This window comes from Terrabacter sp. P2_E3 (assembly GCF_056403915.1).
Window position 1 is genome coordinate 1 of the sequence record NZ_JBFUEN010000023.1, and the last position, 56,734, is coordinate 56,734.

General features: G+C 71.1%; 52 protein-coding genes (1 of these 52 cut by a window edge). 22 read left to right on the forward strand and 30 right to left on the reverse strand.

Annotation, left to right across the window (positions count from 1 at the left end; all coding sequences use genetic code 11):
* A partial coding sequence (locus AC1DW8_RS21780) for a transposase (protein ID WP_478095845.1) occupies window positions 1–192 on the reverse strand: 192 nt, incomplete at its 3' end.
* A gap of 39 nt (window positions 193–231) precedes the next feature.
* Between AC1DW8_RS21780 and AC1DW8_RS21785 the strand changes: the two genes are divergently transcribed.
* A complete protein-coding gene (locus AC1DW8_RS21785) occupies window positions 232–1,911 on the forward strand; it encodes an HNH endonuclease signature motif containing protein (RefSeq protein WP_478095846.1) in 1,680 nt (559 codons plus the stop codon).
* Between the two features lie 45 nt (window positions 1,912–1,956).
* On the opposite strand, the gene AC1DW8_RS21790 is transcribed toward AC1DW8_RS21785, so the two are convergent.
* Window positions 1,957–2,454: a hypothetical protein gene (locus tag AC1DW8_RS21790; RefSeq protein WP_478095847.1), complete on the reverse strand. Its 498-nt coding sequence runs from the start codon at window positions 2,452–2,454 to the stop codon at window positions 1,957–1,959.
* A gap of 7 nt (window positions 2,455–2,461) precedes the next feature.
* Window positions 2,462–4,120 carry an NERD domain-containing protein gene (locus AC1DW8_RS21795; RefSeq protein ID WP_478095848.1) on the reverse strand — a complete coding sequence of 553 codons (1,659 nt, stop codon included), beginning with the start codon at window positions 4,118–4,120 and terminating at the stop codon, window positions 2,462–2,464.
* Window positions 4,121–4,305: 185 nt separating this feature from the next.
* Here AC1DW8_RS21795 and AC1DW8_RS21800 point away from each other — a divergent pair, with 185 nt between their 5' ends.
* Window positions 4,306–6,249: a hypothetical protein gene (locus tag AC1DW8_RS21800; RefSeq protein WP_478095849.1), complete on the forward strand. Its 1,944-nt coding sequence runs from the start codon at window positions 4,306–4,308 to the stop codon at window positions 6,247–6,249.
* A gap of 88 nt (window positions 6,250–6,337) precedes the next feature.
* On the opposite strand, the gene AC1DW8_RS21805 is transcribed toward AC1DW8_RS21800, so the two are convergent.
* Window positions 6,338–7,348 (reverse strand): aldo/keto reductase family protein, encoded by a 1,011-nt coding sequence (locus tag AC1DW8_RS21805; RefSeq protein ID WP_056827248.1) that lies wholly within the window; start codon window positions 7,346–7,348, stop codon window positions 6,338–6,340.
* Window positions 7,349–7,422: 74 nt separating this feature from the next.
* Between AC1DW8_RS21805 and AC1DW8_RS21810 the strand changes: the two genes are divergently transcribed.
* The 3 genes from AC1DW8_RS21810 to AC1DW8_RS21820 all read left to right on the forward strand — a co-directional run bounded on the left by AC1DW8_RS21810 (window position 7,423) and on the right by AC1DW8_RS21820 (window position 11,128).
* Entirely contained in the window at window positions 7,423–10,080 is a 2,658-nt protein-coding gene (locus AC1DW8_RS21810; protein WP_478095850.1) for an ATP-binding protein, read from the forward strand.
* A gap of 86 nt (window positions 10,081–10,166) precedes the next feature.
* A complete protein-coding gene (locus tag AC1DW8_RS21815) occupies window positions 10,167–10,418 on the forward strand; it encodes a DUF4242 domain-containing protein (RefSeq protein WP_082619890.1) in 252 nt (83 codons plus the stop codon).
* A gap of 302 nt (window positions 10,419–10,720) precedes the next feature.
* On the forward strand, window positions 10,721–11,128 hold the full coding sequence (locus AC1DW8_RS21820) for an LbetaH domain-containing protein (RefSeq protein WP_056776093.1): 408 nt from the start codon (window positions 10,721–10,723) through the stop codon (window positions 11,126–11,128).
* A gap of 11 nt (window positions 11,129–11,139) precedes the next feature.
* Here AC1DW8_RS21820 and AC1DW8_RS21825 read toward each other — a convergent pair whose 3' ends face one another.
* The 5 genes from AC1DW8_RS21825 to AC1DW8_RS21845 all read right to left on the reverse strand — a co-directional run bounded on the left by AC1DW8_RS21825 (window position 11,140) and on the right by AC1DW8_RS21845 (window position 16,904).
* Complete coding sequence (locus tag AC1DW8_RS21825) at window positions 11,140–12,525, reverse strand: NAD-dependent malic enzyme (protein WP_056776090.1); 1,386 nt, start codon at window positions 12,523–12,525, stop codon at window positions 11,140–11,142.
* A gap of 166 nt (window positions 12,526–12,691) precedes the next feature.
* The gene (locus AC1DW8_RS21830) at window positions 12,692–14,815 is read right to left on the reverse strand and encodes a bifunctional lysylphosphatidylglycerol flippase/synthetase MprF (RefSeq protein ID WP_478095851.1); all 2,124 of its coding nucleotides are present in this window, start codon (window positions 14,813–14,815) and stop codon (window positions 12,692–12,694) included.
* A 117-nt stretch (window positions 14,816–14,932) separates the two neighbouring features.
* Window positions 14,933–15,562, reverse strand: coding sequence for a GTP cyclohydrolase I (folE, locus tag AC1DW8_RS21835; protein ID WP_478095852.1), 630 nt, complete (start codon window positions 15,560–15,562; stop codon window positions 14,933–14,935).
* Window positions 15,559–16,440 (reverse strand): patatin-like phospholipase family protein, encoded by an 882-nt coding sequence (locus AC1DW8_RS21840; protein WP_156415558.1) that lies wholly within the window; start codon window positions 16,438–16,440, stop codon window positions 15,559–15,561. Before AC1DW8_RS21840 ends, folE begins: the two co-directional genes overlap by 4 nt.
* A gap of 2 nt (window positions 16,441–16,442) precedes the next feature.
* Entirely contained in the window at window positions 16,443–16,904 is a 462-nt protein-coding gene (locus AC1DW8_RS21845) for a hypothetical protein (RefSeq protein ID WP_478095853.1), read from the reverse strand.
* Between the two features lie 2 nt (window positions 16,905–16,906).
* Between AC1DW8_RS21845 and AC1DW8_RS21850 the strand changes: the two genes are divergently transcribed.
* The 3 genes from AC1DW8_RS21850 to AC1DW8_RS21860 are packed head-to-tail and all read left to right on the forward strand — an operon-like array spanning window position 16,907 to window position 18,314.
* Window positions 16,907–17,341, forward strand: a complete 435-nt coding sequence (locus AC1DW8_RS21850; protein WP_478095854.1) for a hypothetical protein — start codon at window positions 16,907–16,909, stop codon at window positions 17,339–17,341.
* Window positions 17,341–18,078, forward strand: coding sequence for an RNA polymerase sigma factor (locus AC1DW8_RS21855; protein ID WP_478095855.1), 738 nt, complete (start codon window positions 17,341–17,343; stop codon window positions 18,076–18,078). Before AC1DW8_RS21850 ends, AC1DW8_RS21855 begins: the two co-directional genes overlap by 1 nt.
* Window positions 18,075–18,314, forward strand: a complete 240-nt coding sequence (locus AC1DW8_RS21860) for a hypothetical protein (protein ID WP_478095856.1) — start codon at window positions 18,075–18,077, stop codon at window positions 18,312–18,314. Before AC1DW8_RS21855 ends, AC1DW8_RS21860 begins: the two co-directional genes overlap by 4 nt.
* Window positions 18,315–18,397: 83 nt before the next feature.
* On the opposite strand, the gene AC1DW8_RS21865 is transcribed toward AC1DW8_RS21860, so the two are convergent.
* Entirely contained in the window at window positions 18,398–19,141 is a 744-nt protein-coding gene (locus AC1DW8_RS21865) for an ABC transporter permease (RefSeq protein ID WP_082623021.1), read from the reverse strand.
* Window positions 19,138–19,860, reverse strand: coding sequence for an ABC transporter ATP-binding protein (locus AC1DW8_RS21870; RefSeq protein ID WP_056776077.1), 723 nt, complete (start codon window positions 19,858–19,860; stop codon window positions 19,138–19,140). The genes AC1DW8_RS21865 and AC1DW8_RS21870 overlap by 4 nt, the downstream gene beginning before the upstream one ends.
* Before the next feature lie 199 nt (window positions 19,861–20,059).
* On the opposite strand from AC1DW8_RS21870, the gene AC1DW8_RS21875 reads away from it, so the two are divergent.
* Window positions 20,060–21,256, forward strand: coding sequence for a sensor histidine kinase (locus AC1DW8_RS21875; RefSeq protein ID WP_056776075.1), 1,197 nt, complete (start codon window positions 20,060–20,062; stop codon window positions 21,254–21,256).
* Complete coding sequence (locus AC1DW8_RS21880) at window positions 21,253–21,933, forward strand: response regulator (RefSeq protein WP_478095857.1); 681 nt, start codon at window positions 21,253–21,255, stop codon at window positions 21,931–21,933. Before AC1DW8_RS21875 ends, AC1DW8_RS21880 begins: the two co-directional genes overlap by 4 nt.
* 51 nt (window positions 21,934–21,984) lie before the next feature.
* On the opposite strand, the gene AC1DW8_RS21885 is transcribed toward AC1DW8_RS21880, so the two are convergent.
* The 3 genes from AC1DW8_RS21885 to AC1DW8_RS21895 form a co-directional block, all read right to left on the reverse strand.
* Window positions 21,985–22,803 (reverse strand): DUF2182 domain-containing protein, encoded by an 819-nt coding sequence (locus tag AC1DW8_RS21885; RefSeq protein ID WP_056776073.1) that lies wholly within the window; start codon window positions 22,801–22,803, stop codon window positions 21,985–21,987.
* 5 nt (window positions 22,804–22,808) lie between these two features.
* Entirely contained in the window at window positions 22,809–23,411 is a 603-nt protein-coding gene (locus AC1DW8_RS21890) for a DUF1326 domain-containing protein (RefSeq protein ID WP_478095858.1), read from the reverse strand.
* A 674-nt stretch (window positions 23,412–24,085) separates the two neighbouring features.
* Window positions 24,086–25,360, reverse strand: coding sequence for a hypothetical protein (locus tag AC1DW8_RS21895; protein WP_478095859.1), 1,275 nt, complete (start codon window positions 25,358–25,360; stop codon window positions 24,086–24,088).
* A 508-nt stretch (window positions 25,361–25,868) separates the two neighbouring features.
* Between AC1DW8_RS21895 and AC1DW8_RS21900 the strand changes: the two genes are divergently transcribed.
* The 3 genes from AC1DW8_RS21900 to AC1DW8_RS21910 all read left to right on the forward strand — a co-directional run bounded on the left by AC1DW8_RS21900 (window position 25,869) and on the right by AC1DW8_RS21910 (window position 28,699).
* Entirely contained in the window at window positions 25,869–26,942 is a 1,074-nt protein-coding gene (locus AC1DW8_RS21900; RefSeq protein ID WP_478095860.1) for a hypothetical protein, read from the forward strand.
* A 175-nt stretch (window positions 26,943–27,117) separates the two neighbouring features.
* Complete coding sequence (locus AC1DW8_RS21905; protein ID WP_478095861.1) at window positions 27,118–27,624, forward strand: RNA polymerase sigma factor; 507 nt, start codon at window positions 27,118–27,120, stop codon at window positions 27,622–27,624.
* Window positions 27,617–28,699 (forward strand): hypothetical protein, encoded by a 1,083-nt coding sequence (locus AC1DW8_RS21910; RefSeq protein ID WP_478095862.1) that lies wholly within the window; start codon window positions 27,617–27,619, stop codon window positions 28,697–28,699. The genes AC1DW8_RS21905 and AC1DW8_RS21910 overlap by 8 nt, the downstream gene beginning before the upstream one ends.
* Window positions 28,700–28,911: 212 nt before the next feature.
* Here the strand turns inward: AC1DW8_RS21910 and AC1DW8_RS21915 are convergent, their stop codons facing one another.
* The 8 genes from AC1DW8_RS21915 to AC1DW8_RS21950 all read right to left on the reverse strand — a co-directional run bounded on the left by AC1DW8_RS21915 (window position 28,912) and on the right by AC1DW8_RS21950 (window position 38,279).
* Complete coding sequence (locus AC1DW8_RS21915; protein WP_478095863.1) at window positions 28,912–29,496, reverse strand: hypothetical protein; 585 nt, start codon at window positions 29,494–29,496, stop codon at window positions 28,912–28,914.
* Window positions 29,496–30,860 carry a hypothetical protein gene (locus AC1DW8_RS21920; RefSeq protein WP_478095864.1) on the reverse strand — a complete coding sequence of 455 codons (1,365 nt, stop codon included), beginning with the start codon at window positions 30,858–30,860 and terminating at the stop codon, window positions 29,496–29,498. Before AC1DW8_RS21920 ends, AC1DW8_RS21915 begins: the two co-directional genes overlap by 1 nt.
* Window positions 30,861–31,183: 323 nt before the next feature.
* Window positions 31,184–31,567 carry a hypothetical protein gene (locus AC1DW8_RS21925; RefSeq protein ID WP_478095865.1) on the reverse strand — a complete coding sequence of 128 codons (384 nt, stop codon included), beginning with the start codon at window positions 31,565–31,567 and terminating at the stop codon, window positions 31,184–31,186.
* A gap of 226 nt (window positions 31,568–31,793) precedes the next feature.
* On the reverse strand, window positions 31,794–34,721 hold the full coding sequence (locus AC1DW8_RS21930; protein ID WP_056776059.1) for a vitamin B12-dependent ribonucleotide reductase: 2,928 nt from the start codon (window positions 34,719–34,721) through the stop codon (window positions 31,794–31,796).
* Window positions 34,722–34,815: 94 nt separating this feature from the next.
* A complete protein-coding gene (gene nrdR, locus AC1DW8_RS21935) occupies window positions 34,816–35,313 on the reverse strand; it encodes a transcriptional regulator NrdR (protein ID WP_478095866.1) in 498 nt (165 codons plus the stop codon).
* 494 nt (window positions 35,314–35,807) lie between these two features.
* Complete coding sequence (locus tag AC1DW8_RS21940) at window positions 35,808–36,236, reverse strand: Crp/Fnr family transcriptional regulator (protein WP_056776055.1); 429 nt, start codon at window positions 36,234–36,236, stop codon at window positions 35,808–35,810.
* Window positions 36,237–36,366: 130 nt separating this feature from the next.
* A complete protein-coding gene (locus tag AC1DW8_RS21945) occupies window positions 36,367–37,632 on the reverse strand; it encodes an MFS transporter (RefSeq protein WP_478095867.1) in 1,266 nt (421 codons plus the stop codon).
* Window positions 37,629–38,279 (reverse strand): ArsR/SmtB family transcription factor, encoded by a 651-nt coding sequence (locus AC1DW8_RS21950; RefSeq protein ID WP_478095868.1) that lies wholly within the window; start codon window positions 38,277–38,279, stop codon window positions 37,629–37,631. The genes AC1DW8_RS21945 and AC1DW8_RS21950 overlap by 4 nt, the downstream gene beginning before the upstream one ends.
* 127 nt (window positions 38,280–38,406) lie before the next feature.
* On the opposite strand from AC1DW8_RS21950, the gene AC1DW8_RS21955 reads away from it, so the two are divergent.
* Window positions 38,407–39,675 (forward strand): sensor histidine kinase, encoded by a 1,269-nt coding sequence (locus AC1DW8_RS21955; protein ID WP_478095869.1) that lies wholly within the window; start codon window positions 38,407–38,409, stop codon window positions 39,673–39,675.
* Here AC1DW8_RS21955 and AC1DW8_RS21960 read toward each other — a convergent pair.
* From AC1DW8_RS21960 to AC1DW8_RS21975, 4 genes are all read right to left on the reverse strand, one after another.
* Window positions 39,581–40,264 carry a hypothetical protein gene (locus AC1DW8_RS21960; protein WP_478095870.1) on the reverse strand — a complete coding sequence of 228 codons (684 nt, stop codon included), beginning with the start codon at window positions 40,262–40,264 and terminating at the stop codon, window positions 39,581–39,583. The two genes, AC1DW8_RS21955 and AC1DW8_RS21960, sit on opposite strands and share 95 nt — an antisense overlap.
* Window positions 40,261–42,003: an alpha/beta hydrolase gene (locus AC1DW8_RS21965; RefSeq protein WP_478095871.1), complete on the reverse strand. Its 1,743-nt coding sequence runs from the start codon at window positions 42,001–42,003 to the stop codon at window positions 40,261–40,263. The genes AC1DW8_RS21960 and AC1DW8_RS21965 overlap by 4 nt, the downstream gene beginning before the upstream one ends.
* A gap of 35 nt (window positions 42,004–42,038) precedes the next feature.
* The gene (locus tag AC1DW8_RS21970; RefSeq protein WP_056776046.1) at window positions 42,039–42,344 is read right to left on the reverse strand and encodes a hypothetical protein; all 306 of its coding nucleotides are present in this window, start codon (window positions 42,342–42,344) and stop codon (window positions 42,039–42,041) included.
* A gap of 267 nt (window positions 42,345–42,611) precedes the next feature.
* On the reverse strand, window positions 42,612–43,025 hold the full coding sequence (locus AC1DW8_RS21975) for a LysM peptidoglycan-binding domain-containing protein (RefSeq protein WP_056776044.1): 414 nt from the start codon (window positions 43,023–43,025) through the stop codon (window positions 42,612–42,614).
* 228 nt (window positions 43,026–43,253) lie between these two features.
* Here AC1DW8_RS21975 and lexA point away from each other — a divergent pair, with 228 nt between their 5' ends.
* On the forward strand, window positions 43,254–43,979 hold the full coding sequence (gene lexA / locus AC1DW8_RS21980; RefSeq protein ID WP_478095872.1) for a transcriptional repressor LexA: 726 nt from the start codon (window positions 43,254–43,256) through the stop codon (window positions 43,977–43,979).
* 133 nt (window positions 43,980–44,112) lie between these two features.
* Window positions 44,113–45,024 carry a hypothetical protein gene (locus AC1DW8_RS21985; protein ID WP_478095873.1) on the forward strand — a complete coding sequence of 304 codons (912 nt, stop codon included), beginning with the start codon at window positions 44,113–44,115 and terminating at the stop codon, window positions 45,022–45,024.
* A 3-nt stretch (window positions 45,025–45,027) separates the two neighbouring features.
* Here AC1DW8_RS21985 and AC1DW8_RS21990 read toward each other — a convergent pair whose 3' ends face one another.
* The gene (locus AC1DW8_RS21990; RefSeq protein WP_478095874.1) at window positions 45,028–46,071 is read right to left on the reverse strand and encodes a phosphotransferase; all 1,044 of its coding nucleotides are present in this window, start codon (window positions 46,069–46,071) and stop codon (window positions 45,028–45,030) included.
* Window positions 46,055–47,017 carry a Sir2 family NAD-dependent protein deacetylase gene (locus tag AC1DW8_RS21995; RefSeq protein ID WP_082619784.1) on the reverse strand — a complete coding sequence of 321 codons (963 nt, stop codon included), beginning with the start codon at window positions 47,015–47,017 and terminating at the stop codon, window positions 46,055–46,057. The genes AC1DW8_RS21990 and AC1DW8_RS21995 overlap by 17 nt, the downstream gene beginning before the upstream one ends.
* 84 nt (window positions 47,018–47,101) lie before the next feature.
* Here AC1DW8_RS21995 and AC1DW8_RS22000 point away from each other — a divergent pair, with 84 nt between their 5' ends.
* From AC1DW8_RS22000 to AC1DW8_RS22025, 6 genes are all read left to right on the forward strand, one after another.
* Window positions 47,102–48,049, forward strand: a complete 948-nt coding sequence (locus AC1DW8_RS22000; protein ID WP_056776035.1) for a LysR family transcriptional regulator — start codon at window positions 47,102–47,104, stop codon at window positions 48,047–48,049.
* Window positions 48,050–48,115: 66 nt separating this feature from the next.
* Window positions 48,116–48,697 carry a peroxidase-related enzyme gene (locus AC1DW8_RS22005; RefSeq protein ID WP_478095875.1) on the forward strand — a complete coding sequence of 194 codons (582 nt, stop codon included), beginning with the start codon at window positions 48,116–48,118 and terminating at the stop codon, window positions 48,695–48,697.
* On the forward strand, window positions 48,694–50,217 hold the full coding sequence (locus tag AC1DW8_RS22010) for a gamma-glutamyltransferase (protein ID WP_478095876.1): 1,524 nt from the start codon (window positions 48,694–48,696) through the stop codon (window positions 50,215–50,217). The genes AC1DW8_RS22005 and AC1DW8_RS22010 overlap by 4 nt, the downstream gene beginning before the upstream one ends.
* 447 nt (window positions 50,218–50,664) lie before the next feature.
* Complete coding sequence (locus AC1DW8_RS22015; RefSeq protein ID WP_478095877.1) at window positions 50,665–51,990, forward strand: class I SAM-dependent methyltransferase; 1,326 nt, start codon at window positions 50,665–50,667, stop codon at window positions 51,988–51,990.
* A gap of 5 nt (window positions 51,991–51,995) precedes the next feature.
* Entirely contained in the window at window positions 51,996–52,871 is an 876-nt protein-coding gene (locus AC1DW8_RS22020) for a DUF1295 domain-containing protein (protein ID WP_478095878.1), read from the forward strand.
* 9 nt (window positions 52,872–52,880) lie between these two features.
* Entirely contained in the window at window positions 52,881–53,360 is a 480-nt protein-coding gene (locus AC1DW8_RS22025; protein ID WP_478095879.1) for a cupin domain-containing protein, read from the forward strand.
* 7 nt (window positions 53,361–53,367) lie between these two features.
* On the opposite strand, the gene AC1DW8_RS22030 is transcribed toward AC1DW8_RS22025, so the two are convergent.
* A complete protein-coding gene (locus AC1DW8_RS22030; protein WP_478095880.1) occupies window positions 53,368–55,905 on the reverse strand; it encodes a ComEC/Rec2 family competence protein in 2,538 nt (845 codons plus the stop codon).
* On the reverse strand, window positions 55,902–56,734 hold the 3' portion of the coding sequence (locus AC1DW8_RS22035; RefSeq protein WP_478095881.1) for a ComEA family DNA-binding protein. It continues 226 nt past the right edge of the window; only the last 833 of its 1,059 coding nucleotides appear in the window; its start codon lies beyond the right edge, outside the window; its stop codon occupies window positions 55,902–55,904. Before AC1DW8_RS22035 ends, AC1DW8_RS22030 begins: the two co-directional genes overlap by 4 nt.

Sequence of the window (56,734 nt, forward strand, 5' to 3'; positions counted from 1 at the left end):
GGCCCGGCACATCATCCACAGCCCGGCACCGGTGCGCCAGAACTCAGTGGCTTCGCACTTCGGGCACACGAACCCGTCGGGCCAGCGCAGTCCGGCCAGGTAGTCCAGGCAGGACTGGTTGTCCGGGAACCACTCCAGCAGCTGCTGGTAGGTGGACGGGTAGTCCACTCCCCGAACCGGATTCGCGGTCATCCACAGATCCTACTTCACCCAAGCAGATATGCAGAACAGGTGTTCTACTGGGGTATGGACGGCGCAGCGGCAGTCAGGAGTCATTCCTCGACCGACCTTGCCCAGGCTTCCGACGCCGTCGTCGACCTCGACCGTCTCGCGACCCTCTATCGATCGAGGGTCGCGACCCGAGTGCCCATCCGGCAGCGCGACCTGCCACGTCTCGAGCGCACGCTGCGCAAGCACGTGGCCGAGGCGGTGCTCACGCAGGTCCTGCCGGCGCTCGTCGGCGAGCTGGTCGAGGCCGTCGCCGACGATCTCACGACGGCGCAGGACGACGAGGCGCGGACGGAGCTCGAGGCGCTGGCCGACGCGGACCTCAGGGTCGTCGAGTCCGTCGAACGCTGCAAGGCGGTGCTGGATGCGGTCGCCCTCGAGGCCCTGGCTCGGCTTCGCTCGACGATCGAGGCGGACGAGCTGGCACGCTTCGCCGACCTCGACCGGCCGCTTCCTGCGGGCTGGATCGACGCCGACCAGCTGACCGCGCTGGAGGTGTGCACGGCCACCGGGCTCGGCACCCACGAGGTGCGGGGTCGGCTCGACCTGGCCACCGCCAGCACTCCTGGGGCTGCCGCCCTCCGCGGTCGCCTGCAGCACGGCGCGCTCACGCTCTACCGTGCGTGCACGATCCAGGCTGAGATCGCCCCACTACCGCCTGAGTGCGGGCCGGGCATCGTCGACTCCGTGCTCCGGTCCAAGGACGGCGCTCCACCCTCCCCCAGCCTCTTCCGCCAACGGCTCACGCGCGCGTGCCTGGCCGCCGACCGCGAGGCCGGCGAGCGGCGACGCGCCGCCCGACGTCGTCGAGGCGCCCACGCGCAGATCGACCACGAGGGCCTCGGCGTGCTCACCGTCGTCAACGACGCCGACAAGATCATCGCCGCGATGGAGCGAGCCGATGCCGTCGCCCGGGCCGCTCGGGCCCAGGGCGACCCGCGCGATCTCGACTCGCTGCGCGCCGACGTCATCACCGACACCCTGATGTTCGGCTGGCCTACCTCCGCCGGCACCGACCCGTCGATGCCCGGCGCGACCGGCGCGACCGGCGCGACTGGCGCGACTGGCGCTGATGATGACGGATGCCGTTCCGGCAGCGAGTGGTTCACGCGTCTGGGTCGCCGGCCGTCAGCGACAGTGACGCTCGTGGTTCCGTTCACGACGGCCGTCGGGCTCACCGACACCCCCTGCGAGGTCCCGGGCCACGGCTGGGTGACGGCGGACCACGCCCGCCAGATCATGCTCAACGACGGCTCGGCGTGGCGTCGGCTGGCCGTCGATGCGGACACCGGCGCTGCCGTGCACCTCGAGACCCAGGCCTACCGGCCGACCCCGGCGATGCGAGCGCATGTCGAGGCCGTCGACGGGACGTGCCGCGCGCCGGGGTGCACCGTGCCGGCCGCTCGATGCGACCTCGACCACGACGTCCCTTGGCCGCACGGCCTGACCGAGGTCACGAACCTCACGAGCAAGCACCGTCCCCACCACAACCTGCACACGAACGGCCACTGGCTCGTCCGCCGCGAGGGCGACCGGGTTCGCTGGCGCACCAAGGCCGGTCGCATCTACGACACCTACCCAAGGGACTGGCTCGACGGCGTCCGAGACACGTCGCTCGCGCCCCCAACTCGAGATCGGTCGACCAGGCATCGCTCGACCGATCTCGAGCCCCCACCCTTCTGAACGTGCGGTGATTCCGAACGTGCGGTGGGTCGCTGCCAGACACCCTCACGACGCGGCGGTGAGTGGCTCGGGCAGGCGGAAGACTCCGTCGCCGGTGGCGAGGTAGAAGCCGAGCAGGTCGACCTCGTGGTCGGCGCAGCGGTCGATCGCCTGCTGGTGCCAGTCACGGTCGACGTCGTCGGGCGCCGTCCCTCGCGGTCGGCCCCGACCGATGAGGATGGAGCCGTCGTTGTCGGCCGCGAGCGGCAGGAGCATGCCGAGCAGCTGGGCCAGGCCAGTGGCCTCGGCGTCCGGCGGGACGTCGTGGAGCAGGATCGGTTGGATGCCGCGGTCCTCGGCATCGCAGATCATCAGCGCGACGCACCCGGTGGCGCGGTCCGTGTCGCCGATGATGAGGTCGATGACGTCGGCAGCGACGCGACGGTTGGTCAGGGGGATCTCACTCGCCCGAGGGGGCAGGTCCTTGAAGGTCATGCCCGCCATCGTCATCCGGACGCGAGGCAGCCCGTCGAAGTTGTCCCCAGCCCCGGCGCCGCCTGACATGGCTGCGTCACCCGATGCCGAGCCGGTGAGCCACCTGGGCGCCACCGATCTCGCGGATGAAGTCCGGGTCCCCCACGACGACGAGCTCGTCGGTGGCGCGCGACATGCCCACGTAGAGCATCTCGCGGGCGCGCTCGGTCTTCTTCGCGTTCACGCAGAGGACGACCGCGCGGCGTTCGAGTCCCTTGCAGCCGAGGACGTGGCCATAGAAGACATCGTCGTCGTCCCAGAAGGACCGCCAGTATCCGACGTGGCCGTCCGCCTCCTGACGCTCGACCTGTGTCGGGTGCCGTGAGCCCATCGTCAGGAGCGCGACGTGCTGCGGCTGCCATCCCGCCTCGAGGAGCAGGTCGACCTGGTCGTCGGCGCTGCCGATCGCCTCGTCCCGAGGGCAGGCGACGAAGCGGACGTCGGCGCCGACTCCTCCCCGGAGGTGCATCCGCATCGGTGCGAGCGGCCCGAAGGCTCGGGCGATCTGCTGCGTGTTGCGCAGGTTGTGGTCGAGCACGAGTGGGACCAGTGGCACCGGCGGCCGGCCGAAGCGGGCGAAGATCCGCTGGTTCTCGTCGGAGTAGACGTAGAGACCGCCCTCGTCCTCGTCGCGCAGCGCCTTCATGAGGGGGTACCACCAGTGGTCGGCGAAGTCCTGGGCCTCGTCGACGATGACGGCGTCGAACTTCTTGCCGTCCGGGAGTGCTGCAGCGATCTCGGTCATCCGGGCGGCCAGATCACGCTCCCAGAAGGCTGCGTCGTTGCGGTCGTGCGACGCGGTGTCGATCCCCCACTCGTTGGCGAGGTCCTCGAAGGAACCGACGAAGGCCGGCCGATGGTGCCTCGGCACGCTGGCGAGCTGCCGTTTGAAGTACTGGGAGAGGCCGATCGAGTAGCAGACGAGTGCCACACGCTGCGCCTTGCGATCACCCTGGCCACGGGTGAGGTCCTTGGCCTGGGTGAGGGCCAGGATCGTCTTGCCGCTGCCGGCACCACCCCGGATCTCCATCCGCCTGATGAGCCGTGTGACCTGGAGCAGAGCCGCCTGTTCCTGGGTCAGTCGGTCCGATGTTGCCTCCCGCTCGTCCGCGTCAGCGGCGATGTCGGGTACGGGGAAGCCTCTGCCCGTGAGGATTTCGACGATCAGCTCGACGTCCTCGGCGGTGGGGACGCGCTGGTCGTTCTCCTGCAGGGCTGCGACGTCGTGGACCCGGCCAGCGAGGTCGTCGAGGTCTCCGCGGCCACTGATCATCCAGCGCGGGCAGTCCGGGGTGGCGAAGTCGTCCGCGATGTCCGTGAACGGGACGACGACCGCGTGGCCAAACCGGACCCGGCTGCGGCGGTTCTTCCAGCGGGGGTCGGCCTCCACGAAGTCGCGCAGGGCGTACTTGCCGTCGCGGCACTGCTCGACGGGGCGCACCCGGCTGCGGCGCGCACCACCACCGGACCACCAGTGGCCCTGCGCGTCGACGGAGACGCTGCCGCCCTTGACCTCCACGACGACGACGCCCACGCCAGGCATGAGCACGACGACGTCGAGCTCGTGGTCCTTGAGCTGTGAGGTGAGGCGGATGTTGGGCAGCAGCACCGTGCCCTCCGTGACGCCACGCGCCAGCCGCTCCCAGACGAGACGCTCCGACTCGTGCGCGAACCGCGCGCCCTCCCCCTGTGCCATGCCCGCAGGGTAGCCGTGCTGCGCGACCCGACCTCGTAGTTGCGCAGATCCGTCGAACCGCACCCGCGGCCGCTGCACCGGCGTACGCTCGAAAGTTGTGCGAGCGGCGCTCCCACACCAGCGAACATCCGAAAGGTGGCCAGGCTCCGCTCGACACGTCCGCGCAGATTCTCCCGGAGGTGCTCATGCGAAAGATCATCGCCACCAGCGGAGCCGCGGCCATCGCCGCAGCGCTGCTGAGTCTGCCAGGAGCCGCGAACGCCGCCCCTTCTGACACCCGCCAGATCACGTCCTCTGGCACGACCAGTATCCGCAGCCTCGGCACCGGCGCCGACGGGCTCCAGCAGCCCGAGCTCAGAGCCGGACCCGACGACGAGCAGGGTGGCGTCCCGTCGACCCGCCCCGACCCGAACTTCAAGCACGGCATCTTCCCCAAGCACCCGCTCGATGCCCCCGTGGTGGCGTCGAGCGCCGTCGCTGCGACGAACCCGGCGGTCCAGGCCAGCATCCAGGGCCTCAACCACCGCGACCAGCGCCTCGCCAACGGCGGCAACCAGTTCTCACTCGAGCCACCTGACCAGGCCCTCTGTGTCGGCAACGGCTTCACCGTCGAGTCGGTCAACAGCGTGCTGCGCGTCTACGACTCGAACGCCGTGCCGCTGACCGGGGTGCAAGACCTCAACACCTTCTTCGGCTACCCCGCGGCCATCAACCGCACGACCGGCGTCGTCGGGCCCGACGTCATCGACCCGATCTGCCACTACGACCCCGACTTCCAGCGCTTTGTCGTGGCCATCACGACGCTGCACGTGGACGCGAACGGCGACTTCAACGGCAGGAACACCATCGACGTGGCCGTCTCGAACACGAGCAACCCGACGGGCACGTGGACCATCTACTCGGTGCCTGCCCAGAATGACGGCACGGAAGGCACACCGAACCACGGCTGCACGACCGACGGCGTCACACCGGGCCCGTGCTTCCAGGACTACCCGCACATCGGTGGGGACGCCAATGGCATCTACATCACGACCAACGAGTACGACCTCTTCGGACCGAGCTTCAACGCCGCCCAGGTCTTCGCGTTCTCGAAGGCGCAGCTCGCCACCCACCCGGCAGCGGTCCGCATGACGCTGGTGCCGAATCTCGACCTGGCCGGCACGCCCGGCTTCACCGTGTGGCCGGCAACGTCACCCGCGGGCCAGTACGAGAGCGCCGCCAACGGCAGCGAGTACCTGCTCAGCTCGGCCGCCGGTGACGGCTCGGAGACGGGCAACCCGACCGGGACCGCTCGGCGCATCGGCCTGTGGGCGCTGACCAACACCGCATCGCTCGACGCCGCCACCCCGGCGCTTGCGGTCACGAACAAGCTGGTCAACAGCGAGACGTACGTCTTCCCGCCGAAGGCCGACCAGAAGGCCGGCGACTTCCCGCTCGGCCAGTGCATCAACGACACGACGATCGCGACCCCGTTCGGTCCAGGCTGTTGGCAGCTCTTCTTCAACCCGCCCGAGCCGGCGCACGACGAGGTCATCTCGCACCTCGACTCCAACGACACCCGCATGCAGCAGACGTGGTTCACCAACGGCGTCCTCTGGGGCTCGGTCGACACCGCGGTGCGGGTCAACGGCGAGCTGCGGGCCGGCATCGCCTGGTTCTCGGTGGAGCCCAAGATCAACGGCGCCGGCAAGGTCGGCGGCAACATCAAGAAGCAGGGCTACCTGGCCCTCGCGGGCAACAACCTGACCTACTCGGCCATCACGATGCTGACCACCGGTCAGGGCGCCATCGCCTTCAGCGTCGTCGGACGGGACCACTTCCCCAGCGCGGCCTACGCTCCGATCTCGTCGAGCGGAGCAGTCGGCCCGATCCACATCGTGGCCGAGGGTATCGGCCCGGCGGACGGCTTCACGAGCTACAAGGCCTTCGTCGGCACCCCGATCCGCACCCGCTGGGGGGACTACGGGGCGGCCGTCACCGACGGCCGGTCCATCTGGATCGCCTCGGAGTACATCGCCCAGACCTGCACCCTGGCGCAGTACCTGACTCCCCCGATCGGCAGCTGCGGCGGCACGCGTACCTCTCTCGGCAACTGGTCCACGCGTCTGACGAAGCTCACGCCGTCATGACCGGCTGACCGCCCGGCCACACACGTGTGCCGCCCAGCCTCGCGAACCCGGCTGGGCGGCATACGTTGTCGGGCGTCAGGGTCCGACGTCAGGCGACGCGCTGCTGCGGCGCCGTCTCCTTCGTCTTGCCCGAGTCCTTCTCGACGATGTCGCCGAGGACCTCGTCGATCTTCGTCATGAGCTCGGGCTCGAGCTTCACCCCGGCCGCCTTGACGTTCTCGGCGACCTGCTCGGGACGCGAGGCGCCGACGAGCGCGGCTGCGACGTTGGGGTTCTGGAGCACCCAGGCGACGGCGAGCTGGGCCATGGTCAGACCGGCCTCGTCAGCGATCGGCTTGAGCTTCTGCACGCGGGTCAGCACGTCGTCGTTCATGAAGCGCTTGATCATGTCGGCGCCACCCTTCTCGTCGGCGGCGCGCGAGCCCTCGGGCGGCTGCTGGCCGGGCTGGTACTTCCCCGTCAGCACGCCTTGGGCGATGGGGCTCCACACGATCTGGCTGACGCCGAGCTCCTCGCACGTCGGCACGACCTCGCCCTCGATGACACGCCACAGCATGGAGTACTGCGGCTGGCTCGAGATGAGCTGGAAGCCGAGCTCCTTCGCGAGAGTGACGCCCTCGCGGATCTGGTCGGCGGTCCACTCGCTGACGCCGATGTAGAGCGCCTTGCCCTGGCGGACGACGTCGGCGAAGGCCTGCATCGTCTCCTCGAGCGGCGTCTCGGTGTCGTAGCGGTGGGCCTGGTAGAGGTCGACGTAGTCGGTCTGGAGGCGCTCGAGCGAGCCGTTGATCGACTCCATGATGTGCTTGCGTGAGAGGCCCGTGTCGTTCTTGCCGCCGGGTCCGGTGGGCCAGTAGACCTTCGTGAAGATCTCGAGGCTCTCGCGCCGCTCGCCCTTGAGGGCGTCGCCCAGAACGCTCTCGGCCTTGGTGTTGGCGTAGACGTCCGCCGTGTCGAAGGTGCTGATGCCGGCGTCGAGCGCCGCCCGGACACACTGGGTGGCCACGTCGTTCTCGACCTGCGAGCCGTGGGTCAGCCAGTTGCCGTAGGTGATCTCGGAGATCTTGAGTCCGCTGTTGCCGAGGTATCGGAAGTTCATCCGTCCACCGTATGCCGCCGGCGATGTTGCTCGGACCCCGCTCCCCGTCGAGGGGACGCACGTACGATCGCGACGTGACGCTTCTCGAGCGCGTCGAGCACCTTCGCGCTGTCGCTGGCTACCTGGACGACGCACGCGCTGGGCACGGGCGACTGGTCTACGTCTCGGGCGAGGCCGGCATCGGCAAGACCACCTTCGTCTCCGCCGCGGCCTCCGAGCTCGAGACCGGCGCATGCGTCGCCATCGGCAGCTGCGACGGATCCGCCACCCCCGCACCGCTCGGTCCGCTGCGCGACATGGTGCCCTCCCTCCCGGCGGGCCTGTGGCCCGAGGAGGCGAGTCGGCTGGACGTCTTCACGCGGCTCGTGGACACCCTCCGAGACGCGCCCCCGGACCGGCCCTACCTGCTCGTCATCGAGGACGCGCACTGGGCCGACGAGGCCACCCTGGACCTCCTGCGCCACGTGGCTCGGCGCGTCCACGGGTGCCATGCCCTCGTGCTCGTCACCTACCGCCCCGAGGACGCGGGTGCCGGCAGCGCTTTGCGAATCCTCTTGGGGGACACCGCATCCGCCAGTGGGACCCGGCGGATCGACCTGCCGCCGCTCAGCCCAAGGGCCGTGGCGACCCTCGTCGCCGAACGCTCGCGCGACCGGCTGTCGCAGACCAGGATCGACGTGGAGCGACTGCACGACGTCACGGGCGGCAACGCGTTCTTCGTCACCGAAGTGCTCTCCGGCGACACGGCCGGCGTGCCCCCGACCGTGCGCGACGCGGTGCTCGCCCGCGTCGCCCGTCTCCACGAGTCGTCACAGCGAGCCCTCGAAGTGGTCGCCCTGACCGGGTCGAGAGCCGAGAGCGACCTGCTCGAAGGACTCCTGAGCGAGGGCCTGGCCGTCCTCGACGAGCCGCTCGCCCGGGGACTGGTCGTCATGTCGGGTCGGGAGGTCACGTTCCGTCACGAGCTGGGCAGGCTCGCCGTCGCCGACGAGGTTCCTGCCGGACGACGGCTCCACATCCACCGCCGACTCCTCGCGGCGCTCGAGAGTCGCGGAGCCGACCCGGCGCGGCTGGCGCACCATGCCGACGCTGCCGGGGACAGCCGGGCCGTGCTGGCCCATGCGCCCGAGGCCGGGGCACGGGCCGCTCGCCTCGGCGCCCACCGGGAAGCCGTCGACCAGTACCGCCGCGCCCTGCAGCACGCGGACTCCCTGCCTGACACCGAGGTGCCCGCCCGCCGCCGGGCCGACCTGCTCTGGGCCCTCGGCTACGAGCTCTATCTCACCGACCGCATCGAGGGCGCCATCGAGGCGGTCGACGCGGCCCGCCGGATCTGGGACGCCGCCGACGACGCCACGCGGGTCGGCGACGCGTGGCGGTGCCTGTCACGGCTCAGCTGGTTCGCGGGGCGCAAGGCCGAGGCCGAGACGCAGGCCGCTGTCGCCGTCGACGTGCTCGAAGGGGGCTCGACCTTCGAGCTGGCGTTGGCCTACAGCAACCTCGCGCAGCTCCGCATGCTGGCCACCGACCTGGCCGGCACCCGGGTGTGGGCGCACCGGACGCTGGACCTCGCCGACTCGCTCGACGACCTGGCGCAGCAGACCGAGGTGCGCGTGCACGCCCTCAACAACCTCGGCACGATCGAGATCGCGGCCGGTGACTTCGCCTCCGGGGCCGCGATGCTCGACGACAGCCTCCAGCAGGCACGCGCCGCCGACCTCCACGAGCACGCGGCTCGCGCGTACTGCAACCTCGCGTCGAGCGCCGTGCTGCAGCGACGGCATGAGGACGCACGGCGCTACCTCCTCGAGGGCATCGAGTACTGCTCAGAGCGCGATCTCGACTCGTGGACCCTCTATCTCGAGGGGTGGGAGTCACAGCTGCACCTCGACCGGGGTGATCTCGGCGCGGCGCGCGCCCGGGCCGAGTCCCTGCTCCGCCATCCCGACATCGCGAGCGTCGGCGAGATCGAGCCGCTCGTCACCCTCGCCCACGTGCGCGGTCGCGTGGGCGAGCCCGGCGGCGACGAGCTGATGGCGCGGGCGTGGTCCCTGGCCTCGGGGATGCGCGAGCTGCAGCGGGTGGCTCCGGTCGTCGCCGTGCGCTGCGAGGCCGCCTGGCTCGCGGGCGACCTCGGCGCCGCCGCACGCGTGGCCGCCGAGGCCTGGCCGCTCGCGGTCTCGGCCGACTGCCCGTGGAACCGCGGCGCCGTCGCGCGGTGGCTCGTCGGCGACGGCATCGAGACGCTCGGCGAGCCCGACGCGTCGGTCACCGACCTCGAGCTGGGCGGCCCACTCGCTCCCCCGTTCGCCGCGGAGGTGGCCGGTGCATGGCGTGAGGCCGCCGACATCTGGAAGTCCCTCGGATGCCCGTTCGACCAGGGACTCGCACTGGCGCGCAGCGGCCAGCGCGAGTCACTCACGGAGTCGATCGCGGTCTTCGAGCGGGTCGGTGCCCATGCCGCGGCGGCGCGATCGCGCGCTGAGCTGCGCGCCCGTGGCTGGCCCGCACCTCGCGCCCCCAGGGCCACGACGCGCGAGCACCCCTCAGGCCTGACCCCGCGCGAGACCGAGGTGATGGAGCTGTTGACGCAGGGCTACACGGACGCCGGGATCGCCGAGCGCCTCGTCATCTCCCGGCGCACCGCCGAGCACCACGTCTCCTCGGTCCTGACCAAGCTCGGGCTCGAGAGCCGGCGCGAGCTGCTCAAGATGGGTGGAGCTAGCGCGTGAGTGGGTAGTCGGCACCCATGACCTGCGGGGGCGGCGGGAGCGACGCTGGAGACATCCAGCTCTCCCATCCCGAAAGGACCACGAGCATGCCGCTCTTCATGGACGTCCACTCCCTCGGCGACGGGGTCACGATGGACGCGGTCGCCCAGGCACACCGGGCCGACCTCGCCACGCAGGACCCCCACGGTGTCAACTACCTGCGCTACTGGGTCGACGAGCGCCGGGGCCAGATCTTCTGCCTCGTCGAGGCTCCCGACGCCGAGGCCGCCAACATCGTGCACCGCGACGCCCACGGGCTCGTCGCCGACGCCATCTACGAGGTGCAGGAGGGCGTCTGACCGCCCCATCCGCTCCATCCGCCCCACCCGCACCACTGCCAACCGCCTGGCGACCCAGCCGTATGCCGCCACCCCGAGGTGACGGCATACGGCCACGTCGTCCTGCACCCACGCGGTCGCCCACCTGTCATCCCCGGTCGTCCCGGCACCGTCCCAGCCGATGGAACCGCACGGTTGGCCCGCGCGTTGGGCGGGTAGAAACCAGTCATCACCTCGACGGAATCTTCATGTTCACTTGAACGTTGATCCAGACGAGGCACGCGTGGACAGACGGTCCACGCACGACCCGAAGGGGGTGCACCATGAGGCGAAGGAAGTACGAGGAGTTCGAAGAGGACAACGGAACCGTGCTGCGCTACGCCCGCCACGACAACGGTGGCGGTTTCGTCGAGTCGCACGCCCACGTCGACCCTGCGGCCTATGTCGCCGAGAACGCCTACGTCGACCGCGGAGCGGTCGTCGGCGCGGGAGCCCGCATCGCGAGCGGCGCCTGGATCGACCGCGGCGCGGTCGTCCACGCCGGAGCCAGCATCGGCACCACGGCACACGTGGCCGCCGGCGCCGTCGTCGGGCGCGATGCCCGGATCGGCGCACGCGTCAAGATCGGCGCCAACGCCCACGTCTGGGACGGCGTGCGCGTCGACAGCGACGACGTCATCTCCGAGGGCTCTGTCGTCCGCGCCGGCTCCCAGCACCGCCGCGCCGCCTGACGCCGGTCCGGTCAGCGGGTGCCGGCCACCCGGGACACCGCTGCGGCGACCGCCGGCGCGACGCTCGCGTCGAAGACGCTGGGGATGATGAAGCTCGGGTTGATCTCGCCCGGCTCGACCGAGTCGGCGATGGCGGTCGCCGCGGCGACCATCATGGCGTCCGTGATGTCGGAGACGCCGGCGTCGAGCAGCCCGCGGAAGAAGCCCGGGAAGACGAGGACGTTGTTGATCTGGTTCGGGTGGTCGGAGCGGCCGGTCGCGACGACGGCGGCGTGCTCGCTCGCGGCGATCGGGTCGACCTCCGGCACGGGGTTGGCGAGGGCGAAGACGATCGCGTCGGGAGCCATGGTCGCGATGTCGTCACCCGTCAGCAGGTCCGGCGCCGAGACGCCGATGAAGACGTCGGCACCGACGAGGACCTCCTTGAGGGTGCCGCTCTGGTGACCGGTGTTCGTGTGGTCGGCGATCCACTGGCGGAAGGGCTCCATGCCCTCGTTGCCGTTGTGGACGGCACCCGTGCGACCGCAGGCGACGATGTTGCGGGCACCCTGGGTCAGCAGGAGACGGATGATCGCGTGACCCGCGGCGCCGACGCCGGACACGACGATGTGCACGTCGTCGATGGACTTGTTGACGACGCGCAGGGCGTTCTTGAGCGCGGCGAGGACGACGATCGCGGTGCCGTGCTGGTCATCGTGGAAGACGGGGATGTCGAGGAGGTCACGCAGGCGTGACTCGATCTCGAAACACCTTGGGGCAGAGATGTCCTCGAGGTTGATGCCGCCGTACACAGGGGCGATCGCGCGCACGATCTCGACGATCGCATCGGGGTCCTGGGTGTCGAGGCAGACCGGCCAGGCGTCGACTCCCCCGAACTGCTTGAAGAGCGCGGCCTTGCCCTCCATCACCGGGAGGGCCGCGAGCGGGCCGATGTTGCCCAGCCCCAGGACGGCCGAGCCGTCTGTGACGACGGCGACGGTGTTGCGCTTGATCGTGAGACGCCGGGCGTCCTCCGGGTGCTCGACGATCGCCTGACAGATGCGGGCGACTCCGGGCGTGTACGCGCGTGACAGGTCGTCGCGGTGCTTGAGGGGCACCTTCGGGTTCACCTCGATCTTGCCGCCGAGGTGGAGCAGGAAGGTCTGGTCGCTGACCTTGCGGACGACCGCCCCCGGGATCGCGGCGATCGCCTCGGTGATGAGGTGACCGTGCGCCTCGTCCCGCGTGTCGCACGTGACGTCGACGACGAGCCGGTCGGTGCGGCTCTCGGCGACGTCGAGCGCCGTGAGGGCTCCGCCGGTGGACGAGACGGCGGTGGTGAGGGCCGACGTCGCGTTGGCGGCGGCGGGCACCTCGACCCGGACGGTGATCGAGTACCCAGGACTCGGGATGGCCATGACAGTCCTCTCGCGTGGAGCAACGGTGCCCGACCCGTTCATCCTCCACCCGCGGCGGTCGGCCCGCTCGGATGCCGACCGTCTCGTCGGGAATGTCGCCGGCATGCCGCAGAGGTCGTGGCCGGCGCATCGGTTTCGTGACCGGCCCGGACGCGCGCCAGTTCGTTCACTGCCGCCCCGAACGGGCCAGGGCCACGAGGTCTCGCATCCCGGCATCCGGCAGGTACGCGCGGCTCAGGGCCAGCCCGATGCGCGGGAGCGCGGCCTCGTCCGGGAAGACGAGATAGAGCGGTTCGTGCCTCGGTTGGAACTTCGACTTGAAGGCATGCAAGGACCTGAAGCCGTAGTACGGCTCCAGGGACTCGCCGAGTCGGTCGAGGAAGACGTCGAGCGTGCCCCGGTCCAAGGACTCGTCACCCGCAGAGGGCCGGGTCCGGGCCAACGGGGCACCCGAGAGGGAGACGAGGGCGCAGCCCTCCTCCTTGAAGGCGAGACAGGCCGAGGCGATGAGGAACTCCATGGAGTAGCGGAAGCCTCCGGGCAGGCGCCGCATGACGTCCAGCGTCCAGCCGGCGGGGTCCCCACCCCCGCTCGCGTGGAACGGCATCCACGACGTGACCCCGTGGACCGTGGCGTCACCGTCGATGGCCAGGCCGACTCGGACGTGAGGGTCGAGGGCTTCATCCACGCCACCGAGGGTGAAGCCCATCTCGGGCAGCCCCTTGTCCTCGACCCATTCGGACGAGATCGCCTTGACCTGCATCTGTATGCCGCGCGGCATGTCCTTGAGTGGGCCGAGCCGGAAGCCGATGCCGAGCTTGGCCGCCTGGTTCAGGGCGGTGCGCACGTCCTGCCATGCCTTGCCGACGAAGTCCAGCGTGGGCAGGTCGACCCAGGCCTCTTCCGCCACCTGGAGGGAGTGCCATCCCTGCGCTCGCGCATGTCGAGAGGCCTCTCCCGTCACGGTGAAGAGGCACGGCACCAATCCCTGGGCGTGCACGGCGTTCGCGAAGGCGCCGAGCAGCATGGACCGGTCCTCCTCGGCCGAGGCCACGGGGTCACACAGCCCGACCGCGACGCCGGCGTGCACGCGGTACGCGACGTATCCCGACACGGAGGCCGGCGTGAACCAGCGGTTCTCCGGCCAGGTCGTCATCCACGCGAGACGGTTGACCGTGCCCTGCTGCCGCAGCAGCTGCGTGGCCCGTGAGCGCTGGTCGTCGTCGGCGGGAGCGACGATGCTGCCGCTGGTGCGGCGAGCGCGGCGGGGCGACGGGTTGCGGAACGCATGGCGGCCCACGAGGCACACGGACAGGCCGAGCCCGTTGCCGAAGAGCTCCCAGCCGGCAGCGAGGAGTCCCTGCTCGCCCACCGCGATCATGTAGGCGAGGTTCAGGACCTGGATGACCATGACGACGAGCAGGAGCCCCACGGCCCAGCGCCAGGCCAGTCGCCGGCCCTTGTAGAGCGACCGGGCGAGCCACAGCCAGAGGACGATCTGGAGGACGCCGAGCAGCAGGTCCGTGTCGGCGAGCTCCGCGGCCCGGGCCTCCGGGCTCAGGGTGACCGCGAACGGGCCGTCCGCGGTGGTGAAGGGGCGTAGCGCGACCTCGACCGCGGCGATGACGAAGAAGCCGGACGCGAGCAGGCGGAAGTCTCGTCGCGTCAGGTGGCGGAAGGTGAGCAACGGCGCGCGGCCCATGAGAGCCGGTCCGAGGAGCAGGCCGAAACCCACCCCCAGCACGTGCTCGAGGTCCGCGAGTGCGCCCATGTGGATGACGAAGAGCACGACGTAGGCGCCGAGCAACGCCCGGACCCGACCACGCCACGGGGGTGACAGCGTGACCGACGCTGCGGCCGCCGCGCCGAGGAACCCGGCGGACGGCCCCGCGTCGCGCACTGCGGCGAGGTGCGTCGTCCACGCGTAGCCGTGGTCACGGGTGAGCCACAGCAGACCGGCGGCACCCAGGACGGCTACGACGTGGCAGGACACGAGCGCCACTGCGTAGCGGAGCGAGCCCAGGCGCCACTCCGCGAAGCCCCCGAACACGATGAGCCCCAGCAGGATCGGGACGTACTGGAACGGGCGCGCCGCGAAGAAGGCACCGGTCAACACGGTGGACCAGGAGCCCTGCTCGAACGCGGGCAGGCCGTAGCTCACGGAGTCGTTCAGCGGCCGATCGAGGAGCGGGTCCCAGAGGGACCGGGTCCACACCGACAGCGCGAGGGTGGCGACGACGAGAATGCTCGTCAGCGGTAGGCGACTCGTCACCGTCCAGAGACGGGACATGCCTTCGATTGTCCTGCCAACCACCCCTCGCGTCGAGGACGTGCTGGATGTCCGACGAGCCCGTCCGACGCCGCCGACACCGCAGACGCGGCCGACGCGGCCGACGCGGCCGACGCCTCAGCGGGATGCCTGCGTCAGGGCGAGGAACTCCGCCCGCGAGCGTGAGTCGTCCCGAAGGGCGCCGAGCAGGCTCGAGGTGATGGTCGTGGTGCCCGGGGCCTGCACGCCGCGCAGCGTCATGCAGAGGTGCTCGGCCTCGACGACCACGCCGACCCCGACCGGGCTGAGCTGGGCGCACAGCCAGTCGGCGACCTGGACGGTCAGTCGCTCCTGCACCTGGGGACGCGACGAGAAGTGCTCGAGCACACGAGCCAGCTTGGACAGGCCGAGGATGCGCCCGCCCGGGAGGTAGCCGATGTGGGCGGTCCCGACGAACGGGAGCATGTGGTGCTCGCAGAGGGACCGCACCGGGATGCCCCTCGCGACGATCAGCTCGTCGTAGCCGCCGTCGTTGGGGAACGTCGTCATCTGGAACGGTCGTGGGCTCATCAGCTCTGCGAGCGATGCGGCCATGCGTTCCGGTGTGCGCGCCAGCGACTCGTTGTCCACGTCGATTCCCATTGCCTCCAGCATGATTCGGGCTCCGGAGGCCGCGCGCGCCAGGTCCGGTTCGGTGACGGCACCGGTTCCCGCCCAGTGCCTTCGGGCGCGATCACGAAGTCCAGCCTGTTCCGGTGACGGGCTCATGCGCTCGTTCCTTCCCGGGCGCGGAGCCCGTCATGGTCGTGGAGGGCCAGGACGCCCGCGTCGCCCCGGGGACGGGACGAGGCCGACCGCAACCAACGGCGGGCGCTCTCGTGGGCCCGCGCCACGAGAGCGGTCGTCTGGCTGAAGTCGGCGGGTGACACCGACAGGGGGCACAGCGGGGGCAGGACGTGCAGCCGCGCACCGCCGTCATAGCCGCGGACCTGCGCCATGAGCTGGCGGTGCAGCAGCAGGCTCAGCGCCGTCAGGACCGAGCCGAGCGCGGTCGTCGGACCTGCTCCCGCGCACGGGTAGCCGGCGGGCAGCAGATAGATGTCCGTGACGCCGTGCGCCGCTGTGTGGGCCAGCACGTCCAGCTCGCCGATGGCGCCGTCGACGAGGGTCCTGCCCTGACGCACCACGGGCGGGAGCAGCCCCGGGACCGCAGCGCTGGCTCGGACGGCGCTGACGGCTGCACCCGTGCCCATCACGATGCCCTGACCGGTCACGAGATCCGTGGCCGTGACCTCGACCGGGACACGTGCGTCGTCGAGGTCGTCGTAGCCGAGGTTGCTCTGCAGGAGGCGCTCGAGGCCGGTGCCGGCGAACAGCGACGGTTGGGTCCCGCGTGCGGCCCCGAGCCACCGAAGCGGGTCCGGGGCGAAGATGTCCTGGCGACGCATCCGTTGCCAGAGGCCCACGAGGGCCTCCAGTCTGGCCCGCGTGCTCCCGGGTCCGGCGAGGTAGGCCGCGTTGACGGCGCCGACGGACGTGCCGACGAGCAGGTCGGGCTCGATCTTGCAGTCGCGCAGCGCCAGGAGCATCCCGACCTGCACCGCGCCGAGGCTGCCTCCCCCGGTCAGCACGAAGGCCGTGCTCATGGTCAGCCCCGCCGGACCGGCCACAGCACGGGGCGCGGGTCGAAGCGCGTGGCGAGCCGCTGCAGGGCGACGGCCGCCGACATCAGGCCGAGGTCGCGCAGGGCCACATCGTAGAAGCCGGGGAGGAGCAGCAGGTTGAGGATGATGCCGCCGAGCCACGCGGCCACGACGATGGCGCCGAGACGCGGGTGGAGGGCGACGACCAGGCCGGCCACCACCTCGACGATGCCGACGACATACATCGCCTCGTGCGGTGTGACCGGCAACGGCCGGGACAGCACGGGGGCCAGGTACTGGTCCCACTGCACGAGGAGGTTGGTGAACTTGTCGAGACCGAAGACGACCGGGGCGACGACGAAGGCAGCGCGCAGCACGGCATACGCCTGGTAGGTGGGGTCACTCCTGTCCGGACGTGCGGGGCGCTCGACCCGACGGGTGGTGCTGGGACTGCCGATGGTGACCATGCGTGTCCTCCTGGACTGGTGGCTCGGTGCCCTCCGGGCTGCTCCGCGACATCGAGCCGGCCGAGTGGGACGCTGACGGGGTGTTAGTGCGTCCACGCGCCATCGGTCTTACCGCGCTGTCCCCGACCGGTAAGACCGGCGACGCTGCACACCGCCAACAGGGCATGACCCCGCACCAGACCCACACCCCGGCCACCGCGGTCCCCTGCCAGTCCGCCGGACCACCGCTCGACGTCGTCGAGTGGCGCAGGTGCCGGCTGCGCGAGGCGGGCTTCCCGGCCCTGCTCGCTCGTGACCTGGCCCGGCAGCGGGTCGACCTGCACGCGCTGCTCGAGCTCGTGGACGCCGGCTGCCCGCCGGAGCTCGCGGCACGCATCCTGTCCCCGCTCGACGGCCTCGACGGCCTCGACGGCCTCGATGCGCCGCAGGTGGGCTGATGACCGCCGTGAGCAGGGACGAGCAGCGCTCGGACACCTCGGTGTCGTCACCACCGTCGGATGCCCCGGGCCCGATGGACTGGGTGGAGGCGCTCACCGGTGGAGGACCCGAACAGGCCGCGGCCCTGCGAGAGCTGCATGCACTGATGCTCCGGGCCGCCGCGCACCAGGTGTGGCGCATGCGTCCCGCGCTGCCCGATCCTTCCCCGTCGGCGGTCGACGTCATCGTCAACCAGGCGGCCGACGAGGCCATGACCGCCCTGCTGGCCAAGCTGCACACCTTCGAGGGGCGGAGCCGCTTCACGACGTGGGCCTTCAAGTTCGCCATCCTCCAGGCGGCGACCGAGGTCCGGCGGCTGCAGTGGCAGCACCGTGAGGTGGAGCTCCGTGACCTCGACGTGCCGAGCGCGCCGCGGCACGAGGACCCCGAGCTGTATGCGGAGGGAAACGACCTCGCGGCGGCCGTGGCCGCCGCGATGCGTGGCGTTCTCACGCCCTACCAGCGACGCATCGCGATCGCCCTCCTCGTCGACGGCATCCCGATCGACGTTCTTGCCGACCGCCTGGGCACCAACCGAGGAGCCCTCTACAAGACGCTGCACGACCTCCGGGTCCGCCTGCGGACGGAGCTCACCGCGAACGGCTACCTGCCCGTCCACCCGGCAAACCCGCCGGATCCGGCCCCCTCCGACGCCCGCTCACGCATCTCCCCCACCCCCACGGCAGGCACTCCATGAGCACGACACCTCGCCCCGACTCGGCCGCCCTGACACCACGCAACGTCTGTGCGCTGCTGCAGGACACGACCCCCTGGCTCTCGTGCGACGAGTGCTTCGAACGGATGGACAGCTATGCCGAGGCGCTGGTGCACGACCCCACCTACCGGGACGAGGCGATGGCCGCCCACCTGCGGGGGTGCGCAGCCTGCGACGAGGAGGCCGAGTCGCTGCTGCGGCTGCTCGACGGCCGGTGAGGCTCGGGCCCAGCTCCGCCACCCGGCAGGCGACCACGTCTCGGGTCCGGTGTGGACCCGAGACGTGGTCGCCTGCTGGTGGCTCAGTGCGCCTCCCGGGTGAGGCTGAAGCGGGCCGCGACCCCTGAGATGAGCAACGCCCAACCGGTGAGCACGAGGGCAGCAGTCGTCGGGCTCAGCATCCCGTGCGCTGCCGTGCCGACGCTGGTCAGGGCGATGGCAGCCCCCGCGGGGAGCCACTGGGCGACCTCGGGGAGGGCGCTGGCGAGGATGCCGACCTCGATGATCATGACCCAGGTGATCGCCCCGACGATGGCAGCGACCGTGTTGCGGGTCAGTGCCCCGAGTGCGACGCCGACGAGGCCGTAGAGGGCGGAGGCCACCGTGGCGCCGATCCAGAGCTGGGCCACGTCGATCGGCAGCGAGTGCACCCCGCGGGCGCCGTAGATGATCACGGCCTCCGCGTAGGCGATGCCGAAGGTGCCGGCGCCCAGGAGTGCACCGAGCCCGAGGACGGTGACGGCCTTGGCCGCGAGCACCCGGGCGCGGCGGGGCTCGCCGAGGAAGGTCTGCATGATGGTGCGGTGTCGGTACTCGCCGGCGACGACGAGCACCCCGATGGCCAACATCACCATCGAGGTGAGCGCTGACACGGAGAGTGTGTGGTTGACGTGGTCCGTCGACCCGAAGGCCGGTCCCCCGGGACTGGGGACGAGGGCGTTGGCGGCGACGGAGGCCATTCCGAGCACGAGGGTGATGCCGAGGCTCACCCACGCAGCGGGGGTGGTGCGAAGCTTGTAGAGCTCAAGGGAGACAAGGGTTCTCATGACCAGACTTCCTGGGTGTCGGTGGAGTGGATGAGGTCGTGGAAGACCGACTCGAGGTCGGTGTCGTCGGTGACGATGTCGCGGACCGGGCCGGCGGCGGCGAGGGTGCCGCGGTGGATCACGACGAGGTCGTCAGCGACCGCCGCGACCTCGCTGAGCAGGTGGCTCGACAGGAAGACGGTGCCGCCGGCGTCCGCGAAGGACCGCAGGAAGCGGCGCATCTCGCGGATGCCGTCCGGGTCGAGGCCGTTGAGCGGCTCGTCGAGGACGAGCACTGACGGGTCGCCCACGAGCGCCGAGGCCAGGGCGAGCCGCTGACGCATGCCGAGCGAGAAGCCACCGACCCGGCGACCGGCCGCGGCCCCGAGACCGAAGCGGTGGAGGAGGTCGTCTGCCGTGTCGGTGGGAACCCCCGCCTGCCTCGCGGTCAGGCGGATGTGGTTGCGGGCAGAGCGGTTCGGGTGGAATCCCTGGTCGAGGACCGCGCCGACGACGCGAGTCGGATGGGGCAGGTCGGCGTAGCGGACGCCATCGATCGTCGCCTCCCCGCTGGTCGGGTCGGCGAGACCGAGCATGATCCGCATGCTCGTCGTCTTCCCTGCCCCGTTGACGCCGAGGAACGCGGTGACTCGGCCGGGAAGGGCCGTCGCCGTGAAGCCGTCGAGGACGGTGACGGGACCGTAGTGCTTCGTGAGCTGGTGGAACGAGAGTGTTGGCATAGTGCTGAGCTCCTGTGTCGGGCCGGTTTGGCTGAGACCAACGATCCGGCTCCACGGGGTCCTCGGTCGTCGGCCGTGCGGCCGAGCCTCCGCGTGCGCCTGGGGGTGGGGTCATCGGTCGCCCACGAGACGGCATACCTCCCGGGGCGTACGCCCCGAAGCCGATCCCACGGAGGCCCGCGCTCCCTACCCTTCAGGTATGGACACGCGTTGGCGGCGACGCCCGCGGCGGCTGGACCCACGGGTCGCCGACGCTCTCGTCGCGCTCGGCCTCTTCGTCCTGCTCGTCCTGTCGTTCGGCGTGGCCGTCCGCGCAGGGCAGCGGCCGGTGGACGCGTGGGCCTGGGTGCTGGGCATCCTCATGACGGCGCCGTACGCCGTGCACCGCCGAGCCCCGTGGCTCGCCCTCACCGTGACGCTCCTGGCCCTCGTGGCCTTCTCGCTGCTCCACTACGCCCCCTACCCCGGGGTCAGCGCCTTCGCTCTGCTGTTCGGACTCGCGCTGCACGGTCGACGCCGCGACTCGCTCCTGGCGCTCGGCGCGACCGTGGGGGCCTTCTGTCTGGCCATCGCCGCCCAACCCGCAGGCGTGGTCTCCCCGAGCGACGTCGTCTCGACCCTGCTCGCGACAGCGGTCGCGTGGCTGGCCGGCGACAACCTGCGCCAGCGACGTCTCCGGTGGGCGGCGATCGAAGAGCGAGCCCGCCTGCTCGAGCGCGAGCGGGAGGACCGGGACCGCGCGGCCGTGACGGCGGAGCGGCTTCGGATCGCCCGCGAGCTGCACGACGTCGTGGCTCATTCGATGTCGGTGATCGCGGTCCAGGCGGGTGTCGGGAGCCACGTCATCGCCACCGACCCGACGGCAGCTCGAGACGCCCTGGCGGTCATCGAGTCGACCAGCCGTGGTGCGCTCACCGAGATGCGTCGCATGCTCGGGGTGCTCCGCCAGGACGGTGAGACCGCGATGCACCCCATGCCCGGGCTCGCCGACATCCCACGGCTCGTGGCCGAGACGCGCCGGACCGGTGTCGGGGTCACCGTGAGCTCGACCGGCGACGGCGCGAGCCTGCCCGCCGGCCTGGACCTCGCGGCATACCGCGTCGTGCAGGAGGCGCTGACGAACGTCCTCAAGCACGGCGGACCCGTCGCTCACGTCCACATCGCCTGCTCGGAGGAGGAGGTCGACCTCGAGGTGCTCGACGAGGGACCAGCCAGGCGTCCGCGCCGTGGGGACGTCCCGGCGTCGGACGTCGGCGTCGCCCCGGGCGCCGGCCAGGGACTGGTGGGCATGCGGGAGCGGGTGGAGCTCTACGGCGGGAGCTTCGAGGCCGGCCCGAGGCCCGGAGGTGGGTTCCGGGTGCACGCCACGCTGCCGTATGCGGTGCAGACGCCGTGAGTGCGCCGGTGCGCGTCGTCGTGGTGGACGACCAGGCCCTCGTGCGCGGAGCGTTCTGCGTGCTGGTGGGCTCCGCGCCCGACCTCGAGGTCGTGGGTGAGGGCGAGAACGGCGCCGAGGCGGTCGCGCTCGCGCGCGAGCTCGAGCCGGACGTCGTGCTCATGGACATCCGGATGCCGGTGATGGACGGACTCGCGGCGACAGGCGCCATCGCCGCCCTCGGCCTGTCCACACGCGTGCTCGTCCTGACGACCTTCGACCTCGACGAGTACGTCTTCGGAGCCCTGCGCGCGGGAGCCAGCGGCTTCCTGCTCAAGGACACGCCGCCGGCCCAGCTGCTCGACGGGATCCGAGTCATCGCACGTGGTGAGTCGCTGCTGGCGCCCACGGTGACGCGCCTGCTCATCGAGGAGTTCGTCCGGCGAGAGCCGGCCGACATGGTCGGACGACCCGACCCGCCCGCGTCCCTGGACGCGCTGACGGAGCGCGAGCGGGAGGTTCTCCTGCTCGTCGCCAGGGGCCTGTCCAACCACGAGATCGGCACCGAGCTCTTCGTCACCCCGGCGACGGCCAAGACCCACGTGAGCCGACTCCTCATGAAGCTCGGAGCCCGAGACCGCACCCAGCTCGTCGTCATGGCCTACGAGAGCGGACTCGTGGAGCCGCACGCCCCCTGAACCCGGCCCACGCGGGCCGCGGCCCCGGCAGTTACGCCGGGTCAGCCCACGTCATCGAGGCAGGCCGACCGACATCGTCATGCCCGACGGGGTGGTCAGTCCCGGCAGCGCATTCGGGGCGGACAACAGCAGCAGGCCGAGGACCAGCAGGAGCGCGGCCGTCGCGTACGTGACGACGCGCCGCCACGGGAGCAGCTTCTCGAGGGCGATGATGCCCGCGACGAGGGCCATCCACGTGAGACTCATGACGCCCAGCGCGAAGAGGGAAGCCATCAGGGCCCAGCAGCATCCGACACACCAGGCCCCGTTGCGAACTCCCATCCTCAGGGCCCCCCTCAATCCACCGCGCCACGAGCCCAGAAGCGCACCAAGAGGGCTGCGGCACGCGCCGAGACACACGTCCTTGAGGGGGGTGAGCTCGTACACGGCGGCGACCACCAGAGTGACGCCCGCGACGGCCCGCCCGGCGTTGTCCCACGCGAGTGCATCCCCGAAGATGGCACCGACGATCACCCCGATGCCGTACGCGATGACCCCCGCGACGGCCCAGGTCAGCAGATACCCCGCGGCGAACATCCAGGGTGACAGCGGCGCACTGGTCCTGGTGAGACGGGAGTACAAGGCGACCGTGGGTGCGACGGAAGGCAACATCATCGCCGCCATCATGACCACCCAGATGCCCAGGAACCAGCCGAGGCTGCCGAGACTCGTCCAGGGTCCGGCATCCATCCCGCGCATCTCACGCGCAGTCAGCAGCCAGCCGAGCGCGGCGAGGGCGAAGAGCGCGACAACCAGACCCACGCGCGTGCGCATCGCGGCGATCGCCGGACCCGGACCCGCATCACCCCCCGGCTCGGCCGGCGCGCGCATCGAGGTCAGGCGGCCCAGGCGAACGTGGACGTCGACAGGCCCGTCTTGCCCTCGTACGAGATCCCGAACGCGTTGATGCGGGTGCGGCGTGCCTCGGCCATCGTCAGGTCGGAACCGACCGGGTGGAACATTCCGTGGAAACGCACCGGCTCTCCGGTCTCGACGCCGAACGGGACGATGTCCTCGATCTCGAAGTCGATCGAGTCACCCACCCGCACACGGTGCAGCAGCCCCTCGTCCGAGATGTCGATGGCGGCGCGCTCGACCCCCACGACCTCCCCCACCAAGGGCGCCAGAGCACCCATCGGCCCACCCAGCTGCCCGCCGAAGACCTTGACCAGCTGGTCGAACTGCTCATCGCTGGCGTCATCATCGACGTAGACCCCGAGCCGCCAGTTGCCCTGGGTCATCACCTTCGGGGTGTCGGCGATCAACACGACCCTCCGCCCGCTGATGTCAGTGCCCTCGACCTGGCCCTCCCTGATGGTGAAGGCGAGGGTCACCCGACAGAAGTCGTAGGTTGCGCCGTGATCGAGGGAGAGGTTGCACGGACACATGAGCTCGCACGAACAGGTCTCCACGTAGCTACCGGTCAGATTCCACGCCATCGTCGAACCCCTTCCTCGTGCCCTCCAGTTTTTCCCCAACGGCGTTGCGCGTCAACGAAACTGAGGGGCCATTTCCCCGTTCGGCGCGATCTGCGGCTCCCCCACCAGGCCGACGTGTCCCCGGAGGGTCCGGGGCCTCCGTCCCCGTGAACTGTTTGGGATACTTCGACTCGTTTGTCGCCCGGCGGCGGGCGGCGACGGGCCGAGGCAGGTGCTTCCGGATCCGTGCGTGCCCCGGTGGGCCGGGTCGGCCCAGTGCGCTCACGGAACGCGGAAGCGCTCTTGCTGTCATGCCGATGAGGGGTCGTCACGGACTGCGAGCCGAACTGGTCTGTTGACCATCCCTACCCTGTCCGCTTGAAGTACCAAGTGGCCCCAGGCTGCCGCACGGTGACCGAAACACCGGACCGTTCCTGCGATGCGGATGCACAGGGCTGGACGCAGGCCACGGTGCGGACCGGACGCTCTCCGTCGGGGTCGACGACCTCCGAGCTGGGATGTGAGTCCTCAGACCCCTCACTCGAGGGCCGGGCCGCCACAGGCGCGGCGTTCAGGGCGCGGAGCCAAACCATCCAGCACGACCTCCAGGGGCAGTCAGGAGAACGCTCGCATCGCCACGATGGGCAGGATGCCGAGGCCCGCATGTCGCGGTCGCGGCACGGGCGGGCGTGGATTCATTTGCGGATCCACGGGTTCGTCATGAAGATCGCTCCGCCGCCGCAGTCGCCGCCCTGCATCTTCGACAGAGTCAGGGCTTGCCCGTTCAGCGCGTACTCGAACGAGGCGTCTCCAAAGGAGATCCGGAGCCCGTCGATGCGGTAGCTGTCGGTCAGGCCGACCTCACGCTTGGCGGTCGGTCCGCCGACTTGGACCCAGAGCACCAGCGACCCGTGGTCAAGGTCGAGCTCGTACAGCACTAGAGGGTTGGTCCCCTCTGGGCCGCCGACGCACCGCGCCCCGGCGGACCTGACCTTGGGCCAGGAAACGCTCATCTGGTACGTGCCGTCGAGTGGTGTGCTTGCGGCGGTCGTGGCTGTCTGCACGGGTCGGGAGCTGAAGCGGATGCTCGCAAGGAGGTCGTTGAAGGACGCGACCTTGGCGGCCAGGTCGGCAGCCTTCATGTTCTTGTCCGTCCGGAGCCAGATGAGGATGGTCCGGTCGTGCACCTTCAGCACGGCGATGCGCAGTTGAAGCTCCGGCTGGAGTCCGAAGCAGGCGGGCGCGAGGGTGCCTTTGGCGGGGCACCCGAGCGAGCCGTCCATGCTTGTGTCGGTCGTGGCCGTGACGATGGTGGCTGGCTGGCCTGCGACCGTGGCATGGGTCTCGTCACTGAAGTGGGCGCCGACCTTCGCCTGCCCGAGGAGGTAGGGCAGGTAGTCGTTCGGTACCTCGCTTTCCTTCGCGTCGCCGGGCCGGTAGATGCTCTCGGGGGCAAGGATGCGCACGGCGGGCAGGTTGGGCTTCTCCCAGGTGACGAAGTTGGCCTGCTCGACGGCCGGTTTCGGGTCCAGCCACGCCGGCGGGGTGACGTCGAACGCCACCACGAACGACGTACTCGCATACCCCGGAGGCGGCACGGTCGAGGGCGACGCAGGCGATCGCAAAGCGCCGGTGGGCGTTGTCGAACCCGCAGTGGCGGAACAACCGGCGGCGACGCCTGCCAGCAGCAGGGCGACCGTGACGACCACCGCCAGCCGCGTTCCGTGTGTGGTTCGACGGGCCATTGAGAGCCTCCCCCAGAGCTTGACGTGCTCAGTTCGAGAACGGCGGCGCGCAAGCCCGATTCCGTCGCCGACGCAGCCGGCGGGGTCGGCGCTGAGTGTCGTGTCCTCGATGAGCACCGGCCGGCGCGGCAGGGCTCCGGTCGCCTGGGCAAGAGCTGGTTGATGGCCGGCCACCTCGAGAGTCGCCGCGGTAACGACCTCGAGTGTCAATGGTGATCTGTTCATCTTCGTTCACCTGTTCCGGGTGGTCGGTGGGGCTTCCGCTTTCGTTGCGCGGGCATCCCAGCATCTGGGCCGAGCTCCCAGCTGGTCGCGGCGCAGCGAGGGCGGAAACGTGGAAATGCCTCACTCTCACGAACCTCGAGACGGCGTTTCGGTTGCATTCCCGCCGTGATCGGGGCCGGCGGGGTGGCCGCAGCCGTGGCTCTCGCGCGCTGCTCCCTTTGCGATCCAATCCACGCGGCAGGCGGGGACGACGAGTCGACTCGTCGCGTGGTGCTCGTTCGCAGTCGCAAGAAGGGCTCCGAGCGGCAGCCCCCGGGTCGCTCACCGGGGTTGCCGGGCAGACGCAACCCGAGCACCGTCTGGGGGTTCGTCCGGAGTGGAAGCAACGTCAGGGAGATTCGGAAGGCGGCCAGCTACCTGTCCGTCCCGGAAGGGACGGTCAACGCGCGCCCGACCCGGGCCCGCGCGCAGATGGCCGGCCACGTGGTCGACCGAGAGGAGGCGGACCATGTCTGACCTGGACAACTTCGTCCGCGAGACCGAGCGGTCCGTTGACCAGCCGCCCTTCGCGGCCATGATCGCGACCCAGCGCCAGGCCCGGCGCCGCCGGTCGGCCGTGACCGTGACCGCCGCGTTGGGCGCCGTCCTTGCCCTGGTACTGGCGGTCGCCGGCCTGGGCCAGCTCGGGCACAGGCAGCTCCCGTCGGGTTCGGCACCTCAGCTGCTCGTCCCGGACTGGGCCGCGGACCAGATCGTCGAGCACCCCGACGCGTTCGTCGTCGCCCAGGTCGAGTCCCGCAGCCAGCCGAACACCACCCTGACGGTGTGGAAGCGCTGCACCCAACCCCGCGCGGACCATGACTGCTTCGGCCGCGAAGCCATCGCCGTCGTGGACGGATCCGACGGCCGTTTCGCCACCCTCGCAGCGGTGACCGGGTCGAGCCAGCAGCCCTCGCTGGGCGATGAGGGGCTGCTCCGCGAGGTCGACGACGGACTCTGGTACTGGGCGCACCAAAACCCCGGCCCGTACCTGCTGTCGGCGACGATGGGCCAGCCGGCACACCTGACAGTCATGGACCGGGCTGTCGCCCACAGCTTCGGGGTCCCGAGCATCGAGTGCGCGGACAGGGTGGGCCTGTGCACCCTCGACCAGAACGCGAGGACACTCGAGCGGCTCGCCATCCCGCAGGTCCCCCACACCCGCTGGGCAACCCCGACCGCCACAGGCTGCGGCCTCTGGGGCCTGGCAGGGGTCGGCGGCAACCTCCGCCTGATCATCCAGCAGCACGACGGCTCCTTCGCCAGCGCCGACATCCCGGACGACAGCGCCGCGGCCGCCATGGCCGAGGGCGGCGCTGGCTGCGAGATCGCCTACTACCAGAGCATCGGCGAGAACAGAGACCAGCTCGTCGTCAGCCTCGACCAAGGGAAGACGTGGCAGATCCGGCAGACACCGATGCCGCAGGTGGCGGGTTACGCCGAGGAGCAGCCCCGGTTCAGGACTCTGATCCCGCCACGGTGGACGTCCTTGCCCCCGATGCCACACCCCCTCCCGCCTCCTCGAGGGCTCCAGCCACTCTGACACCTCCGGACTCGGGCCCGCCTCGCCCTCCGCGTCGAGTTCCGCCAGCTCGAGGATCTGAACCCTGACGAGCACGAGGACGCACGAAGTCGCTCGAGCGCATGCAACCGAAACACCGTCCAGGGGTTCGTCTCAGTGGAGGCATCGTCAGGGGGGATCGGTAGGTGGTCAGCTCATGGACGACGACGGTGACGCAGTCCGGGCGGTCTACGACCTGTCCTACCGACGCCTCGTGACCCAGATGGTGGCGCTGTGCGGCAACCGGTCGGAGGCGGAGGACCTCGTGCAGGAGTCGTTCCTGACCGCGCTGACGCACCAGCAGGACTTCACCGAGGCGGCCAACAAGGAGGCGTGGCTGCGGACCGTGGCCCTGAACGTGCTGCGGAACCGCTGGCGCCGGACCCGGGTCGCCGGGCGTGTCCTGCCGAAGTTCCGTGCCGAGCTCGAGATCGACCTCGGGCCGCAGGCCCCCGAGGACCACCTCGCCCTCGTGTACGCGTTGAGCCAGCTGAGCCTGCCCACCCGGGTGACCGTCGTGCTCCACTACATCGGCGACCTCAGCGTCGCGCAGATCGCCCGCGAGCTGTCCATCCCGGAAGGGACGGTCAAGGCGCGCCTGGCCCGGGCCCGCGCCCAGATGGCCGGCCATCTCAGCGACCGGGAGGAGGCCGATCATGTCTGACCTGCACAGCTTCGCCCGCGACACCGAGCGGTCCATCGACCCACCCCCCTTCGAGGTCATGATCGCGGCCCGCCGCCGAGCCCGCCGCCGCCGCGCGGCCGCCAACGTCGCCGCCGCCGTGGCCGCCGTCCTCGCCCTCGCGCTGGCCGTCGCCGGCCTGAGCCAGCTGCACCCGAAGCAGATCCCGGCCCAGCCGGCACCGCAGGTGACCTCGGTGGCCGTGCCGGACTGGACCGCGGACCAGATCCTCGGGCACCCCGACGCGTTCGTCGTCAAGCAGCTCGAGTCCCGCACCCACCCGGGCACCACCCTGACAGTGTGGAACCGCTGCCCCCACCCCGACCCACACCATGGCTGCCTCGGCCGCGAAGCCATCGTCGTCGTGGATGGTTCCGGCCACCGGCTCGTCACTCTCGCCGGTGTCACCGACTCGAGCCAGCAACCCCCCGCGGGCGGGGGCGGGCTGCTCCGCGAGGTCGGCGACGGCCTCTGGTACTGGGCGCACCGAAACCCCGGTCCCTACCTGCTCTCGGCGACGATGACCCAACCAGTGCAACTCACGGTCCTGGACCGCCCCACCACGCACAGCTTCGGAGCGCCCAGCATCGACTGCGCCGACCAAGTGGGCCTGTGCACCCTGGACCAGAGCGGGCGGACCCTGGAACGGCTCGCGATCCCCGAGGTGCCCGACACCCGCTGGGCGACCCCGACCGCCCGGGGCTGCGGGCTCTGGGGGCTGGCCGGGGTCGGCGCCAACCCGCGCCTGGTCATCCAGCAGCGCGACGGCTCGTTCGCCAGCACCGCCCTGCCGGCCGCCCCTTACTCCGCCACGATGGCCGAGGGCGGACCGAACTGCGAAGTCGCCTACTACCAGAGCGTCACCGAGAACAAGGACCAGCTCGTCGTCAGCCTCGACCAAGGCAAGACCTGGCAGATCCGCCAGACCCCCCTGCCGCAGGTGGCCGGATACTACGAGCACCAGCCCCGAGACCGGTTCCTCATCCCGCCCCACTGGAACGACCTGCCCCCGATGACCCACCCGCTCCCACCCCCCGGAACCCTCCACCCGCTCTGACCCGCCCGGCGCGCTACACCGCAGTCTCGAACGAAGGCCAAGAGGTACCGCAAGCAGCCATCTTCCGGCCCTAACCGGAACGCCCTCATCTGCCGCTGTGCGGGCGTGGGTGCGGCCAAGGCCGCCCGGTGTTGTTCCGAGGCGCATGAAGGCCCTGGCGTCAAGCTGCTGGTGTGGCAGGACGAACGAGCGTCCTGCCACACCAACTGCGTTCAGCCTCCGGAGGCGGTGGCCGACGTCCGTGGCGTGCACGGTGCCGGGGCGCATACGGCAAAGCCGTTGGTGACTTCTTCCGCATAGTGACTGCCGGCGTAGTCGTACTCGACCTTGGTCCTTGGCCAGAGCCACTGCCCATCTTTGGTCACCTTGGCCACAAGGAAGAGCTCGACTTGGCCGTCCGAGGCAGCCGTCATCTCGAAGCCCTGCAAGGGTTTCGCGTGGTTCGACCACTCCTTTGCAGGCCAAGACCCCGCGCCGAGATAGCCGGTGTCGAGTGCTGTGATGTCGACGACGACGGCCGGCTCGAACAAGATGCCGTCGCCGGTTTCCTCCGCCGCGGGTACAAGTTCCGCGGACAGGTTCGTGATGGGACTGCCGCCTTCGTTCGTCATGACGTTGAAGCCGTAGGCGACCATCTGCCCGACCTTCGACTCCATCGTGACCACTGCGTCGCCGCCACGTATACGCAACGGCCCATCCTTCAGGTCAGAGCCGCTGCAGCCCGCCAAGCCCGGCAGCAGCGCCAAGACACCCACGACGGCTGCGCGACGGATCACCTGGCGGGCTACACGCATCATCAGACGATGTTCTGGGAGTGGATGATGCCGGGGTTGGTGGCCTCATCTCCGGTGATCCCGCAAAGCCAAACGCCGCGACCGCGCTTGCTGTCCCAGTGCATGTCCATCTTCGTGGAGTAGCCCGACGTGCCGCCCAGGTTCAGGTACGGCGTCGACACGGCAACGGAGGAGCGGGTCGCTCGGGACGAGGAGATCGTGAGGCCGGTGCCGGCCGGGTATGTGCCCCGGTAAGAGGACATTGGCGACTGGATGCAGCCGCGGTCATACGCTCCGGCCTGGGTGTCCGAGCCGACGCCACCGGCCCACGTCTGGACCGCCGTCTTCTGGTCACCGACGCGCAGGCCGCTGCCTGAGCAGGTGCTGCCGTTGGCCGCGCCGTAGTAGTCCTGGATGTGCCCCTTCTGGTAGCGCATGTCGGTCCTGATCCACGCGTGGAACGCTGTCGTGTGGCTGCTGGTCACCGCACTGCTCAGCGAGTTGCCCACGTGCGCGCTCCCGCTGATGGACCAGGCGGAAGAGCCCCACGACTTGGCGCCCACGTCGATGTCGGAGTCGGCCGTGGTGCCGTACTGCCAGTACGAGTCAGCGTTGGAGGCGTTGTGGTGCTGTCCCAGGCGCGTCGAGAGGCGGTAGGTGGTGTCGATGACGTACTGGCATCCATAGGCGGTGGCCGTGGTCGCCGTCGCGACGCCGTTGACGGCCTTCGGCGTACCGTTGAGGAGCTTTCCCTTGGTGTCGTAGACGTACTGCACGTTGACAGGGCCGGCGAGGTCTTGGCGTTCCTTCGTCGACCAGGCGTGGTTGTGCCAGGCGCGGGAGAAGTTCTGGCTGGTCGTCCCGGACGCCGAGTCGACCGTGAGCTGGAAGTTCACCCAGCCGTCATTGCGGTTGGCCTCGGCGACCATCTTGTCGTTGGGCGTGGCCGTCAGCTGGTATCGGCCGTTCACGTCGGTTCGCCCCGCTGAGAGGACCACGGGCGTGATGACATCGCCCGTGGCCGCCGTGTCGAGACCGGGGTACCAGATCAGCTTGACGCTGGCTCCGGCGATGACGCCTTGGCGTTCGCTGGACTGCAGGAGGATGGTCTCGGTGTTCAGCGCTCCTGTGGAGCGGCTCACCTCCCCGGCGGCAAGGACGTTCCCCGACGGCGGCTGTGCCAGCGGCGCCGACTGCGCGGCCGGTGCGGCATGCGCACCAACCGCTCCAGCCGTCGCCAGGAGTGGGCCCACGAACATGATGACGACTGAACGCGTCACTCTCATATGAAGTAACTCCCCTGTGACGAGGGTCCCCTGTAGACCCCTGCCCGCGGCAGACTGCTGTACGCAGCAGAAGTCGGCAACCCGAACGCCCGGATTTGCCAAGCCCATACCATCAGCCCCGGACGGCCAACGTCACCACGCAGGCGGAGCCGGACTCCGCGGTTTGCGCCGCTGCACCCTGACGGCGATAGGGATGCGCACGGAAGAGACGCGAGCATGACGCGATTTCGCCCCATCGGGCGCTCGGACGTCACGTGCGTAGGACGACTGCCTCGTCCGACTTGGGCCGATCGGTAGCGCTCAGTAATGCGCCTTTGGAGGTCGACGGGGAGCGCTTAGAAGTAAATGAACGGATCGGCGAGTTCTCCCTACAGGGGAACCAATGGTTCCGGTCCGGACGACGGGCACAGCTTCGCGAGGTCGTCCTACAGCCGAGCACGCAAGGTCGGGTGAAGCGGCTTCTCCGGTATGAGCGCGACCTGGTCTCCGACCGCGCGCACGAGCACGCATGAGATCCTCCGGCGCCCCTGAACTGCAGCGCCACTCGGCCACACCTGCTTGAGCGCGTCATCGAACCAGTCACGCAGTTCCGGCTCGACGAAGCTGCCAAGCCTGTTGTTGCAGCTCGCGCAGGTCACCGTCCTGCGCTGGCCGCCGAGGTCCTCCTGGGGCGCATGCTCGCGCGTGCCTCCCTCGAGGGACCCGAGACAAATCGGGCACTTGCCGACGTCCCGGAATGCGGCAGTCGCGAGCCCCACGGCTCGGCACCGCAACCCGTCGGGCGACACGCGAGTGATGGCCTGCTGCACCCCCGTTGACCCTTCGAGCGTCATCTCGTGCACGGGAGCGAGCCCCTTCGCGCTCCCGGGCGATCGTCGGCCGACGACGGAGCTGACCATTGCTAACGACTGGGGCGGCACCGAATCCGGTGCCGCCCCAGTGCGGTCATGTCACGCTGAACGAACTTGCGACATACGTGACCAAGAAGTCGTCAATCGCGATCTAGCCGCTCGTGACACTTTCTGACCATCGACATCAGCTGCAGCCGCTGGTGCTTCCGCAACCCTCGCAGACGTAGCAGGAGCCGGCGGGGCGCATCTTCGTGCCGCACGTCATGCAGATCGGCGCGTCGGCCGTGATGCCGCCGAACTTCTCGAGCAGCTCGGCCGAGCTGTGCACGTCGCTGGAGATCTCGCGGGCGGAGGCAGCGCCCGCACCCGACTTCACCTCGGCGGCCGCGGCCGGAGACTCGGCGTGGGCCTCCTCGGCCTTGTGCTCGGCCTTCTTGGAGACCGGGGCCGACTGCTGGAGCGACTCGAGCTCGTCCTCGAGGTCCTCGTCGGACTCGTCGGACTCGATGGCCTCGTAGGAGCCGGTCTCGACCTGGCGCGCCCGCTCCGACGCCGTGTGGATGCCCATGAAGGAGCGGGTGTCGAAGTCGAGGTAGTCCAGCGCGAGGCGGCGGAAGACGTAGTCCATGATCGACTGCGCCATGCGCACGTCCGGGTCGTCCGTCAGGCCGGCCGGCTCGAAGCGGAGGTTCGTGAACTTTTCCACGAACGTCTCCAGCGGCACGCCGTACTGGAGACCGATGGACACGGCGATCGAGAAGGCGTCCATCACGCCGGCCAGGGTCGAGCCCTGCTTGCCGAACTTGAGGAAGATCTCGCCGAGCTGCTGGTCGTCGTACGTGCCGGCCGTGAGGTAGCCCTCGGCCCCACCGACGGCGAACGACGTCGTCTGCGAGGTGCGACGCTTGGGCAGGCGGCGACGGACCGGGCGGTACTCGATGACCTTCTCGACCTTGACCTCGGCGGCAGCAGCCTCGGCAGCGGCCTTGTTGTCCTTGGCCGTCGAGCCACCGTCGGACAGCGGCTGACCGACCTTGCAGTTGTCGCGGTAGATGGCGAGCGCCTTGATGCCGAGCTTCCAGCCCTGCATGTAGACGTCCTGGATCTCCTCGACCGTCGCCGTCTCCGGCAGGTTGACCGTCTTGGAGATGGCACCGGAGAGGAACGGCTGCGTCGCGGCCATCATGCGCACGTGGCCCATGGCCGAGATCGAGCGCGCACCCATGGCGGTGTCGAAGACCTCGTAGTGCTCGGGCTTGAGGCCGGGGGCGTCGATGACGTGACCCTTGTCGGCGATGTACTCGACGATCGCCTCGACCGTCTCGCCGGTGTAGCCCATCTTGCGCAGCGCCCGCGGGATCGTCAGGTTGACGATCTGCATCGAGCCGCCACCGACGAGCTTCTTGAACTTCACGAGCGAGAAGTCCGGCTCGATGCCGGTCGTGTCGCAGTCCATCATGAAGCCGATGGTGCCGGTCGGGGCCAGCACCGACGCCTGGGCGTTGCGGTAGCCGTGCTTCTCACCGAGCTTGACGACGTCGTCCCACGCCTTCGTCGCGAGCTTGTGGACGTCGGAGTCCATCGCGTCGAGCGTCTTGATGTTGTCGTTGGCGGCCTGGTGCTTGCGCATGACCCGCTTGTGGGCGTCCGCGTTGCGGGCGTAGCCGGCGTAGGCGCCGACGACCGAGGCCATCTCGGCGGACCGCTTGTAGGCGGCACCCGTGAGCAGCGAGGTGATCGAGGCGGCGAGCGCCCGGCCACCCTCGGAGTCGTAGCCGTGGCCGGTCGCCATGAGGAGCGCACCGAGGTTGGCGTAGCCGATGCCGAGCTGGCGGTAGTTGCGCGTCGTCTCGCCGATCGGCTCGGTCGGGAAGTCCGCGAAGCAGATCGAGATGTCCATCGCGGTGATGACGAGCTCGACGACCTTCTGGAAGGTGACGGCGTCGAACGTGTCGTCGTCGCGCAGGAACTTCAGCAGGTTGAGCGAGGCGAGGTTGCACGAGCTGTTGTCGAGCGACATGTACTCGGAGCACGGGTTGGACGCGGTGATGCGGCCCGTCTCGGGGTTGGTGTGCCACGCGTTGATCGTGTCGTCGTACTGGATGCCCGGGTCGGCGCACTCCCACGCGGCCTTGGCGATCTTGCCGAAGAGCTCACGGGCGTCGACCGTGTCGATGACGGAGCCGTCGCTGCGCGAGCGCAGCCCGAACTCCGTGCCGTCCTCGACGGCCTTCATGAACTCGTCGTTGACGCGGACCGAGTTGTTGGCGTTCTGGTACTGGACGGAGACGATGTCCTTGCCGCCGAGGTCCATGTCGAAGCCGGCGTCGCGCAGGGCGCGGATCTTGTCCTCCTCGCGCGCCTTCGTCTCGACGAACTCCTCGATGTCGGGGTGGTCGACGTCGAGGACGACCATCTTGGCCGCACGACGCGTCGCGCCGCCCGACTTGATGGTGCCGGCGGACGCGTCGGCGCCGCGCATGAAGGAGACGGGACCGGAGGCCGTGCCACCGGAGGAGAGCAGCTCCTTGGAGGAGCGGATGCGGGAGAGGTTGAGGCCGGCGCCGGAGCCGCCCTGGAAGATCTTCCCCTCCTCCTTGTACCAGTTGAGGATCGAGTCCATCGAGTCGTCGACGGCGAGGATGAAGCAGGCCGAGACCTGCTGCGGGCTCTTGGTGCCGACGTTGAACCACACGGGCGAGTTGAACGAGAAGACCTGGTGCAGCAGGGCGTGGGTCAGCTCGTGCTCGAAGATCTCGGCGTCGTCGGGCGAGGCGAAGTAGCCGTTGCTCTTGCCGGCGGCGACATAGGTCAGCACGACGCGGTCGATGAGCTGCTTGAGCGAGACCTCACGGGCGGCCGTGCCGACGGCGCCGCGGAAGTACTTCGTGGTGACGATGGTGCTGGCGTTGACCGACCAGAAGTCGGGGAACTCGACCCCGCGCTGCTCGAAGATCGTCTCGCCCGTCTTCCAGTTCTGCTGGACGACGTCGCGCTTCTCCCACGTGACCTCGTCGTAGGGGTGCACACCGGGCGTGGTGTAGATGCGCTCGATCTTGACGCCCTTGGCGCCTGCCTTCGAGCGTGAGCTGCGGTTACCGATCTCCGTCATGTCGTGCGGCCTCCCTGACCGAATCTGCTGCTGGTTTCAAGTGTTGCGTGGGGCACCGACAGGGCGGGTGTCCCGGACGTGCTGTGGAGGGTGGTTACCGCTGGACGTCGAGCCGGGACGGAGCTGTGGGCTCCTCCCCCAGCGCGTCGTGCTCGGCTCGAAGGAGCGCGATGGCTCCCTCGAAGTCCTCGAGGCTCTCCCAGGCCTGGTAGACACTGGCGAACCTGAGGTATGCGATCTCGTCGAGCTCGCGGAGCGGTTCGAGGACGGCCATGCCGACCTCATGCGCCTCGATCTCGGCGTTTCCCTGCGACCGGATCGCCTCCTCGACCTTCTGGGCGAGAAGGGCCAGATCGTCCTCGCTGACGGGCCGCCCCTGGCATGACTTGCGCACGCCTGAGAGGACCTTGGCCCGGCTGAACGGCTCGGAGGCCCCCGACCGCTTGATCACGTTGAGGCTCGAGGTCTCGAGCGTCGTGAAGCGGCGGTTGCACTCGGGGCACTGGCGCCGGCGCCTGATGCAGGCGCCGTCGTCGGTGGTGCGCGAGTCGATGACCCGCGAGTCGGTGTGGCGACAGAACGGACAGTGCACGTCTGGTCACCTTCCCTTCCCCGAGACCCAGTCGTTCAACGGTTCCAAGCCGTCCCGTATGCCGTCCCGAGCCCGTCCCAACCCCCGCCCGGTGTTCGTGGGACCGGTCGGGGCTGGGGATGGATCTGGGGATGACGTGGGGATGACCTGTGCGTAACCCCCGTTTGCCTGGGGACTACATGTGGACGTCTTACATCTGTGTAACTACTAGATGTAGGGGTAACTGTAGGCATGGTGTGACCCCGATCGCAAGCACGTGCGCGAGGTCCGGCGCGTCGCGTCCCTGACCTGCACAAACGTCACTCCAGTCCCAGGCGTCCCGGCGTGTCGCGAGGCATCCATCCCCAACATCTAGGGGTGGCCGGCGCCGCCCACTCCCCCATCTACGGGTTCACGAGCGTATGCCGCCTGGCCGCGACCGCGACGATCGGGCCCCTCCGGGCACCACGGCCGTGAGACCCGGCCCGGTGCGCGGGGTCGGGTGGCGCCGTCGGTCAGCGAGCCGCGGCCTCGCCGAGCTGCACCTCGAGCTGGCGCACGCGGGTGACGAGCCCCTTCAGCAGCAGGACGGCGGTGTGCGGGTGCTGGTCGATGAGGTCGGTGAACGCGGCGGGCGAGAGCCGGAAGGCACTGAGTCCGTCGGGGCCACTCGTGACCGTGGCCGTGCGCCCCGACCCGTCGATGAGCGACATCTCACCGAAGTAGTCACCCTTCGACAGCGAGCCGACTCCTCGGCCGTCGACGTCGACGTCGGCCGTCCCCTCGAGCAGCATCACCATGCCGGCGCCCCGGTCGCCCTGCTTGACGACGGGTACGCCGGGGCCCACCTTCACCGTGGAGCCGCGCGCGATCACCTCTTCGACGAGGTCGTCGGGCAGCTCGCAGAAGAGCTCGACGGCGCAGAGCGAGTCCTTCAGGCTCATGAAGTGCCTCCCACCTCGTGGCCCACTCGCGGGCCGGCCCTTCGACGGTAGCCCTCGTCGGAGCGTGCGGGTAGGCATTCGACGAAGACGAGGAAAGACGTTCCGGGAGGGCAGAGCACGCGCCCGTCGCTCAGCTCAGCCGCGCGATGCCGGGTCGGGTCGCGAACCACAGGCAGAGCACCGACATCGCCGCGCCGAAGACGACGGCGGCCGTGAGGACCGAGGTGCCCGCCGCGAGCGCACCGAAGGCCGGGATCGCGAGCGGCACCAGCGCCATGTCGCCGAGGCTCGAGACCGACGAGACGCGCCCGAGGTGGCTCGGCGCGATGGTGCGCTGGTACGTCCCCGAGAGCCACACCGACGCTGCACCCGCCGCGACCCCGATGAGGAGCATCGACGCCGACAGGACGGCGCGCGAGCCGACCCCGGTGCCCGCGATGCAGACACCCTGCCCGACGAGGGCGGCAAAGCCGGCGCGAGCCGGGCGGGCCACCCGCCACCGGATGCCGACGACGCTGCCGGAGATCGCCCCCACGGCGAACGCCGCCTCGGCGGCGCCGAGCCAGCCCGGCCCCCAGCCGGAGCTGCTGACCCGCAGGGCGATCCCGAGGGCAATGACCGGCGACACGAAGACGTTGAGGGCCGCGAGCCCGAGGACGAGCAGTCGGGCCGACTCGTCCCCGCGCAGGTATGCCGCCCCGTCCCTCAGGCTGGCCGTCCACGACGCGTGGGGCAGCCGGGGCATCCGGTAGCGCGGGCGCACCACGCCCGCGAGGACGGCGGCGATCGCGGCGAAGGTGACGGCATTCGCCAGCATGGCCCCGGCAGGGCCGATCGCCGCGACCGCGACACCTCCCACGGGCGCACCCAGCAGGCGCGCGACGCGGCCGCCGATCTGGTTCCAGCCACTCACGGTCGCGAGGTCTTCAGGGCGCACGAGCTGGCGGGCGAGCGTCGCCCCGGCCGGCAGCGTGAGCCCGGTGGCGGTGCCGAGCAAGACACCCATCGTGACGAGGAGAGGTGCGCCCCTGACCCCAGCGGCCCACGCGGCTGCGCCGCCGAGCAGGACCGCCGCCTGGACTAGCCGTCCGGTGACGAGAATGCGCCGGGTGTCCCACCTGTCGGCGATGACCCCGCCGAGGAGGACGAAGACGGCCTGCGGCAGCGTCTCGGCGCCCAGAACCACGCCCGCCATGGTCGGCGACAAGGTGTGCACGGCGGTCCAGGCCAGCGCCACGGTCCACACGGCGTCGCCGAACCACGACAGCGCCATCGCGCCCACCCAGGCCTGGACCATCCGGTCGCGGGTGACGGGCGGTGGCGCAGCGCCGATGAGGGACGGCTCGGTGGCGGGTGGGGACGCCGAGACCCGCGCCGGCCCGGTGCCGGCGCTCACGGCTTCACCGGTCCGCTCGGGAAGACGCGCGCCGAGACCCGGACCGGCAGACGCTCGGCGTCGGGGTGGACCTCCACGTCGGCGCGGCACTGCTCGCTCCACTCGACGACGAGCGCAGTGAGCCGACGGCTCAGCTCGCCCATCTGGTCGACGGTGGCGGCCGCCAGGGTGTCGGTCGCTACCGACGCGTGCCGCACCTCGGCCGGTGCCGACTCGCCCTCCGCGAGCCACCGCTGGACCGCGCGCACGTGGTGCCGGAAGTTCTCGGCCTCAGCCGCCCCGGCGATCCGCCGCGCGACGGTCCCCTCGCCGTAGTCGGTCGCGTCCCACGAGAGCTGTCGGGGACGACTGCGCCACCAGCTCTCCCGGGTGTCTCGGGCCAGCTCGGGCGCCGGCTCGACGAAGCCGTAACGGTGCAGCGTGCCGAGGTGGTGGCTCACCGATCCGACCGCCAGGCCGGTGCGCCGTGCCAGCTGACCGACGGTCGCGGGGCCCTCGACGGCCAGCAGCTCGCACAGCCAGCGGCGGGTCGGATGGTGGAAGGCGGTGAGCACGTCGAGCAGGGCGTTGCCCGTCTCGCTGCCGAGCGTGTCGGTGGAGGCGGGGCTCGTGGCGGCATGGCGCTCGGAGGCGGTGCGTCGTGGCATGCACCCAGCCTCGGGCGGGCACCGGCTTTTGCACAAGAGTTCTTGTATGACTTCGGTGATGCCGAGAACGTGACGCGGCAGGCCCGGGTGCTTGCCCCGCACGCCGTCATGACAGAGTCTTCCCATCGTGACAAACCGGACATCATCAGCGGACGTCCTCGACCCGACCCGGCGACGCGAGGACGCACTGGCGGGCTATGCCGTGCTCGGCAACGCTCCCGAGCGCGAGCTGCAGGCCCTCGTCGACATCGCGGCGCAGGTGTGCGCCGTCCCCCGGGCTGCGATCAACCTCATCACCGCGACCCACCAGCAGCAGATCGCCACGACCGGCTTCGCCGCCGCCATCTGTGCCCGCGAGGACTCGATGTGCGCCGCGGTGCTCGAGCACACCGACCGCGTCGTCGTGCCCGATGCCAGCCTCGACGCCCGGTTCCGCGAGAACCCTTTCGTGACGGGCGTCCTCGGGACCGTCCGTTTCTACGCGTCAGCGCCACTGACCACGCCGGACGGCGTCATCATCGGTCGCCTCTGCGTCTTCGACTCCCAGCCACGCGCGCTCGACGAAGCACAGGAGGAGGCCCTCGTCGCCATCGCCGAGCGCGTCGTCGACGTCCTCGAGCTGCGCCTGCGCACCCGGGAGCTGGAGGACTCGCTCGCGGCGCTCACCGAGACGAGGGACGAGCTCCACCGGTCCAACGAGGCTCTGTCGGTCTTCGCCGGACAGGTGAGCCACGACCTGCGCACGCCGCTCACCGCGATCATGGCGAGCACCGAGATGCTCGGCCAGCAGCCCGCGGTCGCCGAGGACGAGTGGTCCGAACGCCTCGTCGCCACGGCCTTTCGCTCCGCCACGCGCATGGCCGGGATGATCGAGCAGATCCTCGCCCACGCCCGCGTCGGCGCCGAGCTGCACCGCAGCGACACCGACCTCGACGACGTGCTCTCCTCGGTACTCGAGGACCTCGACCCGACGCTCACCGCACGGTCGGCGACCGTCACGACGGGGGCGCTGCCGACCCTGCCCGCAGACGGGCAGCAGCTCTACTCGGTGCTGCTCAACCTCGTGTCCAACGCGGTGAAGTACGCCCGCCCCGGCGTCGCGCCCGTCGTGGAGATCTCGGCGGTGCGGATCGACGGCTCGTGGCGTCTCTCGGTGCGCGACAACGGGATCGGCATCTCGGCCGCCGACCGTGAGCGGGTCTTCGGCCTCTTCAACCGCGTCGAGACGTCCGTCGACGGCAGCGGCATCGGCCTGGCCACGGTCAAGCGCATCATCGAGGCTCACGGTGGGTCGATCGGGATCAGCTCGGTGGACGGTCCGGGTACGGACGTGTGGTTCGAGCTGCCGGCCGAGCTCCCCCGTCGGGACGAGCACGACGGTCCCGGCGGCGACTGACCGGACGTCGCGCCCGGGCGAGGACGACGAGCGCGACGAGAAACGCTGTCGGTGCCCTGACATCCATGAGGAGCACCTGCACGACCGTGGCGACGTAGGCCCCGACGGCGGAACCGTCGTCGAGAGCGTCCCCGACGGAGAAGGCTCCTGAGCTCTCGGCGCTCACGAGCAGGGCGGCTCCGGCGAAGGTCGCCGCCTCGGCCAGAGCCGCGAAGGCGGCCCACCGCAACCGCGGCACGACGGACCCGGTCGTCCACGTCGGGCCTGTCGGGCGCGTCGGCAGGAGGGGCCCGCCCGTGTCGTCGACCTCCACGCCTGCGTCGACGAGCGGTTGCATCCCCGGCCGGGACAGCGCAACCGCCAGGACGACGCCGAAGCCGACGACGCCCAGCAGCGCAGTGGGCGACAACGCGTCCAGGGCACCGTCGCCGGCAGCCGTCCCGCCGTCGGTGATCCAGCCGACCGCGACGTAGGGCAGAGCCTGGAGCACCGCGAGCCACCCGCACGCCCACGCGACGAGGCGGTCGCGTCGGGCGGACCCGGCCATCCCGTTGAACAAGCGGGTCGGGTCGTCGTCGAACGAGGTCACGGGACGAGCCTCGGCCAGCGCAGGGGGTCGCTCCCGAGGCTCGGTCCGGTCGTCGTGCACGCCCTCTCGTCGATGCCCTGGAAGACCCGCAGGTCGGGACGACCGGCCGCCACGGCGACGAGGTTGCGCGCGCTGTCCGTGCCGGCCCGGAGGTAGTCGGAGTGACCGGCGGAGGTGCGACGGACGTCGACGAAGTCGGATCGTGGGTGGAGCCAGTGGTTGCAGCCGGTCCCGGTCTGCTTGAGGGCGAAGGTCGAGAGCCGGCTCGCGCCCACGACGTCCGCCGGCGCCGTGCCGTGCACCATCCAGCCGTAGGCGAACACGTCGTCCCCGACCGCGCCGAGGACGTTGAGGGAGCCGGGTTTGAGGGCGGTGTGCGCCACGTCCGAGAACGGCAGGCCGGGCGCACCGAAGACGGCGACGTCGTCGATCGCACTCGTGCGGAGCGAGGCGTGGCCGGCGAGAGTGCCGCCGTAGGAGTGGGCCCAGACCGTCTGGTGGGCCGGACGGTCACGGGAGGCCTCGACACCGGTCACGAAGTCGGCCAGCGCGCCGGCGTTGTCGCGGGCCAGCTTGCCGTTGAGGACGTTCCGGTCGACCGACGTGATGATCTCGTGAACCTGCGGCGCGTCGTAGCCCATCCACGTCACGAGTGCGACGTCCTCACCGCGCGCCACCGCCTTGGCCTCCGAACGCATCCGCACGAAGGTGTCGTCGTAGCGCCGGAGATCGGCCCCGACCATGGTCGACAGGCCGCCGACGAACGTGACGACGTGCTCGGCCCGGTCGACGTCGCCGATCGCGACGGCCGCCTTGACGTCGGGTCCGTTCGCGTCGACGAGGAGCAGACGCCGGGGTCCACCGTCGCGACGCCCGAGCACGTCGCGCACCGCCTGCAGGGCCGCCACGTGCTCGGCCGAACGGGTGCGCTCGGCGGCATTGCTCGCAGACGCCGCCCGCTGTGCCTCCCGCTCGCGGGTCCAGGCAGCCTGCTCCGCTCGGCCGAGCAGGACGAGGTTGGCCTCGTGGCGAGCTGCGGCCGGCACCCCGTCGCGAGGACCCACCCAGTCCGGCCGCTCACGGATGGCGCGGCGTCGCTCCTCGTCGGTCAGGGACCGCCACCACGCGGCCGAGGCGAACACGTGACCGCCGACCCCGGCACTCGTCGAGGGTCCCGCCGGCGGAGGTGGCAGCTGCGGGACCAGCTGCGCGGCAGTCCCCGGAGACGCCGTCGCGCCACGGGCAGCGGTCAGCAGCCCTCGCCACAGCTCGTCGTCGGTCTGGCTCGCGGCCTGTCGGGCCCGCGCCAGACAGGCGTGCACCTCGACCCTCAACAGCTCGTCGAGCCGTGCCCGGTGCGCCTCGCCGGCAAGGTCTCCGAGCGACGCCCGCACGGGAAGGAAGAGCCGACCATCGCCGTCGACCCAGGCGCCCTCGTCGGCGGCCCGACGCTCGGCGCGACCGACGAGCTCGAGCGCCGACTGCAGACGTGCCGCGGCGTGCCCGACCGCGTGACCGGTCACCGCGATGCTCCCCGCGAGCCGTCCGAGGCCGGCGACGACGAGGCCGTAGCGGTCGGCGGCCGCCGAGGAGGCCGCGCCCGACCAGCGCGGCGCGGCGGAGCGACGCCACAGCACGAGCTCCGCGAGTCCGAGGACCCGGAGGCGATGCTCCTCGAGGCGCCGGCCCACCTCGAGCAGGGACTGCGGTCGGCAGGCCCGGACGTCGGCGACGGTCATGGTCAGCGGAGCACCGGCACCCGCCACATCAGGTCTCATGGGGTGCCGCCGGACGACGACGACCGCAGGGCCTGCCGGGACGCCTGCTCGACGGCGTCGTAGGTGTCGGCGGCCGTGGCGAGGCAGCGGCCCAGCTCGCGCAGCTCCCAGCGGGTCCCGGCCAGCCGCGCCTCCCACGCCGCAGCGACCTGGCCGAGCCCGCCGGCGACACGACCACCGGGGATCGCCCCACCGAGTGGCCGCAGCTCGTCGCCGATCCTCAGCCGCTGCACCCGCGCGAGCACCTCGCCGACCGAGGCGGCGTCGTCGCGCAGCGCGTCGGTGTCCACGTCGTAGCGCATCCCCTGCTCCCTTCCGAGGACAGCCACGCTAGGCAAGGCGTCCGAGGACTCGAGCCCGTCATCCACAGGGGTCGGGAACGGCAGGTGCGGGCACAGCAGGACGCCGCACCCCCGTCAGGGGTGCGGCGTCCGGGGCAGGAACGGCGGGGTCGAAGCGCCGCTACCGCCAGCCGCTGAAGGTGGAGCCAACGCGGCGGATCGGAAGGGCCGGGACGGGCGCAGCCGGACACACGGCATACGTCCCCGGCCGGCCCAGGAGGCCCCGGTTCAGCGACCCGGGACGACGAGCTGCTGGCCGGCGTGGATCGAGGTGGTGCTGAGCGCGTTGGCGATCTGCAGCTCGACGACACCCTCGGCCGCGGTCAGCTCAGGCAGCTCGCGGGCGGCGATGCCCGACAGGGTCTGGCCGGACCGGACCGTGATCGTGCGCGGCTCGCCCGTGGCCGACGCGAGCTGACCGGCGAGTCCGACGCCGAGGAGGGAGACGACGCCCGCGACGAGGAGCGTCACGACGAGGCGACCGAAACGCGTCAGGCGCATCGGCGGCCTCGCGGCACGCACCGCACGAGCGGCCTCCGGCCCGGTGGGGACGAGGACGAGACGGGGCCGACCGGTCGGCTGCGACCGCGCGGGCTCCTCGGTGTGCGGCTGACGAACGGCCTCGAGGACGATGGCGCTCATGGTGACCTCCCCTTGCTCCTGATCTGGCGAACACGTGTTCGATAGAACGTCTGTACGAGTTGTAGCACGTATGTTCGATGAAGTCGAGACACGCATCGAACAGGTGTTTGGCAACTGTGTTCGAACTGCGTAGTCTTTCCTCACACCACAGACCTCACCAGCCACCACTGACACTGGCCGCACACCCAGCGTCACGACGCGGACTGACGAGCCGACGAAGGGGACACCATGGGCGTGACCGAGCTTCCCGATCGCGAGACCGGCGACGGTCTCACCGTCCGCCAGCGGCGGGTGCTCGAGGTCATCCGCAACTCCGTCGACCGGCGCGGCTACCCGCCGAGCATGCGCGAGATCGGCGACGCCGTCGGCCTCGCCAGCCCGTCGAGCGTCTCCCACCAGCTCAATGCCCTGGTCGCCAAGGGCTACCTGCGCCGCGACCCCAACCGGCCGCGGGCCCTCGAGGTCGTCTCGCCCGATGCGAAGGCCGAGGAGCTCGGCTACCGCGGCGGTGACCCGACCGGGCCACGTCCGCGGGGCGACCACTACGACACCGAGACCGACTCGGGCGACGCCCGCCCCGAGGCGTCCTACGTCCCGGTGCTCGGCCAGATCGCGGCGGGCGTGCCGATCACGGCCGAGGAGGTCGTCGAGGACGTCTTCCCGCTGCCGCGGCAGCTCGTCGGCGAGGGTGACCTCTTCCTGCTCAAGGTCAACGGCGACTCGATGGTCGAGGCCGCGATCTGCGACGGTGACTGGGTCGTCGTGCGCCAGCAGCAGCACGCCGAGAACGGCGACGTCGTGGCCGCGATGCTCGACAACGAGGCGACGGTCAAGACGTTCAAGCGCACCGACGGGCACGTGTGGCTCATGCCGCACAACCCCGACTTCTCGCCCATCGACGGCGACCACGCGACGATCCTCGGCAAGGTCACGGCGGTCCTGCGCCGGCTCTGACGTCGCCCCGCTCCCCCACCCGACGACGTACGCCGTCGGCGCCCTCCGCGCCGGCGGCATCGTCGCGTCCGGGAGGCGTATCGGACGCGACGGCGCGAGACTCTGACTCGTGAGTCCTGCGAAGGAGACCGCCATGGCACCCGGCCGCACCCGCGACGTCGTCTTCACCTACCGCTACCTGCGCGGCGCGATGATCGCCCTGCTCCTCATGCTGCTCCTCTCGGTCGGCTACCAGTGGTGGTGGGAGACCGACCACTCGTGCTGGCTCGGCTCGATCAGCGCGTACTACTACACGCCGGCGCGGACCGTCTTCGTCGGCTCGCTGTGCGCGCTCGGGGCCAGCCTCATCGCCTACAAGGGGCACTCGCCCGAGGAGGACGTGCTGCTCAACTTCTCGGGCTTCATGGCCTTCGTCGTCGCCATGGTCCCGACGGTGCCGGACGGGCGGTGCGGGCCGAACGCGTACACCCAGACCCCGGCCGAGATCGCCGCGGCCGTGCGCAACAACATCTGGTCCCTCGTCGTCGTCGCCGTCCTCGCGGCCCTCGTGGCCGCCTGGCTCAAGCGCGGCGCGATGACGCGCGATCCGTCCGACCGGCCCACGGTGCGCTCGGCGGTCGTCTCGGCCGTCTGCGGTCTGGTGCTGCTCGCGGAGCTCACCCTCTTCCTCGTGCTGCGCGACCGGTTCATCGCACTGAGCCACGGCATCGCCGCGGGCACCATGGTGGCCGGGGTGATCGCCGTCATGGTCTTCAGCGCGCTGCGCGCCGAGGAGCGCCACCAGGGCGCCGCCGGTGGCACCGGCGCGAGCGGAACGGTCTACAAGCGCATCTACATCGCGATCGCGGTCGCCCTGGCCGTCGCCCTGGGGGCGACGGTGCTGGCGGCCCTGACGGTGCGCGGCTTCGACCACCTGATCCTCATCGCCGAGGTCATCATCATCGTGCTCTTCGCCGCCTACTGGGGCGTGCAGACCAAGGAGCTGTGGGACCTGCGCGAGGCCGATGGCGCCGAGGCACGTTCGGCTCGGTCCGTGGCTGAATAGCCTTCAGGACAGCGGCGGCTCGTCACCGAGAGCACCGAGCCACCACGTGCCGGCGTCGCCGTGCTCGACCGCCTCCTCCGGCGTCAGGGTCGCGGTGACCCGGAGCCACGACTCGGCGCGCCCGAGCCGCCCGAGCCGCAGCGCGGACGGCAGGGCCGAGCGCAGTGCAGCGACCGGGACGACGTCGCCCCAGACCTCGAGCGCGGCGTCCGCCACCCGCCTCAGCCGACGGTCGTCCGGGGTGGCGCCGAAGCGGTGGAGCAGCACGTTGAGCGGGACGAAGAGCGCGGACAGCGGGTGCGCGAGCACGGCATCACCGAAGTCGAAGAAGCGCATCCCGTGCGCCGTCGCGAAGACGTTGCTGGCGTGGAGGTCGTTGTGCACGAGGCTCTCCCGCAGGCCGAGACCCCCCACGTCGTCGGCCCACGCCGTGACCGCCGGCAGCAGCGCACGCAACCGGTGCGCGACGTCGTCGGCCATGCGGCGCGGGTCGTCCGGGGCCAGGGCCGTCAGGGACGCGACCCTCGCCTCGACGTAGGCCGCCGACTCGGCCGGAGGCAGGGCCGTGATGCCCGCGCCGAGGAGGTCCGCCTCGTGACCGACGAGCTCGCGCTGGAGGTGCATCGCCTCGGCGGCGATCCGGCACCAGGCGTCGACGTCGTCGTCCGCGACCGTCAGGGCGAAGACCGGCCCCTGGTCGGGCACGAGGTGCAGGCCGCGCTCGACGTCGGCCGCGACGACCGGGACGACCCGGTGCGGCGACAGGCGGTCGAGCACGACGAGCAGGGCCGCTTCGAACGACTGGTGCGGGCAGTTCTGCTTGGCCCAGTAGGTGGCGCCGTCCGATGTGACACCGCGCCACACCGTCGACCAGGGGCGCTGGTGCACCGCGTCGAGCGACACGAGGTCGGTGCCGAGACCGCCCAGGACTCCACCGACCCACTCGCGCAGCTCGGCCTCGAACGCGCCGGACGTCCAGCGGACCGACGGGCCGTCACCGGACTCCGGGAGGGCGGCATACCAAGGCAGTTCAGTGCCCGAGGGCATCGCGCAGCTCCGTCAGCGTCGGGCCGAGAGGTGCGTGGAGGCGCAGCGTCGCCTCGGCGTCGCCGCGCGTCGCCGACCGCGTGACGATCGCGACGGGCACGTCGCGCTGGTGCGCGCGACGGACGAAGCGGTAGCCGCTCATGACCGACAGCGACGACCCGAGCACGAGGACGGCGCCGGCACTCTCAACGAGGGAGAAGCACTGCTCGACGACGGCCTTGGGCACCGACTCGCCGAAGAAGACGACGTCGGGCTTGACGGTGTCGTGGCCGCAGACGAGGCAGCGCGGGGCGTGGAAGGACTCGACGAGCGCGTCGGCGAGCACGATGTCACCGTCGGGCCGCACCTGCTCACCCCACTGCGAGCCCACCACGTGCGCCGCCTCCTCGAAGCGGTCCATGAAGCCGGGGTTGGCCTCGGTCATCCTCTCGTGCAGGCCGATTCGCGAGGTGTACTCGCCGCACGTGAGACAGACGGCGCGGTCGAGGGACCCGTGCAGCTCGATGACGTCCGTCGCGCCCGAGACCTGGTGCAGGCCGTCGACGTTCTGGGTGATGATCGGCCCGACGTAGCCCGCACGTTGCAGGTCGGTGACGACGCGGTGCCCCTCGTTGGGCGCGGCGGCGTTGAAGCGCTGCCAGCCGATGTAGCTGCGAGCCCAGTAGCGCCGACGGGCCTCGCTCGACCCCGCGAACTCCCCGTACGTCATCGGCTCGACCCGACGGGTCCCGTCGGGCCCGCGGTAGTCGGGGATGCCCGACTCGGTCGAGAGCCCCGCACCCGAGAGCACGACGACGCCGCCGCCACTGACGAGGTCGACGAGGTCGTCGAAGGTGCCGAGGTCGTGCGTCTGGAGCGGCAGGGTGCGCGAGGTGGAGAGGCGGGTCGTCGCCGGGGTGACCGCGGCGGCCGTCGACTGCGGTGGTATGCCGTTCGGCTGCTGCACCCGGCAAGCCTACGTGCCGCTCCGGGACCATGCTCGACCGACTGGATACAGCAGGATTCCATAATCATCGGTTATGATGAGGACATGATCGATGCTGCCGGCCTGCGGGTCATGAAGGCCATTGCCGACGAGGGAAGCTTCACGAGCGCTGCCAACGCGCTGGGCTTCACCCAACCGGCCATCTCGCAGATGGTCCGCCGACTCGAGCAGCGCACCGGGACCGTCCTCGTCGAGCGCTACGGGCGCCAGGTCCGCCTCACCGAGGCCGGTCAGGTGCTCGCCCGCCACGCCGTCGGTGTCCTCGCCGCCCTCGACGCGGCCGAGGAGGAGATCACCGCGATCGCCGGCCTGCGCGCCGGACGGGTCCGCCTCCAGGCCTTCCCCAGCTCGTCGGCCACGCTCGTGCCCCGGACGCTCGCCATCCTCAAGGCCCGCCACCCCGACATCACCGTCACCTTCACCGAGGCCGAGCCGCCCGAGTCGCTCGCGGCCCTGCGCAACGGCGACTGCGACGTCGCGGTCGCCTTCGCCTACGAGGGTGGCGACCTCGGTGAGCTCGAGGAGGACCTCTCGCTCCTCGTGACCCGCCGGCTCATGGACGACGAGGTGCGTCTCGTCGTCCCCGGCACGCACCCGCACGCGGGCGACGCGGCCGCCTCGCTCGCCGACTTCTCGGGCGAGGAGTGGATCGCCGGCTGCCCCCGCTGTCGGGGCCACCTCCTGTCGCTCGCCGACACCGCCGGCTTCCGGCCCAACGTGGCGTTCGAGACCGAGGACTACGTCGCCCAGCTCGGGCTCGTCACGGCCGGGCTGGGCGTGGCCCTCGTGCCGGACCTCATCCTCAACGCCGCCAAGCACGACGACGTCGCGACCCTGCCGCTCTCCCCTGCGTCGCGCCGCCAGATCCTCGCCGTGACGACTCCCGACCTGCAGCGCGTGCCTGCCGTCGCCGCTGCCCTCGACGCACTGTGCGAGGCGGCCGGCGCCGACCCGAAGGCCTCCACCGCCGAGCTCGTCGGCGCCAAGACCTGACGGCTGGGTCGCCGAGTGAGGGCGCGCCACGGGCGCTCGGCCCCCACGCGGCATACGGTGGGCCTCATGGGTGACCGCGAGCGCATCTCGTACCTGGCCGTGCCCGAGCGCGACGACGTCCCGGAGGGCGTGAGCCGCCTCTGGGACAAGGCACGGGAGACCGTCGGCTTCGTGCCCAACGTCTTCCGCGCTCAGGCGGTCAACGGCGAACAGTTCCTCGCGTGGTGGGGCTACTTCAACCTCCTCGTCAACAAGGAGGGGCACCTGAGCAACGCCGACCGCGAGCTGCTGGCCGTCGTCGTCAGCAGCGTCAACCGGTGCACGTACTGCGAGGTGAGCCACGGCGCAGCCCTCCGGGAACACACCGGAGACCCCGTGACCGCCGACCTCGTCGCCTCGAACTGGCGGCAGGCAGGGCTTGCCCGCCGTGAGTACGCGATGGCCTCCTACGCCGAGAAACTGACCCTCCATCCCGCCGAGGTCACCGAGGCCGACCTCGCCCCACTGCGAGCCGTGGGACTCGACGACCACCAGGTGGTCGAGCTCGTCCAGGTCGTCGGGATGTTCAACCTCACCAACCGGGTGTCGACGGCGCTGGGGTTCGTGCCGAACTCGGAGTACCACTCGAGCGGCAGAGCGACCTCATGAGCCGGGTGGCGCTCGCCGCTCCGGGTCCGGCGGCCCTGCAGGCCGGGCTCGAGGTGGCAGCCGAGGGCGGAAACGCCGTCGATGCGGCAATCGCCGCGTCCCTGGCGGCCATGAGCACCGAGCCCGGGGTCGTCAGCCTGATGGGTGGCGCCTTCGTCAACGTGTGGCTCGCCGGCGACGACCCCGTCGTCATCGACGGCAACGTCGAGATGCCCGGCCGGGGACTGGACCGGTCGGCCTTCGGCCACGGCGTTCGGCAGGTCCCCACCGACTACGGCGGCGGGGTGACGATCGGTGCGGGACACGCTGCGGTCGCGAACTCCGGTGCCGTGCAAGCACTCTCAGCCGCCAGGGACCGCTTCGGGAAGGTGCCGTGGCGGCGGCTCGTGGAGCCGTCGGCCCGCACCTGTCGCGACGGGTACCGGGTCGGCGCAGCCGCCGCCCTCTACCTCGGCATCGTCCGCGACACGCTCTTCGGCCACGACCCCGAGGCCCACGCCCTCGTGACAGGAGCCGACGGCGGACCGCTCGAGCCGGGCGAGACCTCCCTCAACGTCGACCTCGCCGACATCTTGGACCTACTTGCGGCACAAGGAGCCTCGCTCTTCACGACCGGCGCCGTCGGGCGCGTTCTCGTCGAGGACATGGCCGCGAACGGTGGGTTGATCACGATGGCCGACCTCACGGCATACGAGGCCGTGGTGCGTGCACCCACGATGCGGACCGTCGGCTCCTGGCACATCGCCCTCAACCCGCCGCCCTCCGTGGGCGGCCCGATGCTCGCGGCCATGCTCGGCCAGCTGGCGCGGCACGAGGACTGGACGTGGGCCGAGGTCATCGAGATCCAGCGCCGGGTCCTCGCCTACCGCCTCTCCGTCCACGACAGGTCCCTCGACCTCGACGCCGACGGCCACGCCCTCCTCGAGGCGGTGGAGCGACACGGGCTGGCGGGGCTTCCCACCTCGGCGTCCACCGCTCACGTCTCCGCCGTGGACGAGCTCGGGAACGCGTGTGCCATCACGATGTCGTGCGGATACGGCGCCGGCATGGTGATCCCCGGCACCGGCATCCTGCTCAACAACGCCCTGGGCGAGCCGGAGCTCAACCGGCTCGGGATCCACGCCGTGCCCCCCGGCACGCGGCTCGCCTCGAACATGGCCCCGACCACCGGCCGCAGCTCCTCGGGCACCGCGCTCGCCGTCGGCTCACCCGGGGCGGACCGGATCACGACGGCGCTCATGCAGGTGCTCGGACGCGGACTTCTTCGCGGCGACGACCTCCAGCACTCGATCGACGCCCCGCGCTTGCACGTGCGGTTCATGGACGATGGGTCCCCACGCGTCGAGCACGAGCCGTCGGACGACATCGCGGCCGCGGTCGAGGCGAGCGGACTCCCGTCGCACCGCTTCCCAGGGCCGCACATGTACTTCGGTGGGGTGGGCGCAGCGGTGCTGGGTCCGGACGGGCTGGTGGCCGCCGGGGACGCGAGACGGGACGGGTCGGTGGGGGTCTCCTCCTGACCGGTGCGGTCGCCATCGCCACCAAACTCGGTGCGGACGTGGGCGTGTCGTGCGATCCTCGTCGCACCCGGACGGTCGGAGGGCCGACGGAGACTCGGGGGCACGGCCATGCAGCGACGGCGACAAACCAGCTGGCTCCGCAGGCCGCTGGGTTGGGGTGCTGGGCGGCACGAGCACGGCGAAGGTGACCGTCACCCAGCTCGTGGACCATGTCGTCGTCACGCAGGCGACCTACCGCTCCTCGACCCGCGAGTGGCGCGTCGTCGGGACAGCGACCCGCCCGAGCTCCAGGTTCTGCCCTGCTCGTGGACCGACGGCTCCCGGGGGCAGGCGCGGGACGCGACGGCGCGATCCGGGTATCTCCATGACGGTGCGCCGCGCCGCCCCATCCGACGCGCGGCCGGCACCGAATCATCTTGAGTCGACCCCCAACGAGAGGCCACCCCGATGACCATGACCGACGACCGCCCCGACGCTCCCGCCCCCTCCGCGGCGTCCTCCCGTCCGAACGGCATCGCCGCCCGGCTGGCGGCCGTCGTCGAGCCCCTCTTCGGCGGCCAGCTGCCCGTGCGCCTCAAGGCGTGGGACGGCACCGTCGCCGGACCCGCCGACGCCCCGACCGTCGTCCTGCGCGACCCCGCGGCGCTGCGCCGCCTCGTGCGCCACCCCGGCGAGCTCGGTCTCGCCCAGGCGTACGTCACGGGCGAGCTCGACGTCGAGGGTGACCTGCTCGACGGCTTCCGTCGCGTGTGGTCGACGGCCCGTACGCTCGCGGGCGGCCGTCCCTCGGCCGGCACCGTGGCCTCCGTCGCGAAGAACGGCATCAGGACGGCCTTCGACCTCGGCGTCGTGGGGCTGCCGCCCGAGCCGCCCGTCTCGCAGGCCCGGCTCCGCGGGCGCCTGCACACCAAGACCCGCGACCGCAGCGCCATCGAGCACCACTACAACCTCTCCAACGAGTTCTACTCGCTCATCCTCGACCCGCACATGGCCTACTCCTGCGGCTACTGGACGAGCACCGAGCCCGGCTACACCGTCGAGGACTCGCAGCGCGACAAGCTCGACCTCGTGTGCCGCAAGCTCGGCATCGAGCCCGGCAGCCGGCACCTCGACATCGGCTGCGGCTGGGGCTCCCTCTCGCTGCACGCGGCCGAGAGGTTCGGCGCCCACGTCGTCGGCGTCACGATCTCGAGCGAGCAGAAGGCGTTCATCGACGAGCGGATCCGCGAGCGCGGCCTGCAGGATCGCGTCGAGATCCGGCTCCAGGACTACCGCGAGGTGCCGGACGGCCCCTTCGACACCATCTCCTCGATCGAGATGGGCGAGCACGTCGGGCAGAAGAACTACCCGACGTTCACGGGGCAGATCCACCGTCTGCTGCGGCCGGGCGGTCGCGCGCTGATCCAGCAGATGTCGCGCACGACGCGCCCTGGCGGCGGTCCCTTCATCGAGGCCTTCATCGCGCCCGACATGCACATGCGCCCGGTCGGCGAGACGGTCGACCTCATCGAGCAGGCCGGTCTCGAGGTCCGCGACGTGCACGCCCTGCGCGAGCACTACGTGTGGACCGTCAACGCCTGGTACGACACGTTCGAGGCCAACTGGGACCAGGTCGTGGCCATGGTCGGCGAGGAGGTCGGCCGCGTCTGGCGTCTCTACCTCGTCGGTGGCGCGCTCGCCTTCGAGGAGGGCCGCATGGGCGTCGACCAGATCCTCGCCGTGAAGCCGACCGCCGACGGCCGCAGCGGTATGCCGCCCGTCCGGACCTGGTGACCACGGTGACGTCAGCCTGGACGTCCGTCGCTCCCGTCGTGGCTCCGGCGGCCGAGGCCACCGGCTTCGACGGCGGCGCCTTCGGGCGCACGCTGCTGTTCACGGCGCTCGCTGTCGTGGTCGTTCTCGGCATCACGTTCGCCGTGGCGCTGCGCGTCGGCAAGCAGGCCGTCATCGACGTGACCTGGGGGCTAGGGTTCGCGGCCATCGCCCTCACGGCGTTCGTGACGAGCGGCGGCCACGGTGACGCGCTGCGGCGCTGGCTGGCGCTGGTGCTCACGGTCGTGTGGGGGCTTCGCCTGGCCGCGCACATCTTCAGAAGGTCACGGAGCAAGGGTGAGGACCCGCGCTACGAGGCGATGCTCAAGCGTGCCGACGGCAACCCGAACGCCTACGCACTGCTGCACATCTACCTCCCGCAGGGCGTCATCATGTGGTTCGTCTCGCTGCCGGTCCAGATCGCGATGTTCGTCCAGGGTGGCATCGGCTGGGTGCTGTGGCTGGGCGTCGTCGTCTGGGCCATCGGCTTCTTCTTCGAGTCGGTCGGCGACCTCCAGCTGACACGCTTCCGCAACGACCCCGCCAACAAGGGCACGGTGCTCGACACCGGCCTCTGGCGCTACACGCGGCACCCGAACTACTTCGGCGACGCGAGCGTCTGGACCGGGCTGTTCCTCGTCGCGGCGAGCGCCTGGCCCGGCGTGCTGACGATCCTGTCGCCGGCCGTCATGGTGTGGAACCTCTACGGCGGCACCGGCAAGAAGCTGCTCGAGAAGGACATCGGCGACCGCCGCCCCGACTACGCCGACTACGTGCGCCGGACGAGCGGCTTCTTCCCGTGGCCGCCGAAGCCTGCCGACCCGTCGGTGAAGCACGGCTGAGCAGGCACCATGACCATCGGCGCGAGGGGCGGGATGATGGACGGCATGCGCCCGCCCCTCGCCGACGTCCTCGACCTCGAGCCGCACCCGGAGGGCGGGTGGTTCCGGCAGACGTGGGTCTCCCCCGACACCGTGACGCTGCCGGACGGTCGCGTGCGAGCGACCGCCACCCTCGTCCACTTCCTCCTGCCCGCCGGCGAGTCCTCCGCCTGGCACCGGGTGGCCTCCGACGAGGTGTGGCTCGCTCACACCGGCTCGGTCGTGCTCGAGCTGGGCGGCACCGGAGCCCAGCCAGCCTCCGACGGTGGTGCCGACCTGGTCGTGCTCGGTATCGACCTCATGGCGGGGCAGGTGGCCCAGGTGGTCGTCCCTGCGCACGTCTGGGAGCGCACCGTGCCGGGTGATGACGACGCGCTCGTCAGCTGCCTCGTGTCGCCCGGCTTCGACTTCGCCGACTTCGAGCTCGCGCCGGGGGTCGCGCACGACTGACGGCCGCTCACCCGGAAACCGCGCGGACCTCGTCCCCGTCTGTGACGACTGCGACGTCACCCTCGAGGTCGGTGCGGTGCACGTGGAAACCCCTGTCCTGCAAGGCTTCCATCGTGGCGGGCGCAGGGTGGCCGTAGTCGTTGCCGGCGCCGACGCTGATGAGCGCGAGCCGTCCGTCGACGTGGTCGAGGATGCGGTCGTCGCGGTTGCTCGACCCGTGGTGGGCCACCTTGAGCACGTCGACGCGGCCCCAACGCTGCGGGTCGAGCTGTGACTCGTGGAGCACCTGCCCGGCGGCCTCGCGCTCGATGTCACCTGCCAGCAGCACGGTGAGGCCGTGGACGTGCATCGTCATCACGACCGAGCCGTTGTTGGGCACGGAGCCCGCGTCGATGCGGCGCGCGGGCCACCAGACGTCGGCACTCACCGCCCCGACGGCAAGGCGCTCTCCGGCCCGCAGCTCGCCCAGAGGTATGCGTCGGGCGGCGGCGAGCCGGGCGACGCGGGCTGCCTCGGCGGGCGGGTCGAGCACGGGCGAGGCCCGGATCTCGGCGACCGGCCTCTCGAGCACCGCGGCCAGTCCGCCGACGTGGTCGGCGTGGTAGTGGGTCAGCACGACGAGGTCGACGGCCGTCGCGCCGATGCGGTCGAGGCAGGCCCGCATCGGCTCCGGGTCGGGACCGGTGTCCACGACGACGACGTGTCCGCCGCCGTTGTCGACGACGATCCCGTCGCCCTGACCGACGTCGCAGGCGATGAGGGCCCATCCGGGTGGGGGCCAGGCGAGCGGCGCGGTCGGCGCCGCGAAGCCCGTCGCGAGCACGACGACGGCGACGGCCACCGTGGGGCGGTGTCTCGTGCGGAACCACGCCCACGGCGCCGCGGCGACGACGCCGACGGTGAGGACGGCGAGCAGGATCGCCGCGCCCGCCGAGTCGCCCCAGGCGACGCTGCCGAAGGGCAGGTCGGCGCACCACCGCGCCACGGCAGCGATGGCCTGGGCCGGTAGCGCCGCCACCCACGCCAGCCCCGCCGCACCCGCGACCCAGACGACCGAGACGAGAGCGACGACGACGCCGACGACGGTCGTCGGCGCGACGAAGGGCGCCGCGAGGAGGTTGGCGAGCACGGCGACGACCGAGACACTCCCCTGCAGAGGCACGACGACCGGCGCACAGACGGCTTGGGCCGCGACCGGGATCGCGAGGACGGGACCCAGTGGCTTGAGGAGTCTCGGGAGCCCGCGGGAGATGACGCGCCCCCACGGCCGGGCGAGGACCAGCAGCCCGAGGGTGGCGATGCTCGACAGGGCGAAACCGTAGGAGCGGGACAGCCACGGGTCCCACACGAGCAGCACGACGATCGCACCGGCGAGCGCCGGGATGCCCGCCCGGCGCCGTGACGTCGAGAGCGCGAGCAGCCCGACGACCCCCATGACGGCGGCGCGCACGACGCTGGGCTCGGGGCGGGCGAGGATCACGAAGCCGAGCAGGCCCAGTGCAGCCGCCGCCGGGCGCCAACGTCGCCGGACTCCGACCAGCCCGCAGAGCCACACCACCGCGGCGAGCACGAACGTGACGTTGCTGCCGGACACCGCGCTGAGGTGGCTGAGACCCGTCTCGAGCATCGCCGCAGTGAGGTCGGGCGGCGTCTGTGAGGTGTCGCCGACGACGAGCGCCGGGACGAGACCGCGCGCGTCGGGCCAGAGGTCGGCGGTGGCGGCTCGGAAGCGCCCACGCACCGCATCGGCCGCCGCGAAGACCCCACCGGCGGACCCGACGACCTCGACGGCGCCCTTGGGGGTCGCCACGGCGACGACGTCGTCGCCGGGCTCGGCCGGTCCGAGCCGCAGGACGGCCTCGACCTCGTCGTGCCACCGCAGTGTCGACCACTGCGTGCCTCGTCCGATGACGAGCACGGGAGCGGTCACCGTCGTGGTGCGACCCCGCCCCGCGACCTGGGTCACGTCGAGGCGCACGACGCTGACGACGGCGGCATCGGGACGGTCCGCCCCTGCTCCGGTCCCGCCACGGACCGCTCGTGGGTCGGCGGCCACCGTGGCCCTGACCGTGACCACGGCTCGCTCGGCGGCGAGTCCCTCGACCGGACCTGCGGTCCGCACGGCCCGGTGACCGACGGCGGCGCCGAACAGGAGGGCGAGCACGGCGCAGACGGCTGCGACGCCGCGCAGAGCAGGCGGCCCGAACGCCATGGCACTCGCGCGCACGCCCGCACCGCGAGGCGGCAGCCGCACGGACCGCGGTCGGCACGCGGTGACCCCGCGCCCAGCCGCGGTGGCAGCAAGGACACCTCCCGCGATGGCGGCCAGGGCCACCGCGGCGACGAGCCAGGTCGGGGCGAGGAGTCCCCAGAAAGCCAGGGCAGGCCACGCGACCACCACGGGCACCAGGAGCCGCAGGTCGAGGCGCCGCGCCGTGCGGGGCCGGACCCGCCGCACCGTCTCGCGCCCGGTCAGCACGACGAGGGACGGGCCCGGGGGCGCCTGCTCGCGTTCCCTCGGGGGGTCCGGCGCCCGCCGCGTCACAGCGTCACCTTGGGGCGCAGCTGGGCCATGAGCTTGTCGCCGATGCCGCTCACCTCGCCGAGCTCGTCGACCGAGGTGAAGCGGCCGTGCTCGGTGCGCCAGTCGATGATCCGCTGGGCGAGAACCGGCCCGACGCCGGGCAGCGTGTCGAGTGCTGCCGCGTCGGCCGCGTTGAGGCTCACCGCGCCGTTCGAGCCACCCGACGAACCCGACGTGCCTGCGCCACCGGCGCCACCGGCGCCGCTGCTTCCCGCGCCCCCCGCCCCTCCGGCTCCCGGACCTACGGCCGGCGGCTCCCCCGGCCTCGGCACCCGGATCTGCTCGCCGTCGACGACGAGCCGCGCGAGGTTGAGGGCCGCGACGTCCGCGCCGGTGCGGGTGCCGCCGGCTGCCGTGAGGGCATCGGCCACGCGGGCTCCGGGACGCAGCCGCACGAGGCCCGGACGCACGACCTGCCCGACGACGTGCACGACGAGCTCCGCGCCGGACGTCGGGCCACCGGACGGCGCACCTGACGGCGCACCCGACGCAGCGCCCGACACTGCTGCACCAGTCGACGGGTCCGTCGTCATCCGGGCCGCCGCCGTCGCCGTCCCACCCACGACCTGGACCGATCTCGACGGTCCGGGCGCGACGTCCGGAGCGGACGCCGAGCGTTCGGCCCACAGGACGCGCAACACGAAGACGCAACCGACGGCCACGACGAGGGCGAGCATCGAGACGACGGCCGCGCTGCTCACCCCGCGCCGCCCCGTGCGCAGCTCGTCCGGGACCGTGAGGACGCCCGGCCGCCGCGCCCGACGAAGGTCGGCGTCGAGCCGCTCCACCT

Coding starts and splice junctions, on each gene's coding strand:
- AC1DW8_RS22000 (WP_056776035.1), top strand. CDS start 47,102: ATGATCGATGCTGCCGGCCTGCGGGTCATGAAGGCCATTGCCGACGAG.
- AC1DW8_RS21905 (WP_478095861.1), top strand. CDS start 27,118: ATGGACGACGACGGTGACGCAGTCCGGGCGGTCTACGACCTGTCCTAC.
- AC1DW8_RS21795 (WP_478095848.1), bottom strand. CDS start 4,120: ATGGCACAGGGGGAGGGCGCGCGGTTCGCGCACGAGTCGGAGCGTCTC.
- AC1DW8_RS21915 (WP_478095863.1), bottom strand. CDS start 29,496: ATGATGCGTGTAGCCCGCCAGGTGATCCGTCGCGCAGCCGTCGTGGGT.
- AC1DW8_RS22025 (WP_478095879.1), top strand. CDS start 52,881: ATGACCATCGGCGCGAGGGGCGGGATGATGGACGGCATGCGCCCGCCC.
- AC1DW8_RS21975 (WP_056776044.1), bottom strand. CDS start 43,025: ATGAGCGCCATCGTCCTCGAGGCCGTTCGTCAGCCGCACACCGAGGAG.
- AC1DW8_RS21855 (WP_478095855.1), top strand. CDS start 17,341: ATGACCGCCGTGAGCAGGGACGAGCAGCGCTCGGACACCTCGGTGTCG.
- AC1DW8_RS21985 (WP_478095873.1), top strand. CDS start 44,113: ATGGCACCCGGCCGCACCCGCGACGTCGTCTTCACCTACCGCTACCTG.
- AC1DW8_RS21910 (WP_478095862.1), top strand. CDS start 27,617: ATGTCTGACCTGCACAGCTTCGCCCGCGACACCGAGCGGTCCATCGAC.
- folE (WP_478095852.1), bottom strand. CDS start 15,562: ATGAGCCCGTCACCGGAACAGGCTGGACTTCGTGATCGCGCCCGAAGG.
- AC1DW8_RS22005 (WP_478095875.1), top strand. CDS start 48,116: ATGGGTGACCGCGAGCGCATCTCGTACCTGGCCGTGCCCGAGCGCGAC.
- AC1DW8_RS21820 (WP_056776093.1), top strand. CDS start 10,721: ATGAGGCGAAGGAAGTACGAGGAGTTCGAAGAGGACAACGGAACCGTG.
- AC1DW8_RS22015 (WP_478095877.1), top strand. CDS start 50,665: ATGACCATGACCGACGACCGCCCCGACGCTCCCGCCCCCTCCGCGGCG.
- AC1DW8_RS21840 (WP_156415558.1), bottom strand. CDS start 16,440: ATGAGCACGGCCTTCGTGCTGACCGGGGGAGGCAGCCTCGGCGCGGTG.
- AC1DW8_RS21885 (WP_056776073.1), bottom strand. CDS start 22,803: ATGCGCGCGCCGGCCGAGCCGGGGGGTGATGCGGGTCCGGGTCCGGCG.
- AC1DW8_RS21815 (WP_082619890.1), top strand. CDS start 10,167: ATGCCGCTCTTCATGGACGTCCACTCCCTCGGCGACGGGGTCACGATG.
- AC1DW8_RS21845 (WP_478095853.1), bottom strand. CDS start 16,904: ATGGTCACCATCGGCAGTCCCAGCACCACCCGTCGGGTCGAGCGCCCC.
- AC1DW8_RS21800 (WP_478095849.1), top strand. CDS start 4,306: ATGCGAAAGATCATCGCCACCAGCGGAGCCGCGGCCATCGCCGCAGCG.
- AC1DW8_RS21900 (WP_478095860.1), top strand. CDS start 25,869: ATGTCTGACCTGGACAACTTCGTCCGCGAGACCGAGCGGTCCGTTGAC.
- AC1DW8_RS21825 (WP_056776090.1), bottom strand. CDS start 12,525: ATGGCCATCCCGAGTCCTGGGTACTCGATCACCGTCCGGGTCGAGGTG.
- AC1DW8_RS21870 (WP_056776077.1), bottom strand. CDS start 19,860: ATGCCAACACTCTCGTTCCACCAGCTCACGAAGCACTACGGTCCCGTC.
- AC1DW8_RS22010 (WP_478095876.1), top strand. CDS start 48,694: ATGAGCCGGGTGGCGCTCGCCGCTCCGGGTCCGGCGGCCCTGCAGGCC.
- AC1DW8_RS21890 (WP_478095858.1), bottom strand. CDS start 23,411: ATGGCGTGGAATCTGACCGGTAGCTACGTGGAGACCTGTTCGTGCGAG.
- AC1DW8_RS21865 (WP_082623021.1), bottom strand. CDS start 19,141: ATGAGAACCCTTGTCTCCCTTGAGCTCTACAAGCTTCGCACCACCCCC.
- AC1DW8_RS21875 (WP_056776075.1), top strand. CDS start 20,060: ATGGACACGCGTTGGCGGCGACGCCCGCGGCGGCTGGACCCACGGGTC.
- AC1DW8_RS21940 (WP_056776055.1), bottom strand. CDS start 36,236: ATGAGCCTGAAGGACTCGCTCTGCGCCGTCGAGCTCTTCTGCGAGCTG.
- lexA (WP_478095872.1), top strand. CDS start 43,254: ATGGGCGTGACCGAGCTTCCCGATCGCGAGACCGGCGACGGTCTCACC.
- AC1DW8_RS21930 (WP_056776059.1), bottom strand. CDS start 34,721: ATGACGGAGATCGGTAACCGCAGCTCACGCTCGAAGGCAGGCGCCAAG.
- AC1DW8_RS21805 (WP_056827248.1), bottom strand. CDS start 7,348: ATGAACTTCCGATACCTCGGCAACAGCGGACTCAAGATCTCCGAGATC.
- AC1DW8_RS21965 (WP_478095871.1), bottom strand. CDS start 42,003: ATGACCGTCGCCGACGTCCGGGCCTGCCGACCGCAGTCCCTGCTCGAG.
- AC1DW8_RS21950 (WP_478095868.1), bottom strand. CDS start 38,279: ATGCCACGACGCACCGCCTCCGAGCGCCATGCCGCCACGAGCCCCGCC.
- AC1DW8_RS21860 (WP_478095856.1), top strand. CDS start 18,075: ATGAGCACGACACCTCGCCCCGACTCGGCCGCCCTGACACCACGCAAC.
- AC1DW8_RS21895 (WP_478095859.1), bottom strand. CDS start 25,360: ATGAACAGATCACCATTGACACTCGAGGTCGTTACCGCGGCGACTCTC.
- AC1DW8_RS21790 (WP_478095847.1), bottom strand. CDS start 2,454: ATGTCAGGCGGCGCCGGGGCTGGGGACAACTTCGACGGGCTGCCTCGC.
- AC1DW8_RS21830 (WP_478095851.1), bottom strand. CDS start 14,815: ATGTCCCGTCTCTGGACGGTGACGAGTCGCCTACCGCTGACGAGCATT.
- AC1DW8_RS21970 (WP_056776046.1), bottom strand. CDS start 42,344: ATGCGCTACGACGTGGACACCGACGCGCTGCGCGACGACGCCGCCTCG.
- AC1DW8_RS21990 (WP_478095874.1), bottom strand. CDS start 46,071: ATGCCCTCGGGCACTGAACTGCCTTGGTATGCCGCCCTCCCGGAGTCC.